Origin of the sequence: Scardovia wiggsiae F0424, assembly GCF_000269605.1 — a bacterium.
GTDB classification, from domain to species: domain Bacteria; phylum Actinomycetota; class Actinomycetes; order Actinomycetales; family Bifidobacteriaceae; genus Scardovia; species Scardovia wiggsiae.
On the sequence record NZ_AKCI01000001.1, the window covers coordinates 1,153,431 to 1,211,101 of the forward strand.

General features: G+C 53.8%; 45 protein-coding genes and 3 tRNA genes (2 of these 48 cut by a window edge). 20 read left to right on the forward strand and 28 right to left on the reverse strand.

Features of this window, described 5'->3' with window-relative positions:
- The 15 genes from rbfA to atpB all read right to left on the reverse strand — a co-directional run.
- On the reverse strand, positions 1-65 hold the 5' end (the start) of the coding sequence (gene rbfA / locus HMPREF9156_RS0105180; protein WP_007147723.1) for a 30S ribosome-binding factor RbfA. Its footprint begins 427 nt before the window's first position; 65 of the gene's 492 nt are visible here — the first part of the coding sequence; the start codon lies at positions 63-65; its stop codon lies beyond the left edge, outside the window.
- Positions 65-2,926: a translation initiation factor IF-2 gene (gene infB / locus HMPREF9156_RS0105185; RefSeq protein ID WP_007147724.1), complete on the reverse strand. Its 2,862-nt coding sequence runs from the start codon at positions 2,924-2,926 to the stop codon at positions 65-67. The genes rbfA and infB overlap by 1 nt, the downstream gene beginning before the upstream one ends.
- A 347-nt stretch (positions 2,927-3,273) precedes the next feature.
- Positions 3,274-4,494, reverse strand: coding sequence for a transcription termination factor NusA (nusA, locus tag HMPREF9156_RS0105190; RefSeq protein WP_007147725.1), 1,221 nt, complete (start codon positions 4,492-4,494; stop codon positions 3,274-3,276).
- A 280-nt stretch (positions 4,495-4,774) separates the two neighbouring features.
- Positions 4,775-5,974: an elongation factor Tu gene (gene tuf, locus HMPREF9156_RS0105195; protein ID WP_007147726.1), complete on the reverse strand. Its 1,200-nt coding sequence runs from the start codon at positions 5,972-5,974 to the stop codon at positions 4,775-4,777.
- Positions 5,975-6,254: 280 nt separating this feature from the next.
- Positions 6,255-8,387 (reverse strand): elongation factor G, encoded by a 2,133-nt coding sequence (gene fusA / locus HMPREF9156_RS0105200; protein WP_007147727.1) that lies wholly within the window; start codon positions 8,385-8,387, stop codon positions 6,255-6,257.
- 71 nt (positions 8,388-8,458) lie between these two features.
- Positions 8,459-8,929, reverse strand: coding sequence for a 30S ribosomal protein S7 (rpsG, locus tag HMPREF9156_RS0105205; protein WP_006292609.1), 471 nt, complete (start codon positions 8,927-8,929; stop codon positions 8,459-8,461).
- A 2-nt stretch (positions 8,930-8,931) separates the two neighbouring features.
- A complete protein-coding gene (gene rpsL / locus HMPREF9156_RS0105210) occupies positions 8,932-9,303 on the reverse strand; it encodes a 30S ribosomal protein S12 (RefSeq protein ID WP_007147728.1) in 372 nt (123 codons plus the stop codon).
- Between the two features lie 370 nt (positions 9,304-9,673).
- Positions 9,674-9,964 (reverse strand): F0F1 ATP synthase subunit epsilon, encoded by a 291-nt coding sequence (locus HMPREF9156_RS0105215; protein ID WP_007147729.1) that lies wholly within the window; start codon positions 9,962-9,964, stop codon positions 9,674-9,676.
- On the reverse strand, positions 9,964-11,457 hold the full coding sequence (gene atpD / locus HMPREF9156_RS0105220) for a F0F1 ATP synthase subunit beta (RefSeq protein WP_007147730.1): 1,494 nt from the start codon (positions 11,455-11,457) through the stop codon (positions 9,964-9,966). The genes HMPREF9156_RS0105215 and atpD overlap by 1 nt, the downstream gene beginning before the upstream one ends.
- A 16-nt stretch (positions 11,458-11,473) precedes the next feature.
- On the reverse strand, positions 11,474-12,463 hold the full coding sequence (locus HMPREF9156_RS0105225) for a F0F1 ATP synthase subunit gamma (protein ID WP_007147731.1): 990 nt from the start codon (positions 12,461-12,463) through the stop codon (positions 11,474-11,476).
- Between the two features lie 2 nt (positions 12,464-12,465).
- Positions 12,466-14,181 (reverse strand): F0F1 ATP synthase subunit alpha, encoded by a 1,716-nt coding sequence (gene atpA, locus HMPREF9156_RS0105230; protein ID WP_007147732.1) that lies wholly within the window; start codon positions 14,179-14,181, stop codon positions 12,466-12,468.
- A gap of 15 nt (positions 14,182-14,196) precedes the next feature.
- A complete protein-coding gene (locus HMPREF9156_RS0105235; protein ID WP_007147733.1) occupies positions 14,197-15,012 on the reverse strand; it encodes a F0F1 ATP synthase subunit delta in 816 nt (271 codons plus the stop codon).
- Positions 15,013-15,084: 72 nt separating this feature from the next.
- Entirely contained in the window at positions 15,085-15,621 is a 537-nt protein-coding gene (locus HMPREF9156_RS0105240) for a F0F1 ATP synthase subunit B (RefSeq protein ID WP_029246377.1), read from the reverse strand.
- 84 nt (positions 15,622-15,705) lie between these two features.
- On the reverse strand, positions 15,706-15,936 hold the full coding sequence (gene atpE, locus HMPREF9156_RS0105245; protein ID WP_007147735.1) for an ATP synthase F0 subunit C: 231 nt from the start codon (positions 15,934-15,936) through the stop codon (positions 15,706-15,708).
- A 286-nt stretch (positions 15,937-16,222) separates the two neighbouring features.
- Positions 16,223-17,062 carry a F0F1 ATP synthase subunit A gene (gene atpB / locus HMPREF9156_RS0105250; protein WP_007147736.1) on the reverse strand — a complete coding sequence of 280 codons (840 nt, stop codon included), beginning with the start codon at positions 17,060-17,062 and terminating at the stop codon, positions 16,223-16,225.
- 340 nt (positions 17,063-17,402) lie between these two features.
- Here atpB and HMPREF9156_RS0105255 point away from each other — a divergent pair.
- Positions 17,403-17,479, forward strand: a tRNA-Met gene (locus HMPREF9156_RS0105255).
- On the opposite strand, the gene HMPREF9156_RS07180 is transcribed toward HMPREF9156_RS0105255, so the two are convergent.
- Positions 17,436-17,717, reverse strand: coding sequence for a helix-turn-helix domain-containing protein (locus HMPREF9156_RS07180; RefSeq protein WP_155998880.1), 282 nt, complete (start codon positions 17,715-17,717; stop codon positions 17,436-17,438). The two genes, HMPREF9156_RS0105255 and HMPREF9156_RS07180, sit on opposite strands and share 44 nt — an antisense overlap.
- 89 nt (positions 17,718-17,806) lie before the next feature.
- On the opposite strand from HMPREF9156_RS07180, the gene HMPREF9156_RS07185 reads away from it, so the two are divergent.
- Entirely contained in the window at positions 17,807-18,031 is a 225-nt protein-coding gene (locus tag HMPREF9156_RS07185) for a helix-turn-helix domain-containing protein (RefSeq protein WP_155998862.1), read from the forward strand.
- Between the two features lie 322 nt (positions 18,032-18,353).
- Here HMPREF9156_RS07185 and HMPREF9156_RS07190 read toward each other — a convergent pair whose 3' ends face one another.
- Positions 18,354-18,494, reverse strand: coding sequence for a hypothetical protein (locus HMPREF9156_RS07190; protein ID WP_155998864.1), 141 nt, complete (start codon positions 18,492-18,494; stop codon positions 18,354-18,356).
- A 589-nt stretch (positions 18,495-19,083) separates the two neighbouring features.
- Here HMPREF9156_RS07190 and HMPREF9156_RS0105270 point away from each other — a divergent pair.
- Both HMPREF9156_RS0105270 and HMPREF9156_RS0105280 read left to right on the forward strand, forming a co-directional pair.
- Positions 19,084-19,356 (forward strand): hypothetical protein, encoded by a 273-nt coding sequence (locus HMPREF9156_RS0105270; RefSeq protein WP_007147740.1) that lies wholly within the window; start codon positions 19,084-19,086, stop codon positions 19,354-19,356.
- 596 nt (positions 19,357-19,952) lie between these two features.
- Entirely contained in the window at positions 19,953-20,675 is a 723-nt protein-coding gene (locus HMPREF9156_RS0105280) for a hypothetical protein (RefSeq protein ID WP_007147741.1), read from the forward strand.
- 130 nt (positions 20,676-20,805) lie between these two features.
- On the opposite strand, the gene HMPREF9156_RS0105285 is transcribed toward HMPREF9156_RS0105280, so the two are convergent.
- The 3 genes from HMPREF9156_RS0105285 to HMPREF9156_RS06930 form a co-directional block, all read right to left on the reverse strand.
- The gene (locus HMPREF9156_RS0105285) at positions 20,806-21,831 is read right to left on the reverse strand and encodes a hypothetical protein (protein WP_007147742.1); all 1,026 of its coding nucleotides are present in this window, start codon (positions 21,829-21,831) and stop codon (positions 20,806-20,808) included.
- A gap of 146 nt (positions 21,832-21,977) precedes the next feature.
- Positions 21,978-22,937 carry a glycosyltransferase family 8 protein gene (locus HMPREF9156_RS0105295; protein ID WP_007147743.1) on the reverse strand — a complete coding sequence of 320 codons (960 nt, stop codon included), beginning with the start codon at positions 22,935-22,937 and terminating at the stop codon, positions 21,978-21,980.
- A gap of 269 nt (positions 22,938-23,206) precedes the next feature.
- Positions 23,207-26,104 (reverse strand): Cna B-type domain-containing protein, encoded by a 2,898-nt coding sequence (locus tag HMPREF9156_RS06930; RefSeq protein ID WP_017147540.1) that lies wholly within the window; start codon positions 26,102-26,104, stop codon positions 23,207-23,209.
- Between the two features lie 990 nt (positions 26,105-27,094).
- Here HMPREF9156_RS06930 and HMPREF9156_RS06935 point away from each other — a divergent pair.
- Complete coding sequence (locus HMPREF9156_RS06935; protein ID WP_007147746.1) at positions 27,095-28,069, forward strand: ATP-binding cassette domain-containing protein; 975 nt, start codon at positions 27,095-27,097, stop codon at positions 28,067-28,069.
- Positions 28,070-28,079: 10 nt separating this feature from the next.
- On the forward strand, positions 28,080-29,741 hold the full coding sequence (locus HMPREF9156_RS0105310; protein ID WP_007147747.1) for a hypothetical protein: 1,662 nt from the start codon (positions 28,080-28,082) through the stop codon (positions 29,739-29,741).
- A gap of 133 nt (positions 29,742-29,874) precedes the next feature.
- On the opposite strand, the gene HMPREF9156_RS0105315 is transcribed toward HMPREF9156_RS0105310, so the two are convergent.
- Entirely contained in the window at positions 29,875-31,974 is a 2,100-nt protein-coding gene (locus HMPREF9156_RS0105315; protein ID WP_007147748.1) for a heavy metal translocating P-type ATPase, read from the reverse strand.
- A 495-nt stretch (positions 31,975-32,469) separates the two neighbouring features.
- Here HMPREF9156_RS0105315 and nrdD point away from each other — a divergent pair, with 495 nt between their 5' ends.
- Together nrdD and nrdG are read left to right on the forward strand one after the other, a co-directional pair.
- On the forward strand, positions 32,470-34,866 hold the full coding sequence (gene nrdD, locus HMPREF9156_RS0105320; protein ID WP_007147749.1) for an anaerobic ribonucleoside-triphosphate reductase: 2,397 nt from the start codon (positions 32,470-32,472) through the stop codon (positions 34,864-34,866).
- A 283-nt stretch (positions 34,867-35,149) separates the two neighbouring features.
- Positions 35,150-36,028: an anaerobic ribonucleoside-triphosphate reductase activating protein gene (gene nrdG / locus HMPREF9156_RS0105325; protein WP_007147750.1), complete on the forward strand. Its 879-nt coding sequence runs from the start codon at positions 35,150-35,152 to the stop codon at positions 36,026-36,028.
- A 148-nt stretch (positions 36,029-36,176) separates the two neighbouring features.
- On the opposite strand, the gene HMPREF9156_RS0105330 is transcribed toward nrdG, so the two are convergent.
- Positions 36,177-38,570, reverse strand: a complete 2,394-nt coding sequence (locus HMPREF9156_RS0105330) for a hypothetical protein (protein ID WP_007147751.1) — start codon at positions 38,568-38,570, stop codon at positions 36,177-36,179.
- A gap of 449 nt (positions 38,571-39,019) precedes the next feature.
- Between HMPREF9156_RS0105330 and HMPREF9156_RS0105340 the strand changes: the two genes are divergently transcribed.
- The 5 genes from HMPREF9156_RS0105340 to HMPREF9156_RS0105365 all read left to right on the forward strand — a co-directional run bounded on the left by HMPREF9156_RS0105340 (position 39,020) and on the right by HMPREF9156_RS0105365 (position 45,433).
- Positions 39,020-41,266, forward strand: coding sequence for a maltotransferase domain-containing protein (locus tag HMPREF9156_RS0105340; protein WP_390156905.1), 2,247 nt, complete (start codon positions 39,020-39,022; stop codon positions 41,264-41,266).
- Between the two features lie 209 nt (positions 41,267-41,475).
- The gene (locus HMPREF9156_RS0105345; RefSeq protein WP_029246379.1) at positions 41,476-41,970 is read left to right on the forward strand and encodes an inorganic diphosphatase; all 495 of its coding nucleotides are present in this window, start codon (positions 41,476-41,478) and stop codon (positions 41,968-41,970) included.
- Positions 41,971-42,153: 183 nt separating this feature from the next.
- Positions 42,154-43,575, forward strand: a complete 1,422-nt coding sequence (locus HMPREF9156_RS0105350) for a hemolysin family protein (RefSeq protein ID WP_007147754.1) — start codon at positions 42,154-42,156, stop codon at positions 43,573-43,575.
- A gap of 139 nt (positions 43,576-43,714) precedes the next feature.
- A complete protein-coding gene (locus HMPREF9156_RS0105355) occupies positions 43,715-44,194 on the forward strand; it encodes a Dps family protein (RefSeq protein WP_007147755.1) in 480 nt (159 codons plus the stop codon).
- Positions 44,195-44,455: 261 nt separating this feature from the next.
- Entirely contained in the window at positions 44,456-45,433 is a 978-nt protein-coding gene (locus HMPREF9156_RS0105365) for an SPFH domain-containing protein (protein WP_007147756.1), read from the forward strand.
- 79 nt (positions 45,434-45,512) lie between these two features.
- Here HMPREF9156_RS0105365 and HMPREF9156_RS0105370 read toward each other — a convergent pair whose 3' ends face one another.
- A complete protein-coding gene (locus HMPREF9156_RS0105370; protein ID WP_017147547.1) occupies positions 45,513-46,181 on the reverse strand; it encodes a M48 family metallopeptidase in 669 nt (222 codons plus the stop codon).
- Between the two features lie 103 nt (positions 46,182-46,284).
- Between HMPREF9156_RS0105370 and HMPREF9156_RS0105375 the strand changes: the two genes are divergently transcribed.
- Both HMPREF9156_RS0105375 and HMPREF9156_RS0105380 read left to right on the forward strand, forming a co-directional pair.
- Positions 46,285-46,358, forward strand: a tRNA-Ile gene (locus HMPREF9156_RS0105375).
- 39 nt (positions 46,359-46,397) lie between these two features.
- Positions 46,398-46,470: transfer RNA gene (locus HMPREF9156_RS0105380), tRNA-Ala, on the forward strand.
- 153 nt (positions 46,471-46,623) lie between these two features.
- Here the strand turns inward: HMPREF9156_RS0105380 and HMPREF9156_RS0105385 are convergent.
- Positions 46,624-47,409, reverse strand: coding sequence for an HAD family hydrolase (locus HMPREF9156_RS0105385; RefSeq protein WP_007147758.1), 786 nt, complete (start codon positions 47,407-47,409; stop codon positions 46,624-46,626).
- Between the two features lie 244 nt (positions 47,410-47,653).
- On the opposite strand from HMPREF9156_RS0105385, the gene HMPREF9156_RS0105395 reads away from it, so the two are divergent.
- Entirely contained in the window at positions 47,654-48,199 is a 546-nt protein-coding gene (locus HMPREF9156_RS0105395) for an NADPH-dependent FMN reductase (protein ID WP_007147759.1), read from the forward strand.
- A gap of 125 nt (positions 48,200-48,324) precedes the next feature.
- Here the strand turns inward: HMPREF9156_RS0105395 and HMPREF9156_RS0105400 are convergent, their stop codons facing one another.
- Entirely contained in the window at positions 48,325-50,001 is a 1,677-nt protein-coding gene (locus tag HMPREF9156_RS0105400) for an ABC1 kinase family protein (protein WP_007147760.1), read from the reverse strand.
- Positions 50,002-50,089: 88 nt separating this feature from the next.
- The gene (locus HMPREF9156_RS0105405; RefSeq protein ID WP_007147761.1) at positions 50,090-50,497 is read right to left on the reverse strand and encodes a phasin family protein; all 408 of its coding nucleotides are present in this window, start codon (positions 50,495-50,497) and stop codon (positions 50,090-50,092) included.
- A 260-nt stretch (positions 50,498-50,757) separates the two neighbouring features.
- Here HMPREF9156_RS0105405 and HMPREF9156_RS0105410 point away from each other — a divergent pair, with 260 nt between their 5' ends.
- The 4 genes from HMPREF9156_RS0105410 to HMPREF9156_RS0105425 all read left to right on the forward strand — a co-directional run bounded on the left by HMPREF9156_RS0105410 (position 50,758) and on the right by HMPREF9156_RS0105425 (position 56,866).
- Complete coding sequence (locus HMPREF9156_RS0105410; protein WP_007147762.1) at positions 50,758-51,327, forward strand: MarR family winged helix-turn-helix transcriptional regulator; 570 nt, start codon at positions 50,758-50,760, stop codon at positions 51,325-51,327.
- Between the two features lie 40 nt (positions 51,328-51,367).
- A complete protein-coding gene (locus HMPREF9156_RS0105415; protein ID WP_007147763.1) occupies positions 51,368-53,272 on the forward strand; it encodes an ABC transporter ATP-binding protein in 1,905 nt (634 codons plus the stop codon).
- The gene (locus HMPREF9156_RS0105420) at positions 53,262-55,427 is read left to right on the forward strand and encodes an ABC transporter ATP-binding protein (protein ID WP_007147764.1); all 2,166 of its coding nucleotides are present in this window, start codon (positions 53,262-53,264) and stop codon (positions 55,425-55,427) included. The genes HMPREF9156_RS0105415 and HMPREF9156_RS0105420 overlap by 11 nt, the downstream gene beginning before the upstream one ends.
- Positions 55,428-55,804: 377 nt before the next feature.
- Complete coding sequence (locus tag HMPREF9156_RS0105425) at positions 55,805-56,866, forward strand: MFS transporter (protein ID WP_007147765.1); 1,062 nt, start codon at positions 55,805-55,807, stop codon at positions 56,864-56,866.
- A 23-nt stretch (positions 56,867-56,889) separates the two neighbouring features.
- Here HMPREF9156_RS0105425 and HMPREF9156_RS0105430 read toward each other — a convergent pair whose 3' ends face one another.
- Entirely contained in the window at positions 56,890-57,648 is a 759-nt protein-coding gene (locus HMPREF9156_RS0105430) for a type 1 glutamine amidotransferase (RefSeq protein WP_007147766.1), read from the reverse strand.
- Positions 57,645-57,671, reverse strand: partial view of a Mur ligase family protein gene (locus HMPREF9156_RS0105435; protein WP_007147767.1) — the final stretch only. Its footprint extends 1,332 nt past the window's final position; the window shows 27 of its 1,359 coding nt (coding positions 1,333-1,359); the start codon falls outside the window, past its right edge — the gene reads right to left on this strand; the stop codon is at positions 57,645-57,647. Before HMPREF9156_RS0105435 ends, HMPREF9156_RS0105430 begins: the two co-directional genes overlap by 4 nt.

Genomic DNA, 57,671 nt, shown 5'->3' on the forward strand with positions numbered 1-57,671 from the left:
GCTGTAGCAATAACACGCTGGATAACGGCTGCAATACGCGCTGAACGGGGATTGGTTTTTGCCATTACTGCCGCTCAACTTCCCGCATCTCGAAGGTCTCAATAATATCGCCGATCTCGATATCGTTGAACGACCCGAGATTGATACCGGCCTCATACCCTTCAGAGACTTCCTGCACATCATCCTTGAAACGGCGCAGGCTGGCGATCTCAAGGTCATTGACTGTGACGATCCCGCTGCGCATAATGCGTGCCTTCGTGCCGCGCTTGACTGTCCCATCCTCCACCATAACGCCGGCAATATTGCCGAACTTGGACGAACGGAATATTTCGCGGATCTCGCTGTGCGAAGTGACTGCCTCTTCATACTCAGGCTTGAGCATGCCTTTAAGGGATGCTTCGATCTCTTCAATAGCCTGGTAGATCACAGAGTAGTACCGGATGTCAACACCCTCATACTCAGCAAGGTCAGCGACCTGCCTGCTCGGGCGCACATTGAAACCGATGATAACAGCCTTATCGACAGTCGCCAGATTGACATCATTCTGAGTGATGGCGCCGACCCCGCGGTGTATGACCTGGATGCCCACTTCATCAGAGACTTCAATCTTCATCAGGGAGTCTTCCAGTGCTTCCACGGAACCTGAGGAATCGCCCTTGATAATAACGTTGAGCATATCGATTTCAGATTTGGCAAACTGCTCTTTGAGGTTCTCAAGGGATACGCGCTTATGGCGCCGGGCCAGCTGTGCCGCACGCTCCGCAGCTTCACGCTTTTCAGCGATCTGACGGGCAGAACGGTCATCCGGAGCGACCAGGAATACATCGCCGGCTGACGGTACGGAAGTAAGGCCGAGCACCGCTACAGGCATCGACGGCTCTGCATCCTTCACATTACCGCCATTCTCATCAAGCATCGCGCGCACGCGGCCGTATGAAGTGCCTGCAACAATAGCATCGCCGACATGAAGTGTACCCTGCTGGACCAGGACGGTAGCAACTGCGCCGCGCCCCTTGTCAAGCCTTGCTTCCACTGTTGCACCGCGCGCATCGGTATCCGGGTTGGCCCGCAGGTCAAGGGTTGCGTCGGCCGTAAGGAGCACAGCCTCAAGCAGCTTATCGATATTGGTGCCCTGCTTCGCGGATATATCAACGAACATGGTATCGCCGCCGTACTCTTCAGGTACGAGTCCGTACTCAGTGAGCTGCCCGCGGACTTTATCAGGATTGGCGCCCTCAACATCAATCTTATTGACTGCTACCACAATAGGCACATGTGCTGCCTGCGCATGGTTGATAGCTTCCACTGTCTGAGGCATCACACCGTCATCGGCTGCTACCACGAGGATCGCAACATCTGTGAGTTCCGCACCGCGGGCACGCATGGCGGTAAACGCTTCATGGCCCGGGGTATCAAGGAAAGTGATGCGGCGGTCTATATCATTGAGCTCAACATGTATCTGATATGCGCCAATGCGCTGCGTGATGCCGCCAGCCTCATGGCTTGACACATTCGTCTGCCGGATCGTATCCAGAAGCCGCGTTTTACCATGGTCAACATGCCCCATAACAGTTACGACCGGAGGCCGCGGGACAAGGTCTTCCTCGTCCTCTTCCTGGTCAAGGTCAATATCGAACTGCTGCAGGAGGGCCTTATCCTCTTCTTCGGCAGACACTATCTGGATATCCCAGCCGATCTCCTCCCCAAGGATCTTGAAGGTAGATTCGTCAAGGGACTGCGTAGCTGTAGCCATTTCCCCCAGATGGAACAGGACGGTGACCAGTGATGCCGTAGCTACATTGATCTTGTCTGCCAGATCAGACAGCGTAGCACCCTGTTGGAGGCGGACTGCCTGCCCGTTGCCGGAGGGGATGCGTACACCGCCGATAACGGGTGCCTGCATCTCTTCGTATTCCTGGCGCTGGCGCTGGCGCGCCGCCTTGCGGGCTTTTGAGGATTTCCCGCCCTGGCGTCCGAAAGCGCCGGCGGTACCGCCGCGCCCGCGGCCGCGCCCGGCAGGCCCGCGTGAAGGCATGCCTGCACCTGGCCCGTTCTGCGGCCTCTGACCATTCATGCCTGCGGCGCCGAAACGGCCTGGCCGCGAAGAGCTGCCGGTGCTGTATCCTGCACCCTGTGACGGGCGCCCGCCGCGGGAATTCCGCGGCTGCCCGGACCGTGCACCGGAACGCCCCTGCTGCGAGCCGTTGCGGCCGGGCTGCTGGCCGGGGCGCCCGCGCCCTCCGCGGCCTTCTGCCCCGGATGCCCCCGGGCGGTTCATCGGATGCGGCCGCGGGATATCCCCCGGAGTGGGGGCACCCATATGCTGCCTGCTCATAAACGGATTATTCCCGGGGCGGGGGGCTCCCGGTTTACGCTGATGCGGCGTCGGGACAGGTACGCCTGCTGCAGCCGGGGCACCCTTCGCATCACGCGGGTCCTTCCCCGGGGCATTCTGTTTCTTTCCTGGAGTACCCGGCTTACGGGACGAAGGTGCCGGGCTGCCGCTGGCTGCCGCCTGCGTCCTGCCGGTACCCTTCTCCGGGCTGTCACCATCTTGCGCACTGCCGGCAGGCCCTGGCGCAGCCTTCCCGGCAGCAGCAGAAACATCCCTTGAGGTCCCGGGCTTTGCAGCGCCTGGCTGGGCCGCCGACGGACTGCTGCTGCCCTTCGCAGCCTTTCCAGCATCTCTGCCTGCACTGCTGCCGGGCTTCCCCGCCTGATGCCTGTCAGCCTGCGAAGGGGCACCTTTGGATCCGGTGCCCTGCCCTGCCGCTGCAAACGCATTGCGTATCTTGCGGGCGACCGGAGGCTCAACTGTTGATGAAGCTGATTTGACGAACTCGCCCATTTCCTTGAGCTTATTCAAAACGTCTTTGCTACCTATGCCAAGTTCCTTGGCTAAATCGTACACGCGTGCTTTAGGCACTCATATCTCCTATCTATGGCCGCGCGCACGTTGGCACGGCTTATATGATACGGGTTGTCGATTTCCGTCTCATCGTGCGACCATATCTTTTTACCTTAACTTTCTGGCGCTTTAGCCTTACCAGAGTTTAACTCTACAGTATCCCATAGATGAAAACTACGGTAAACCATGCGTACTGTACCCTATGATGCCGCCAGGGGGATACCTGTCTGTCGCTGCACCGGTCCGCAGAGCCGCAAGCCATGGAGGAGTACAGGATGCGCAGGGCCATCGGCCGCACAGAACGGTGCAAAGCATCCTGGATGAAACCCAACGTCAACGGGGGATCCGGCGATATCTCCGCCTATCTACTCCGCAGGCGCCTCCTCAGCGGCCGAAGCTGCAGCCGCCTTATTGCCCGGAGCCTCGCCAGCAGGAGGGTTACCGGTTCCCTCCTGAGCAGCTTCAGATACGGGGCCGCCCTCATTCCCTGAGACAGAAGCAGAAGCATCAGCCTCTCCGTTTTCTGCGGCGGCAGGGGTGGCCTCACCAGCCTCTGTGTTCTCACCGCTTTCACTGCTTTTCTGGGCTGCAGCCTCATACGATTCCACACCGATCTTCCATCCCGTCAGTTTTGCTGCCAGGCGGGCATTCTGTCCTTCTTTGCCGATAGCGAGCGAAAGCTGGTCATTATGGATAAGGGCAACGGCTGTCTTAGTCTTCTCACTGACCACAGTGATCCGTACCGCGTGGGCCGGAGAAAGTGCAGCCCCGACGAATTTTGCGGGGTCTTCGGACCAGTCAACGATATCTATCTTTTCCTCACCGAGATTTTCCATAACAGCACGCACCCTTTGTCCGGCAGGCCCGATCAGCGAGCCTTTCGGATTCACGCCCTGTGCATTCGCCCGGACAGCAATCTTAGTACGCTCCCCCGCTTCGCGGGCAATAGACATGATCTGCACTGCACCCGTAACAAGTTCAGGCACTTCACGCTCAAAAAGCCGGCGGACCAGCTCCGGATGCGAGCGGGATACGATGATCTCCGGCCCCTTAAGCCCGCGGTTCACACTGACGACATAGACGCGGACACGCTCCCCGTGCCGGAACCTTTCTCCGGGCACCTGCTCACGGCGGGGAAGGATAGCTTCCACATCACCTACTGCAATATGCAGATTACCGCGGTCACTGCTGTCCTGCTGGACTACCCCTGTGATCAGCTTGCCCTTCTGCCCGGCAAAGGCGCCAAAAATCTTATCATCTGCAGCTTTACGGAAAAGCGCCGTGATCACCTGGCGGGCAATATAAGCTGCCTGCCTGCCAAAATCGCTCGGGGTATCATCATACTCATCGCTGAGTTTCGGGACCGGATGAGGGTCAGCTTCGGTAGGCTCCTGAGGGATCTCGTTCTGCGCCCAAATCGTGAATGATCCGCCGCGTTCATCAAGTTCTACGCGGGCGTGCTTTGCTGCATGAGGCGTTTTTAAGTATGCAAGCCTCAGCGCTTCTGCCAGCGAAGCATCAAGACGCTCTGCGTCGATGCCCTGCTCTGCAGCGACACGGTGCATACCTGCGATATCAAGGTTCATAATCGATCCCTCTTTCACTTTCATTACACGTATTTAGTTGTTCTTAAGTTTTCTGCCCTCAGCCCCGGACACCTCACATCTGACGATGTGCAGGCGGCCCGGAACGCCTGGTGCTGTTGAAATTGTAGCAATTCAAGCAGACAGCCTTTGCCGGAAATAGCCTTACAGGAACCTGAAAAGGCAGGAGGAAATGTCCGGCATCTGTGACGGCCTCGGGGAACAGGAAGGCCCGTACCTTTGAGGTACGGGCCTTCTTTACCTGTTAAAAGTGTAAATAATCCTACTCAAGGATCTTGGTTACACGGCCGGAACCAACAGTACGGCCACCTTCACGGACTGCGAAGGTAAGGCCCTCTTCCATAGCGATTGGCTGGAGGAGCTGTACAGTGAAGGTTGCGTGGTCACCAGGCTGGACCATCTCAACGCCGTCAGGCAGGGAGATGATACCGGTCACGTCAGTTGTACGGAAGTAGAACTGAGGACGGTAGTTGGAGAAGAATGGCGTATGACGGCCGCCTTCATCCTTGGTCAGAACGTAAACTTCGCCCTCGAACTTGGTATGGGGGGTTACGCTGCCTGGAGCTGCGACAACCTGGCCACGTTCGACATCTTCACGGCCGAGTCCACGGAGAAGAAGACCGGTGTTATCGCCGGCCTCAGCTTCGTCCATCTGCTTGTGGAAGGTCTCGATAGAAGTTACAGTCGTGGTCTGGGTGTCGCGAAGTCCAACGATCTCGACAGGTGTGTTGACCGCCAGACGGCCACGCTCTACACGGCCGGTAACGACAGTACCGCGGCCGGAGATAGTGAATACATCTTCGATAGGCATAAGGAATGGCTTATCAAGATCGTGGACCGGCGTCGGGATGTACTCGTCAACAGTGTCCATGAGCTCTTTAACAGTCTTGGCCCACTTGTCATGGTCCGGAGCATCATCATGGAGTGCACCGTATGCAGAAGTACGGATGATCGGGGCATCGCGGTCGAAGCCGTTCTCATCAAGGAGATCACGGACTTCTTCTTCAACGAGCTCAATAAGCTCATCATCTTCTACCATATCGCACTTGTTGAGTGCAACGAGGATCTTCGGCACGCCGACCTGCTTGGCGAGCAGTACATGCTCGCGGGTCTGTGCCATAGGGCCGTCGGTTGCAGCCACAACGAGGATAGCGCCGTCCATCTGGGCAGCACCGGTGATCATGTTCTTCACATAATCAGCGTGGCCTGGAGCGTCAACGTGTGCATAGTGGCGCTTCTCAGTCTGATACTCGATGTGAGCAATGTTAATAGTGATACCGCGCTCTTTTTCTTCAGGGGCGGCGTCGATCTGATCAAAGTCATACTTAGGGTTCAGATCTGGGTACTCTTCATGAAGTACCTTGGAAATAGCCGCCGTAAGGGTCGTCTTACCGTGATCAACGTGACCAATGGTACCGATGTTGACGTGCGGCTTAGTGCGTTCGTACTTGGCCTTTGCCATAAATTGTCCTCCTGGACGTCTCGTAGTTTATCCTGCTGCCTTTTCAAGCATTGCTGCCTCTCAGGCTCGCAGGCCACTCGCTACATATTACCTGTTTTTGGGTTAGTTGTCACTTCGTGTCCCCGACCCGAGCAAACATAACTATCTTAATGTTTGCATAAGACCAAGTGGGTGCGAAGCGTTTCACATTTTTTTGGATGTGCTGCTGTCCCGGCCTGCCGGTCCTGTGCAGCAGGGCAGGCTCTGCTGCACAGGACCGGCAGGCTGCAGCTGAGAGAGGCTATTCGCCTCTCTGCGCCTTGATGATCTCTTCGGAGACCGACTTCGGGACCTCAGCATAAGAATCCATCTGCATGCTGTATACTGCACGGCCCTGTGTCCGTGAGCGGAGATCGCCGATATACCCGAACATCTCAGACAGCGGGACTTTGGCATCCACGACCTTGACACCTGTGGCGTCGGTCATGGACAGGATGTTCCCGCGCCGGGAATTCAGATCGCCGATCACATCGCCCATATACTCTTCAGGGGTACGCACCTCAACAGCCATAATAGGCTCAAGGATAACAGGGCTTGCCTTAGGGGCGCCTTCCTTGAAAGCCATGGAACCGGCAATCTTGAAGGCCATTTCCGAAGAATCGACCTCGTGCATCTGGCCGTCAATAAGCTCGGCACGCACGCCAACTACAGGATAGCCGGCAAGGATACCGGATTCCATAGCTTCCTGGATGCCGGCATCTACAGAGGGTATGAACTCCTTGCTGATATGGCCGCCAGTGACCTGGTTGTCGAACTCGTAATTGCTGCCTTCAGCCGTATCCAGAGGAAGAAGGTTGATAAGCACCTTGGCGAACTGGCCGGAACCGCCGGTCTGCTTCTTATGGGTGTATTCAACATTCATCACAGGCTTGCGGATCGTCTCGCGGTAGGAGACCTGCGGGTTGCCGACGTTGCACTCAACATGGAACTCGCGGCGCATGCGGTCAATAAGGATGTCGAGCTGGAGCTCGCCCATGCCCGCAATAAGCGTCTGGCCTGATTCTTCGTCAGTTGTCACCTGGAAGGTAGGATCTTCATCAGACAGACGCTGCAGGGCAATGCCCATCTTCTCCTGATCGGCCTTGGTCTTAGGCTCGACTGCCACCTGGATAACAGGCTCCGGGAAGCTCATAGATTCAAGAACCACAGGGTTCTTTTCATCGCAGAGCGTATCACCGGTAGTGATGTTCTTCAGGCCGATAAATGCGTAAATGTTACCGGCAGAAGCCACATCTACAGGCTCTTCCTTATTGGAATGCATCTGGAACAGCTTGCCTACGCGCTCACGCTTGTCTTTGGTGGCGTTAAGAATGCTGTCGCCGGGATGGATCTCACCGGAATATACGCGCACATAGACAAGCTTGCCGTAGAACGGATGCGCGGCTATCTTGAAAGCAAGTGCGGCAAACGGCTCATCCGCGCTGGGCTTGCGGTCGATCTCAATAGCCTCATCGTGGATATCATACCCCTTGATTGCGGGGACATCTTCAGGACTCGGCAGGAAGTCCACAACGCCGTCAAGCATTGGCTGGACACCCTTATCCTTGAACGCCGAACCGCAATATACCGGATAGGCTTCTGAACGGACCGTGAGTTCACGGATACCGGAACGGATCTCTTCCTCGGTAAGCTCACCGGCTTCGAGATACTTCTCCATCAGGGCATCATTGGCTTCAGCCGCCGATTCCATGAGTTCTGTACGGTACTCTTCAGCACGGTCCCTGAGCTCTTCAGGGATATCTACAGTGTCGTAGTGTGCGCCCAAGTCAGAGGTATCGTTCCACACATAAGCGACCATGCGGACCAGATCGACAACACCAGTAAAGGTATTCTCTGCGCCGATAGGCAGCTGCATGACAAGCGGCTTGGCTTTAAGCTTTTCCTTGATGGTATCTACTGAATAATAGAAATCTGCACCAAGCTTATCCATCTTATTGATGAAGCAGATACGGGGAACATTGTATTTATCAGCCTGGCGCCACACAGTTTCAGACTGCGGCTCCACGCCTTCCTTACCATCGAAGACTGCTACTGCACCGTCAAGGACGCGCAGCGAACGCTCCACCTCAGCAGTGAAGTCCACGTGCCCCGGAGTATCAATGATGTTGATCTGATAGCTGTCCTTCGTATCATGTGACTGGCGGTTCCAGAAACAGGTGATAGCAGCGGAAGTAATAGTGATGCCGCGCTCCTTTTCCTGATCCATCCAGTCCATAGTCGAGGCGCCATCATGGGTTTCACCGATCTTGTAATTCACGCCGGTGTAATACAGTATTCGCTCAGTTGTCGTCGTTTTACCGGCATCAATGTGAGCCATGATACCGATATTGCGCACATGGGCGAGATCTTTAAGCACTCCTTGTGCTTCTGCCATATTTACCTAACTTTCGTAAAACTTTTAGCTGGGATCTGCTGCAGGCCTGTATCCCAGGCCCGCAGGCATAACTACCAGCGGTAGTGGGCGAAGGCCTTGTTGGCCTCAGCCATCTTGTGGGTATCTTCGCGGCGCTTCACCGATGCGCCAAGCCCGTTGGACGCATCCATGATCTCATTAGCCAGACGCTCGGCCATGGTCTTTTCGCGGCGTGCGCGGGAGAAGTCCGTGAGCCAGCGGAGGGCAAGCGTATTAGCGCGTGCAGGCTTGACTTCCACAGGCACCTGGTACGTTGCGCCGCCAACACGGCGGGAACGGACTTCAAGGCTTGGGCGGATGTTGTCAAGCGCGCGCTTGAGCACGGCAACAGGTTCCTGGTCGGTTTTCTCCTTTACCTGTTCCAGGGCAGTATACACAATGTTTTCAGCGATGGATTTCTTGCCGTCAAGAAGAATTTTATTGATAAGCTGAGCTACTACTGTCGAACCGTAGATAGGATCTGGCAGGAGCTGGCGCTTTTTTGCGGGTCCTTTACGTGACATATTTACTTAGCCCTCTTTGCTCCGTACAGGGAACGCCCCTGCTTGCGGTCTTTTACACCCTGGGTATCAAGGGCGCCACGCACAATGTGGTAGCGCACGCCAGGAAGGTCCTTTACACGGCCGCCACGCACAAGCACGATGGAGTGCTCCTGCAGGTTGTGGCCTTCGCCTGGGATATACGCGGTAACTTCCACGCCAGAGCTCAGGCGCACACGGGCGACCTTACGCAAAGCCGAATTCGGCTTCTTTGGGGTCGTGGTATACACACGGGTGCACACGCCGCGGCGCAGCGGGCTGCCCTTTAATGCCAAAACCTTTGATTTTTTCGGTTTCGGCTTGCGTCCTTTGCGGACCAGCTGTTCTATGGTAGGCAACTGTTTTCTCCGATTTCTAAATTCATTCTTTCGCGTGGCCGCCACACTGCAGCACACACATATAATAAAACCGCACTCCTGGACTGGATCAGCCCAGACATATGCGGCCTTCAAATCATACGTGAAAGCCACAGTCCACCGGCCCGATGGCCCCCGCCCCTCAGCACACACCTGTTGCCAGGCTGCTTCATCAGGCCAGGGGATGCCCCGCTGCCGCATACCTTAACATAGGCATGCCAGCGGCACACACAAAAAGTAACTATATGACAGTCCTGAGACAAGCTGTAAACCAGCAGCCGGCCTTTACCTCTCAATCATCCAAGCCGCATGCAGGACTTCCTGCACACGCCGGCGCCCTGCAGCCCCTGCGCTATGCAGCGGCGCTTTCGTCGTCTGTGCTGTGTTCCACAGCAACAGTGAGGCGGTTATCATCGAAAGATACGAAACCGTCCCGGACTGTAAAACGGTGGCTTTTCCCGTCAGTATCAGTGACGGTGATCGGACCGTCGCTCAGGATCGACAGGATAGGCTCATGGTTAGGGAGTATGCCCATACCGCCGCTTGTGGCGGGCAGCGACACATACGTAGCGTCCCCCGACCATACAGGATGGTCGGAAGCCGCTATATTCACCCTGATCACAGGTTCAGTGCTGCTGGCCATTATTTGCCCAGCTCTTTCTGAAGGTCATGCCACTTGCGCTCGAGGTCCTCAATACCACCGATACCGGAGAACGCCTGCTCGGGGACATTGTCATAGACGCCGTCGCAGATGCGGGTAAATGCTTCGATCGTTTCATCAGCAGGGACGTATGAGCCTGGGCGCCCGGTGAACTTTTCTGCCACATAGAAGTTCTGTCCGAGGAACTGCTCAATGCGGCGGGCACGGGCAACCGTGGTCTTGTCTTCTTCGCCAAGCTCATCAATACCAATCAGGGCGATGATGTCCTGAAGCTCCTTATTGCGCTGGAGGATAGCTTTCACGCGGTTGGCGCATTCGTAATGCGTCTGCCCAACATAGCGCGGGTCAAGGATGCGGGATGTAGAGGACAGCGGGTCCACAGCCGGATAGATACCTTTGGATGCGATATCGCGCGAAAGCTCGGTGGTGGCATCCAGATGCGCGAATGTTGTTGCAGGGGCCGGATCGGTATAATCGTCCGCAGGCACGTAGATAGCCTGGAGCGATGTGATCGAATGTCCCCGCGTAGATGTGATGCGTTCCTGCAGGGCCCCCATTTCATCGGCCAGGTTCGGCTGGTATCCCACAGCTGAAGGCATGCGCCCGAGAAGCGTGGACACTTCAGATCCTGCCTGCGTGAAACGGAAGATATTGTCGATGAACAGCAGTACATCCTGGTTCTGGACATCGCGGAAGTACTCAGCCATGGTCAGGGCTGTCAGAGGGACACGCAGACGGGTCCCCGGAGGTTCGTCCATCTGCCCGAACACAAGCGCAGTCTTCTCCAGGACGCCTGCATCCTCCATCTCGCCGATCAGGTCATTGCCTTCACGGGTACGCTCGCCGACACCGGCAAATACTGATACGCCGCCATGGTTCTGCGCTACCCGCTGGATCATTTCCTGGATAAGCACAGTCTTGCCCACACCGGCACCGCCGAACAGGCCGATCTTCCCGCCCTGCACATAGGGGGTGAGCAGGTCGATCACCTTGATGCCGGTCTCGAACATCTCTGTTTTTGATTCGAGCTGGTCGAAAGGCGGGGCTGCACGATGGATAGGCCAGCGCTCCTTTACAGTAAGCGCTTCGCCTTCCTTACCGTTAAGGATATGCCCCGATACATCAAAAACGTGGCCAAGCGTAATATTGCCTACCGGTACTTCGATCGGCCCTCCGGTATCGGTCACTACAGCGCCGCGCACCAGGCCATCCGTGGGCTTCAGCGCTACAGCGCGTACAATGGAGTCCCCGAGATGCTGCTCAACTTCCAGCGTGATAGTCGCACTGTTCTCGCCCTCAACTGTCCCTACTGCCGGAATCTCAACAGTAAGCGCATTGTATATATCAGGCATATGCCCGATGGGGAACTCAATATCGATCACTGAGCCCTGTACACGGGTTACACGGCCTTTAACGGCCTCAGATTCATCGATCTTTTCGGCCTCGTTAACCGCAGAAGCATTATTTTGTGGCATTGTGCTCCTATCCTTATTATTTTGTTTCGTTCTTCAGCGCATCCGCGCTGCCGACTATTTCAGTAAGTTCCTGCGTGATCGAAGCCTGGCGTGATGCGTTAAGCTTGCGTGTCAGTTCATCGACCAGTTTTCCGGCGTTATCTGTTGCAGTATGCATCGCATTCTGGCGGCTTGCAGTTTCTGAAGCAGCAGCAGTGAGCAGGCATTCATGGACACGCGACTGCACATATTTCGGCATGATACTGTCCAGTACTTCTTCGGTGCTGGGTTCAAATGAATACAAAGGCGGGGTCGCCAGTACATCATCATCCCCCCGCAGGGCTTTCCCAGGGCTGCCTGTACTGCCCGTACGGCCCGGCTGACCCTCAGTGAAAGCGCTGTCAGCACTATCATCCCCGCTGTCATCCAATACTTTGACTTCAACAGGGAGCATCCGGAGTATCCGGACTTTCTGCACGACCATATTGATGAATTCAGTGAATACAATATAGAATTCGCTCACGCCGCCGGCAGAGGCGGGGGCCATGTATGTGTCGAAAAGCGCTTTGGATATGCGTGCTGCCATTGCTACAGAAGGCGCATCGGATTCGCCTTCCCATGTAGCCGCCACTTCACGGTTGCGGTACTTGTAGTAGTTCACACCCCGGCGCCCATAAACGAACAGCTCAGGTTTCCTGCCGTCAGCCTCAAGGCGGTTCAGCAGCTCTTCCGTTTCCCGGATGATAGAAGATGTATACGCCCCCGCCATGCCGCGGTCTGAGGTAAGCGCCAGCACAGCTACACGCGGATTATCCTCTTTCTTGCCCAGGATGGGGTGCTCAATATTTGTATGGGCTGCCAGTGACCGTACTGCATCATAGATAGCATCAGAAAAAGGCTTCGCAGCAAGCGCAACATCGCGGGTTTTTGCGATGCGCGACGACGCAATCATCTCCTGGGCGTTGAAAATCTTTTTCAGCGACTCAGTAGATGCAATGCGTGATTTAAATGCGAGCTGTGATGCCATACTTATTCAGCTTTCCTGCCGGGCTTGCCTTCTCTGCCTCTGCGCCGTGAATTACGGCTATCGCCGCCATCAGCAGGGTCAGTCCTGTCAGAAGTGCGGCGGGCAGAAATCACTTCCTGCTCGACTTCGGTCGGTTCAGCAGCCGCAGCTTTCATATTGACCAGCGGTGTCCCGTCATGCCTGACATAAGTCTTGCGGAAAGCCTCAACCGCATCGTCAAGCTTCTTTTCTGTTTCATCAGTAAAGTCGCCGGTTTCGCGGATAACTTTCAGGATATCGGTATTGTGGTCAACATAATCAAGCAGCCCGCGTTCAAACGGGAGGACATCAGAAAGGTCAAGGTCATCAAGCTTCCCATGTGTGCCGGTCCAGATGGAGACTACTTCCTGCTCGGAGGAGAACGGCGAGAACTGAGGCTGCTTCAGCAGCTCCATAAGCCGGGCGCCTCGTGTCAGCTGGGCTTTCGAAGCAGCATCCAGGTCAGACGCGAACATTGCGAATGATTCCAGCGAACGGTACTGCGCAAGCGATATCTTCAGGGTACCGGAGACTTTCTTCAAAGCCTTGGTCTGCGCCGCGCCGCCTACACGCGAGACAGAAATACCTACATCCACTGCAGGGCGCTGGTTAGCGTTGAACAGATCGGACTGGAGGAATATCTGCCCATCCGTAATGGAAATAACGTTCGTCGGGATATAGGCGGATACATCATTAGCCTTGGTCTCTATGATAGGAAGCCCTGTCATGGAGCCGCCGCCCAGATCGTCCGACAGCCGCGCGCAGCGTTCCAGAAGGCGCGAATGCAGGTAGAACACATCACCGGGGTAAGCCTCGCGCCCCGGCGGACGGCGCAGGAGCAGGGAGATCGAACGGTATGCCTCAGCCTGCTTGCTCAGGTCATCGAATACGATAAGCACGTGTTTGCCGTTATACATCCAATGCTGGCCGATAGCTGATCCGGTATACGGCGCAATATATTTGAAACCTGCCGAATCAGAAGCGGGGGAAGCTACGATAGTCGTATATTCCATGGCGCCGGCATCTTCCAGCGAAGCGCGCACAGCAGCGATCGTAGAGCCTTTCTGGCCAATAGCCACATAAATGCAGCGCACCTGTTTCAACGGGTCGCCTGACTCCCAGTTCTTCTTCTGGTTGATGATGGTATCGATCGCTATAGCAGTCTTACCGGTCTGGCGGTCCCCGATAATGAGCTGGCGCTGGCCGCGCCCTACAGGCGTCATGGCGTCAATAGCCTTGATGCCTGTTTCCATAGGCTGGTCAACAGGGTGGCGGTGCATTACATCAGGTGCCTGCGCCTCAAGGATCCTGCGGCCTTCAGATTTGATCTCGCCAAGCCCGTCGATAGGATGCCCGAGCGGATCAACAACGCGTCCAAGGTACCCGTCGCCAACAGGCACGGAAAGCACCTCCCCTGTCCTGCGCACCTCCTGGCCTTCCTCAATGCCTGCAAATTCGCCCAGGATCACTACGCCGATCTCGCGTGCGTCAAGGTTGAATGCCAGCCCGAGAGTGCCGTCTTCAAAAGTGAGAAGCTCATTTGCCATACATCCCGGCAAACCTTCTACCTGGGCAATACCATCGCCGGCAGTTTTGACATAGCCGACCTCCTGGGTCGGAGCTGCCGAAGGCGTGTACGATTCGACAAAATCGTCAAGCGCCTGGCGTATCGCAGCGGGATCGATGGTTAATTCTGCCATTGATCACTCCTTTTCTTACAGCACCTGCTGCAAATGATGCAGCTGTGCCACAACTGTTGTATCTGTCACTTCTGCCCCAACCTGGATGCGCAGGCCGCCGATAACGGTTTCGTCTACTACCGAATTGATGTGGACAGGGTGATCAAGTTTGAGTGTATAGAGGTTCGTAATACGTTCTGTCTGTTCTGCGGACAGCGGCACTGCAGAGGTCACTGTAACGACTTCTTCGCCGCTGTGCTCGGATATCTTGTTGATCAGCCAGGACAGGGTTGACAGGAAACGGCGGTTTCTCAGGTCGCGGGTGGAGTGCTCAGCGAGTTTCATGGTGATCGGGTCAAGGCTGTTTCCGCGCAGGAGCGTCCGCAGGCATTCCACACGTTTCCCTGCAGATGTATAGGTATCAGACAGATAGGAACGGACGGCTGTAAGGTTCAGCACAGCCGAATGGATCTTCGCCAGTTCCATCGCAACTGTGCTTGTTTTGCCTTCCGCATCAGCCTGATACAGGATAGCGTCAATCGCCAGATCCTCAACACCGTTGGAGATGTCATAAACACGGCTCCACTGGCACGCTACAAGCGCATCCAGGATCTCCAGCGTTACCGGCTGCACCTTGCCGGCCACAATCACGCGCAGAAGCTTCTGCTTATCAGAAGCGGGACGGGACGGATCAGTCAGCGCACGCTCAAGCTTGCCGTTCGCGTCAAGCACCGAAGAGAAACCGAAAAGCTCGTCAGAAACCTTCCCGGCATTGGCCCCTGCAGCTTTGAGCACCGGTGCAAACCGTTCCCGCACCTCATGGTCAGCTGCTAATGACATTTCCCCGTGCATGCGTCACCTCCTTACCTTATCCGCAATACTCACTTGCACTTCCTTGAGTCCAATTCCTGTGCCCGGCCCGTCTTACTCAGCGTGATCTGCCTTATCTGTTTTTTCCATTGAAGAGATCATGCTGTCGATCATGGAATCCTGCACATCACCCTTCTGCAGCTTAGTGTCGAGTATCTTTCCGGCGAGGGCCGTAGCAATAGCGCCGACCTCGCTTTTCAGGCTGACCAGTGCCTGCTGCTGCTGGGATTCAATAGATCTCTGAGCATTATCGGCTATCTGCTGTGCCTCAGATTCAGCACGCGAACGCGCATCTGCAATGATATTCGTTGCTTCAGCGCGCGCATTATCGCGGATCTTGGAAGCTTCTACCCTGGCGTTCTTCAACTGGCCTTCATATTTTTCCTTAGCTGCCTGGGCGTCTTTATTCGCCTGCTCAGCCTTGGCAATATTGCCTTCGATCCTGGATGCACGCTCGTCAAAGATCTTCTTGAACCGCGGCATGAAAAATATGAAGAAGAAAACACCAAGGATAATGAGGACTACAAGTGACCAGAACATGTCATACGTTTTCGGCAGGAATAGTTCGATGCCGTCAGCAGCCATAGTAATCACTGTTTACCTCCTTTACCTTTACTGTAGATCTTCGTTCCTATGCTTGCTATTGCCTGTTCCCCGTGGTTGGGGGAACGAGGGCTACCTGGCCATCATGAAGGCCACGAACCCCAGCAGGCCAAGGACTTCGACCACAGCGAAGCCGATGAAAACAAGCATATTGATCTTGCCGCTGGCCTCAGGCTGGCGGGCGATGGATTCCATAGCCTTGCCGAAAATCATACCCAGACCGATACTTGGGCCGAGTACTGCCATACCATAGCCGAATACGCTGAAGTTACCGGCAATTGCTGCGAGTGTCACGAGATTCATTTTTCCTCCTTATTGCGACTGTCGCTTTAAGTTTCCAATCGGATACCCTGCAAGTCCGCTGCTATGGCCAGCAGCCTCCCTGCGGGTATTCCAATCTTAAGTTTCCTTAAGTCTGCTGTTTCTGCTTTCTGCTGTTATCTGTACTTGTTTACTTATTTTCTGTTTTCTGTTGCTACGCGATTTCTCGCTGTTTCCTATCCTAGTACCCGTTTAGTACCTGGGCACCTTCCGGGTGCCGTATCCCCGACAGTACCGCCGGTATCCGCACCAACCGCGCCCATCAGGATCACTCAGTTTCCGGGAAGCTTGAATTGATATACACCGTGGTAAGTATCGCAAAGACGAATGCCTGCAGTAGCGCCACGAATATTTCAAACGCTGTCAGAGCAAATCCGCCGAGGAACCATGCCGCGCCAACGAGCTTGATCGGGCCTGCTGACGTTACCAGATAGAACTGTGTAAGCGCAAAACATATAGCCACAACCAGATGCCCGGAAACCATATTGGCGAAAAGCCGCAGGGTCAGGGACAACGGACGGAACACCAGGAGCTCAAGCAGCTGGATCGGCGCAAGGATGATGTATACCGGCCAGGGTACGCCCGGGGGGAACATCTCATTACGCAGGAATTTAAGTATCCCCTGCTCCTTATGGGCCGTCCAGAAATAGTTGACAAGGGTAGCGATCGAGAACATCAGCGGCATAGCTATTGTTGCCGTGGCTGCAATATTAGCCCCCGGTATGACCCCGCACAGATTGAAGCATGCAATAGTAAGGAAAAGCGATGCTACAAACGGAGTATACTGTTTGCCGCGCAGCTCCCCCATCACCTGATATGTGATATTGTTCTGTACGAATTCAAGGACCCCTTCAACTGCCGACTGCCACCTGCCGGGGATGAGCTTTGCCCTGGCAGCCGTTATGCCAAGCACGATCACGATAAGCGCGGTCATGATAAGGCGGACCATGATGATCCGGTTCATGGCAAAAATAGTGCCGGGGAAAAGGTTAACTTCAGGAAGGAAATCTTCCAGGCCCGGTATTTCAGGCTGAGCAGCAGCTAAAGTGACGGATGACTGGGCCGCCGCATAAGTGCCGAGGATCCCTATCCCCAGAGAACCAGCCATATATCGCCTCCTTATTGCAAACTTGACTAACTATAGCCCAAAATCCCTAAAAAGGTAATTCAGGTGTTTGCCCAGCGTTTCGCACGCAGGTGCAGAACTGCCGATGCGGGGCAAAGACACAGCGTATCAGTACAAGGTGCACACAGCACAGCATTTTCGCTGAGTTTCGTACCAGGCTGCCGTCAGATGCGATGCAGGGCATGCTGCAGAAGGTATTCCGCGCTTCTATTGCTTATTATAGCTCGCACCTTGGCCGAATGCAGCCCCGCGGGCGCGACACGCGGCTTGACAAATCCCCATATCCCACTAAGGTGGTAGGAGCTGTTTTTAAAACAGCCGACGCGGGGTGGAGCAGCTCGGTAGCTCGCTGGGCTCATAACCCAGAGGTCCAAGGTTCAAATCCTTGCCCCGCTACCAGTGCCGCTGCATCCACACGGAAAAACGCAGCGGCCTTTTCTATATCATCCAAAGTCCACGCGGTTCGTCCAGAAATTTTTTGGGATAACGTAGGCTGAGCAATGCCTAGAGCATTCGCAAGATCCTTCTGATGCACATCATTCAAGACCATTCCGATCTTAATATTGCTGCTTACAATCTTTTGCAATGATCTGTGCGTATCTTTAGCTCGCAATAGCGTTGTATCTATTTCAGTCATACTATAAAATATAGCATATACCTATATACAAATAGCTCAACACACCATTATATTGCTTTAATCTATATTTCATATTACACTATATAGCTATGAGCAATATTCTAAAGCTAGAAGCGATAATAGGTCGCAGAATTGCAGGCGAAATGGCGATGAATGATATTAATCAGGCTCATGTTGCTGAAATACTACATATTTCTCAGCCTACGTTATCCCAAAAAATTTCTGGACGTATTCGTTTTTCTGCTCAAGAGATCGCAATTCTTTCTGATCTTTTTGATGTTTCTGCTGATTTTTTGCTCGGCAAAAGTGACTAGTAATGCTGTTTAAGAAAGGAGCTGCCTATGGTGTGATTTTTGGGCTGAATGTGAAGATGCCCCAGCCTGAGATATTGGGGCTGGGGCTGTGCAACTGTTCCTGTTATTACTAAAGAGGATGAGGGTTTATAGCAATTCTAGAAAGGAGTCGCACGTGTATTTGGTTTTTCACGGTTTGCAAGAAACCGCTGTTTTTATTATAGCAGTCTGCCGTTTTACAGGTAGTCACAGGTTGGAGGCCGGTGTGTCGGACGAAAACTTGCGGCGTAGGAGATGTTATGCGAATGCATCCGTCTTTCTTAGGGAATAGGAGCGTGGAGGGCTAATGGGTGCGGAGAGTGTTCTCAATGTGGCGGGCTGTGGCTGCAAGGTTGTGTGAGACTCCAGCAACAACACCGTATGCGCGGTTGGTGTTGATTGCTTTGGCGGATCGGGCGCGTACGGATGAGTCACGTTGTTGCATCCCTGGATTCTAGGAGTGCAACAGGTTGCACTGCTATAAGGAAACATAAGAATAACATAATACCCCTCTTCCCCTTCGGGGATATTCCCTCCACAGGGGGGGACACCCACATCCGATAGATGAGGATAATAGGTTTGAAGATGAGGTGTTGTGGAAGGAAATGAGATGGACTTTGATAAAAACTCTAATAATAATACGTATGTAATACATGTATATTACAATAGTATTGCGATTGTAATGCAATCGTGGTACACTCACCTTTATGTTCATACCACAGATACAACAGAACAGTGATACCAAGGGATTATCGTGAGAATCATCGTGTTAGACACGATACAAGAACGTCATCCCCACATCAGCAAAAAGGATGTGATCAGCGCGTTCCATAGTGTCTATATAACAGTCCAACGCGAAGATACCAATGGATCAGAAACACCATGGATCGCTATAGGGCTAGACGCTCACGGTAGAGACATGGAAATATGTTACGTGCAGAAAAATTCCACAATCATTATCTACCACGCCCTCACCCCGGTCACAAAAAAGATGCTTAACGAAATCAACTACTTAAAACAGAAAGGACACTACTATGAACGACCAAGAAATACTACATAAGTACGGATTAAGCGACGAATGGGTCGAAAAGGATAGCGCCCGAGTAGAAGATGAAACCCAGTCAGATAATCTCACCGGTGTTTACTACTATGGGCTGCCACCCGAGCACAGGGAAAACGATGAACTGGTCACTCTCAGCGTACGTATCCCGCACAGCCTCATGGAAGCAGCTACACAAGAGGCAAAAAAGTATCATTTAACCCGCAGCGAATACGTACGTCGCGCCCTCATCCAAGCCCAAGGATAGCCCAGAACCGCTTCAGCTTTCTGTGTGGGGTAGGGTGCCACGATGTTTCATGGCACCCTACCCCACACATGTATAAGTACGTATAGAAGAAAGGTTAAGAGAAAAGAAGAAAAAGAACCCACTAATACCTTTTCCATCAATGGCGATGAATCATCCATCGCCATTATAAAGAGCACGATCTTGAACCCACCAATCTCCTTCTGCACACGCAAATAACCGCCACTGCGTCATAAGCCAAAGGCACAAACTATTAGCTTCTCCGAAATCACAGCCGATGCGGCAAGCCTTCCTGTTACCTGAATGAATACAGCAAAAAAATCATGGATCCTATTCCGGCAAGGTACCGGACATTTCAGCGAAGTCCTTCAGCAGCCTGTTTCAGATCCGAATAAACGCCCGGAAGCAGACTTGCCGGAAAGGCCATAAGCGGAGCAATATCCCGGCAGAATCACACTCATGTAGTACACTTGCAGGCAGACGGGTCCCACTGTATGCAGCACAACATCTGCACGTGTCCGCAAAACCATAATGCCGATATCAGCTTTTGATATTGCATTTAAACAGAAAAACAGAACTGACTAAGAGGAAGGCGTCATATGATTGACAGCTCACAGCAGAACACACCTATACAGCCTGAGCAGCAGGACGGGCAGCAGTACAACGGAGACGACGGCCAATTCAGCCAGCCCACATATGCTGTGCCGCAGCCGGGGCAGGGTTCTCCCTCCCCCGCCCAGCCTTATGCAAATCAGCCTTCCCTAGGCCAGCTCTACCCCAATCAGCCATATTCCGGCCAGCAATCCCAGCCCGCTCAGGCGCAGCCTTCTGCTGCCTATCCTGCCCAGCCGACAGGCCCTTATTCCGGTGCGGCAGGCGGACCTGCGGGAGCAGATATGGTCTACTGGGAGGCGAAAGGGTACTATTACGCCAACAATAAGTTCCCCGCATCGCCGGCGGCATTCGCCGTTATCGGCTCCACCCTCCTTGTCACCAAGGCAAACTATTTCCTTATCGCTATGGGCCAGACGTTCGGCCTGCTCGGCGCTTTATTTCATCATGCCGCAGCGGGAGCTGTAAAAACTGCTGCGGATCCGGAGAAAATCATCCTCTCCGCTCCGGCCCAGAATATCCACAGTATTACCGTGCAGTCAAGCTTCACTAAGTCACCCGGCTTGCTGGTTACTCTGACGGATGGCTTCACTTTCCATATCGGTTCGAATTACCTGCTTTTCGGCGGCGCAAAAAGGGCACTTGCGGCCGTCCGCGACCCGCTCAGCGCAGCCAATCCTAACATCATTTTCAGTGATGGGAAGAATTAAACATAGATTAAGCACAGACACCCTATTAAAAGGGAATAGCGAGAATTACAGAGGCTGTACTGGATATCCGATATATGTTCCTGGTATAGCCTCTGCGCTCTGCCGGCTAATATAAATATAGCAGGATACGTTACCGCTTAAAATCATTGCCTGCCTGATGTGAATATTGCTGATAATCACCATCGCCCTGCGCGCCGGCATCCGCATCCTGCCCGTCTATATCCGGCATATCCGGCAGACCCTCCGCAGAATCGCTGCCTTCAAAAAACTGAGCCGCCGTCCTGCCGGATCCATCTGTTGTTTCGGTCCGCGTCCAGCTGGATGTGTGCCCGTCCGCATCAACGGAATAATGTGTCGTGGTGGTACGGCTGACCGTCCCGTCGCCGCCGGGGGTTCCATAACTTCCGTCTGTACCGGCGTCTGCAGTATCTGCACGGAACGCATCCTCATCATCCCCATCATCTGCATCATCATCCTCATCGTCAGCACTGCTGCCGGGACTATCGCCCATACTTGCGGGATCCCCATATTCATACCTGTTTTTCCTGAAAAATGCGATCCACAGGAGGATAGCGATAATAACTACCCCTGTAAGCAGGAAGGAAAAGTCCCAGGAGCGCCTGATACCCGCTATAATCAGCCCGCCTCCTCTATATGTTACAAACAGAAAACGGGACAGCGCATAAACCATACCGCCCGCAATAATAACGGCACCTGCCAGTGCCACCCAGCTCTGGACTATGCGCTTGCCCGGCCTGGTATACGGCTCATTCTGCCGGCGCAGGAGGATGTGCCTAGTGAGTTCCGAGTTGAACTGGCAGGCTCCCTCAAAAAGACACAGCACAACAACGAAAAATATAAACATCCCCCCTTCCAGGTTTTTGACTGAATCATACAGCGCCTTCATGGGGAAGAAGCCGAGAAAGCAAAGGACAGCGGGAAAAGCAGTGCAGTATCTGCGTATACGGATAAGGGAATCAAGATTCTCCTGCCGGTCCGACACTATTGCTGCAATCTTCTGCGAGATCCAGCCGAAAAAGACTATCAGGGCTATGATCACTGCTATCCAGAAGAAATTAAGCCCTCCACCAAATACACGGTGGAAAAAGGAAGAAAGCCCGTCCCCCTGGCCTGCTGAGGCAATACTAAAACTCATATCATATTCCCTTCTTTCGTGTGCTGCCGGTAAAATCCGAAGCCGGCGCCTGCAATCTGCCTGCAGCCTGCCTGTACCGCTGCAGACAGCACCACCGTACAGCAAAGCGGCGCACCCGGCAGAGCAGTGCCAGCCGCGGCCTGTACTTACAGCGTTATTTTAACACCGCGGTCAGCCAGCTTTTTGAAATTCACATCGTTACCGGGGATAGATACTACCTGTCCGATAAGCCGCGCTTTCTTCTGCTCGTCCGAGCTGACTTCATCCGGAGTAAAGCTTTCGAGGATAGAGAGCAGCTCAGGATAGTATACTGAATCTTCCGCATACTTCCAGAAATAATCTGCATTCGCGGCATGGCGGTAATGCCATGGCTTATGGAACAGGTTGTAGTGGATGATCTTAGGGTGGTCGGACCCTGCAGTGCCGTCGGTCATCATAGTATTCCATTCGCGCGCAAGCAGAAGGATCCTGCCGCGGCAGATCACATTGAGGTAATCCTGATCTACCGCAGCACATTCTACATGGTATTTTCTGAGCAGCCTTACAAAATGTTCGGTAAAATGTTCTTCCCGCATCGCCTTAAGGTTCATCAGGAGCATCCCTGAATTAATATAATCCCTGACAGGCATTCCAAGCGCATTTTCAACATAATCTGTTGTTTCTTTATTTGCTGACATGAATACATCATGCACGCCTGCCACCAGGTTATCCCCCAGGTCATATGAATACAGTTCTGCCACATCAGTATTTATTACGGTATCAGAGTCAAGATAAATGGCTTTATCGATATCGGGGAACATCTCCGGGATAAACAGGCGGAAATAGATAGTCATCGTTATGTAGTCCGCACGGAGCATGTTCTTGTCATCGCTTACGGAGTCAATATAATCAGCATCCATAGGGTACAGTTCAATACTCACGTTGCCGGTAGCCATGTTGGTGAGATTGGTTTTCGATTCTTCGCTCAAGCCTTTGCCGACAATAATAATGCGATACTGTGTATTGCCTGAAATATCCGTATGGCTGATAAGCGAAGTTAAGGCTACTGACAGGAATGGGACGTAGCCTTCGTCGGCAGTGAAAAATACCGGGACTGTTTTTTGCATAGAAGTACCTCATGCGTTGAATTATCGTCCTGCGAGGAGGCGCCAAGCCTCCTTCTCCAGGCATTACCAATACACCAGCATAGAGCACGCCGCCAACAAAAACAGACGGCGGCAAGGCGGACGGAAAGCCAGTCAGGCATTAACGCTGCCGGCGGTAAAACACGCAGGTACACATATGATTTGAGGCCCGGACGAAGTGACGCCCGGGCCTCAAATCTGCAGAGCCAGAGTTGCAGGAAAGTATTGCTGGCCTCACATATCGCTATCCGCTACCCTGCGTATGCTTCCTTCCCGCCTTTGCGGCGCAATGCGAGTATAATCCCCGCAGCAAGAAGGGCTGTTCCTGCGATTGTTATGGCCCATAGGCCTGTGCCTGTCCTGGCCAGATGTGGTTTCTTCGGGGCTGGAGGCACTGTTGGAGGAGTAACCGGAGGCGTTGGAGGCACCACCGGGGTATGCGTATTCGTTACCGTAAACCCGGAAGCCATATCACCGGAGATCGTCGACGTATACCCGTGCGGAACGCTGGTTTCCTTCACCGTATAAGTAATGGCTTTGCCTGAAGCATTCTTATCCAAACCACCCCAGGTATGCTTCCAGCTGTTAGCCGCATCCAACGTGACCGGATCACCGGAAGCCTTCCCATCCGCATACAGCTGCACAGACACAGAAGACGGACGCGACCCATCCTTATTATCCTGGTCTTTCCACTTTTTCTCCACGGAAACAGAGGTTTTCTCTGTCTTGTGGGTATTAGTGATAGCCGTACCATCAATCGTGGTCTTATACCCCTCAACAGGCTGTTCAGACACCGTATAGGTTATCTTCTTACCATCCTTAAACTGCGGAATGCCTTCAAACGAATACTTCCAGCCATTAGCAGCAGTAACCGTCTTACTCTGGATCTTCTCACCATCAGCCAGAAGATCCACCGTGATAGACTTCGGCCGCACACCATCCTGGTCATCATTATCATCCCAAGCCTTCACACCACAAACAGCAGTCACTCCCGGCGTGTGCTTATTAGTAATAGTGAATCCGGAAGCAGCATCACCTGAAGTCTCGGAAGTATACCCTTCAGGGATGCTGACTTCCTTCACTGTATAAACAATAGCCTTACCGGCAGCATTCCTATCCAGATCAGACCAGGTGTGCTTCCAACTGTTAGCAGCATCCAACGTGACCGGATCACCCGAAACCTTCCCATTAGCATACAACTGCACAGACACAGAAGACGGACGCACACCATCCTGATTGCTGGCATCACTCCACTTCTTTTCCACAGAAACAGAAGTCTTCTCCACTTTATGGGTATTCGTAATAGTGAATCCGGAAACAGCATCACCTGAAGTCTCAGAAACATACCCGTCAGGGACATTGACTTCCTTCACCGTATAAACAATAGCCTTACCGGCAGCATTCTTTGCCAGATCAGACCAGGTGTGCTTCCAGCTGTTAGCAGCATCCAACGTGACCGGATCACCCGAAACCTTCCCATTAGCATACAACTGCACAGACACAGAAGACGGACGCACACCATCCTGATTGCTGGCATCACTCCACTTCTTTTCCACAGAAACAGAAGTCTTCTCCACTTTATGGGTGTTGGTAATATTGCTCCCGTCAACCGCAGAAGTATAGCCATCTACTGGTTCTTCAGCGACTGTATAGGCGATCTTCTTGCCGCCCTTGGACTCAGGAAGGTTCCCGAAAGAGTACTTCCACCCGTCTGCAGCAGTCACCGTCTTACTCTGGATTTTTACACCATCAGCCAGAAGATCCACTGTGATAGCCGCGGGACGCTTTCCGTCCTGGTCATTACTGTCATCCCATTTTTTCTCGCCGGACACTGATATCAGCTTTGTATTGACGGCATTCTTAACAACAGCCTTTGCATTGTTATTGAGGTCATCCGCTGTTACTTTTATAGGGGTGGTATCCAGCTGATACCCGGCTGGAGCTGTGACCTCAGTGATCGTATAGTCGTCACGGAGCAGGTTGCCGATGTGGCCGTTACCGGAAGCATCTGTTGTGATAGTGCCCACAACTTCTTTCGACCTGTCACGCACGACTTTGAATACAGCACCGGCAAGTGCAGCACCGTTATCATCCTGCTTATGGACCCCTACGGAATAGTTATATCCATTGGCTTCCCCCGATGCGGACTGCCAGATGAAGTTATTCGTTGACTTTTGTGTTTCGTTCAGCCCGACAGCCGTTTCCGATGCACTGTTCCTGAACGCCTCATGGTTGACAGGGTGATGTCCGATTTTGGCCTTATAGGAGATAAGGAACCCTTCGCCCTTGACATCGCCGAGGCTGATAGTGAATTGCGTATTGTCGGCATTGAAATTGATTTTCGCAGAGCTGGTTACATCCGTAGCATCCTTTATCTCCCACTGGTTCCTCTCATTCCTGATGAACCTGCCTTTCCTGATGTGGAAGCTTTCCGGGTCAAAAGTCATGTCGGGAGTAGCAGCAGTATCTGAAAGGACAACATTCTTCAGAGTCTCGCCTATAGCATTGATACGGACCCAATAATTGATTGCATCTGTATTTGCATCGGTGACCCAGCCCCATTTTGCGAGCCTTTCCTGCGGATGGTCGCCCCTGGGGCCTGTGAAATGGATCTTGCCGCCGTTGACGGGGATGCTTGTTTCGCCGACCTGTATACGGAAGGGGATGTCTGTTTGTGTATGTACTTTAGCGCTGTCTACTACAAATGCCGCAGTAATTTTCCCAGTGATATCAGAATTCTTTTCTACATAGTCTGTATATGTCAGGACCAGCTTCTTCAAAGTGCTGTCTATAACTGCATGCGCAACCACTTTCCCGTCTGCGGAATATACATCGAATGCAGATGATGTTGAAAAACGCAGCTGCTCAGGCAATGAAACCATACTGGTATCCCCTGTATGGATCTTGTTATTGGGCAGCTTGAAGTCAAGATTAAGCGAGTACGGATCAGGGGTAAGCTGTGTTGCCTCGTTGCCCTTGGAATCTGTAATCGATACTTTAGTAACTATATTGTCAGATATCACTGCTGCTGAAGCCGCAGTTTTCGGCAGGAGTGAAAGCATCATAGCGAGAGCTATCAATACTCCCCAGGCCAATGCGGACATATGTTTCAGCCCGCTGAACTGTTTTTTCTCCCCGGTAGGGCTCATTTCACAAGACCTTTCTTAGTAATTTATCTCTTTGCTTATTAATTTTTATTAATATTATTTTCAGCAAATTTATAAATTTTATTGTTATTTTATTTAGTTATTTTCTGTCATCCTGTGCATCACACTTCCGCCTGTAACGCGACGGCAAGTAAGAAACAGCGGCAACAGAGACACTTCACCTCACGAACCCGAAGTTGGAGGGGAAGGTACTGCTTAGCCATCTTCACAGTGGAAGAATATAGCTCTTACAGACCAGTATCCCTAAATATTAATTTGTGACTAGCTTATTTTCCTCTTATCCCCAGACTACGACACTCCCAGACCAATCCGGTATTTTCCCAGTAATCTCACGGGATAAACCGGTAAAATGATCAGCTTTTTAGCTATGCATGCATGCTGGTGGTAAAACACGCAGATATGAAAAGAGAAATGGCAGAAAATCGCAGAAGTCGGTTTTGTATCTGCGTGTTTTACCACCAGCAGCCTGAGCATGGGGCAGCGGAAGTAATGAGAACATCACAGCAAGGGCAATAATGGCCCCTCCCGCCGCAACAATCCTCTGCGCGATCGCAGGGCAGCAGCCTTTCCCCAATGAATCTCATCTGTCAGTTTCTTTATCCCGTATTCTTTACCCCGTAATTCTTAAATTATCTTATTTTTCAATTTTTCCTGGCAATGCCCGCCTTACAGGTGAGTGCCTCACACCATAGGAGGATCAGGCCTGCAGAATTTCAGGTATTGGGAGAGATAGTATATCCAAGCGCTGTATATACATGCCGGAAGCCTTTCCCGCTATCCAAAACCCTGCTCTCATAATTATCCCTCGGGACTTCTGTCACGCTATTAAGCGTATTCATGTATTCTGGCAAGTTTTTACAAAGGCTTGCCGTCACAGCCATTCCCGCTTGCCCTTGGCGGCGCGGCATAATAGAATGATTTTATCTATAAATTCACAGGACAGTTCTGTTCTTATACGAATTGAGGTACGCTATGACGCAACCTATCCAGCCACAGCCCCAGATACCGGGACAGGCACAGGGGGCAGCCTCCCCCTACGATCTAGAAGCCGCTATGTCCATACGGGGGCTGCTGAAAATATTCGATAAAAAAGTTGCTGTCAACAATATTGATCTTGATATCCCTACCGGTTCCTTCTACGCTTTAGTAGGGCCGAACGGCGCCGGCAAGACAACGACGCTGAGGATGGCAACGGGGCTGCTGAGGCCGACATCCGGCGGCATTGCTATCCACGGTACCGATTTATGGGGGAATCTCAACGACTGCAAGCATATGCTCGGCATAATGCCCGATGCAGACGAGCTTTTCACACGTTTAACAGGCCTGCAGACACTGGTCTATGCAGCTATGCTGCGCGGTGTAGACCGTGCAACAGCCAAGGCACGCGCCAACGACCTGCTCACTGCCATGGACCTCACCGAATCAGCAAACATCCTCGTGCAGGATTACTCAGCAGGCATGACAAAAAAGATTGCTCTGGGTACGGCGCTCATCCACTCACCGAAGATCCTCATCCTTGATGAGCCGTTCGAGGCTGTAGACCCCGTATCTGCGGCGAATATCCGCCAGATACTGCGCGGGTATGCGCAATCGGGCGGGACAGTGATCATTTCTTCGCATGTGATGGCACTCGTTGAACAGCTATGCGACCATGTGGCCATTATCTCCGACGGAAGCATCCTGGCTGCCGGGACCACGGCGGAAGTAAGCGGCGGCATGTCGCTGGAAGACCGCTTCCTCAGCCTTGTTGGCGGGCTGCATGAATCAGATAACCTCGGATGGCTTTCCCAGAACAATCCCGCCGCGACGGCAGCAGCACAGCACCCTCAGGGAGGGCAGCCAATGCAGCCGATACAACCAATACAGCCCACGCTGCCGGCGAAGGATGGACAGCCGCCATACGCCCGGCCTTCCAACCCCGCCCAGCCGCTGGGCCCTCAGGCATAGGAGGCTGCACATGGAATGGCTTATCGTCCGGATGCGGTATGCGATGACCCTTGCCGGCTTCAAAAAAAGCAAATGGCAGGCTGTTGCTTTTATCCTGGGGGCACTCCTCGCTCTAGCCGTTATCGTTATAACTGCTGCAGGTTCGGTTATGGCGGGCCGGCAGCTCCGGCAGCCGCTGCTGTCCCCTGTCGCTTCAATGGTTACTGTCTCCACTTTTACCGGCATCGGTTTCTGGTGGCTTGTTATGACGCTTTTCATCAGCGGTCAGGGAGGATCCCTTGATATCAGGAAATTTGCCCGGTACGGGATCCCTGACGGGAAAGTCACACGGGGGATACTCCTGTCCGGGATGATGGGGATCCCCTTCATAACAACACTTATCTGTATGGTCCTTACCAGTTTCCTGTGGAGCAGCGCCGGCATTGGGGTCATGGCCGGGGCAGCAGCCGGAGGCATCCTCAGTGCAGTGACGGTCATTATGGTCTCACGCGCCCTGGCACAGCTCGCAGACACCATAGTCACCACTAAGAAAGGCCGCATGATCCTTAACGGCATTGAAGTGGCCGTGATTATTGCCCTGTGCTATGTCCCTTCCTTCGGAGGCAGCTTTATATCAATGCAGCTTTCGGGAAAGACACCGGAAGATATTATGCAGATTTTTTCCAGCATACCGGCCCCCATCAGCATACTCGGATGGCTGCCGTTCGGGGCAGGGGCAATGATCCCCAATGATATCGCTGCCGGCAATGTAGCCTTATGCGTGCTGCGCATCCTCATAATGGCTGCAGTTATTGCTGTGTGCTACTGGGTGTACCGGTTCTGCCTGAAATACCAGGCAATAACTCCCCCAACTGCCGGAGTCTCCCATGCCAGGGGGCTCGGGGCTTTCAACCATACAGCAGACAGCCCCAGCGGTGCTGTTGTCGGGCGCCTTATTACATCATGGATGCGGGATGCGCGGTACCTTTCCCAGCTTATGTCAGTGATGTTTATCATTGTTGCTTACAGCGTTATGAGCATCGCCACGGGCCCTAAAGCAAATCTGACGTCCCTTTTTACCGCCCCGGTAGTCGGGTTTGTTTTCGGTACGGTTGAATTCAATAACCTTGCCTATGACGGCAGGGCCTTCAGCCTGTTTGTCACTTCAGGCGTGCCCGGACGAAACGAGCGCATAGCACGGCTCAGCATCAGCTCTGTGATCGGGGCAACCCTTATGTTTCTCAGCTTTGCTATTACACTTATGATCAACCCTCTGAAAAGGTTCACCTTTATCAACCCGGTCTCAGCATATACAGTACTGTTTGGGATATCTGTCTGCCTGCTCCTGACGGGGCTGGGGATGAGCGCAGTCCTCTCCACCTACATTATTGCCCCTGTGCCGTCGGCTGACCAGCCGTTCAAAAGCCCCCAGGGGCGTGGGGGGCTGAGAGCCCTTGTACCGCTGATCTTCATCCTTGTTGAACTGATACCGTGCATACTGCCGGGGGTACTGGGCTTCTTTGCCCTGCGCGACGGCAACCTGCTGTTCGCCTTGGCAAGCGGCATCCTGGCACTTGCTATTGGCGGCGGGATCTTTATGCTGGGGATAGCCCTGGGAGGAAGGTCTATTGACAGGCGTTCACCTGAAATACTGGTCTCCCTGGAGAATGTTGCCGCAGCAGCCGGCAGCTGAGAAGCGTCCCCTGCCCTAAATATCTGATATCCAAATTTTCACAGGGACAGCCGTATCCGGGGCCCGTAAGCAGCAGGTTTACTGTTTTACTGTACGGCCTGCGGATACGGCTGCTGTATATCGTACTGTCGTTTTACCTGCTGCCGCGGCTGTCAAACGCAGCCCTCAATGCCCACAGGATGCTGGACGCATCGATCAGTTCCTGGATAAGGGCGCCGATAATAGTCGGTATAACCCCGAAAGATGAGACGACCATAAAAACCAGTGCCGCCGCCAGCCCGCCGACAACTGCCTGCAGCATGATGCGCACAGTCCTGCGTGAAATAGTGATCGCCTTATTGATACCTGACAGGTCATCGTTCATGATCACGATCTGGGCAGTCTGGGAAGCAGCAGTGTTGCTCCCGTCTGTCATAGCGACACTGACGTCGGCTGCCGCAAGGACAGGGGCATCATTGACACCGTCGCCTACCATCATTGTAGTAACGTTTTTATCCTTGTCTGCCTTTTTGGCATATCGGACAGCATTATATTTATCTTCCGGAAGCAGGGCCGCACGGACATCTGTTATCCCCACATCTTCAGCTACCACAGCAGTGGACTCCGGCCGGTCACCCGTAAGCATAGTCACGTGTTTCACGCCCTGCCTGCGGAACTGGCTGATCACTTCCCTGGCATTGGACCGCGGCACATCACGCAAAGTGAGGCGTGCGGCAAGCTCGCCGTTGACCGATATATAAGTGGCCATCTCATCAGCTCTCAGGGGCGAAAAATCCCCAGTAGTATGTGCACCCATAATATCTACAAAATCAAGGCGCCCAACACGCACCTGATACCCTTCGATCTGAGCGCTGAGCCCCTGGCCCGGAAGCTCGCTCACATCGCGGGCGATCATGCGTTCCGTCCCGAAAAAGGCATCTTCGCGGCGTCCGGCAGCACTGATCCCCTTAGCCAGGATATGCATGGAGTATGCCTCTATCGACCCTGCTGCACGTATGATCCATGACCCGTTGATACGCCGGTCAGGTGCAGCCCATGACGGGAGGAGCTCCACTTGCGTCACCTGCGGCTGAGTGGTGGTAAGAGTACCCGTTTTATCAAAGAATACATGCGTCACATGCGTCAGGCTCTCAATAACCGACTGGTTCTTGATAATGATATGCGCCCTGGCAAGCCTGTTGGTGCCGCCCATGAATGCTACCGGGGCAGAGATAAGGAGCGGGCACGGAGTGGCAAGGACCATAACCTGGGTGAACCGTATGGGATCGCGCGTGATGATCCATGCAATAATACCGATGAGAAGCGCTGCTATAGTGAACGGGACCGCGATACGGTCAGCAAAACGGACGACCGGCGCTTTGGTCGTCTCGGCAGAAGCGACAAGGTCGATGATCTTCTGATACTGTGAATCCGCGGATACTGCAGTAACTTTCATAACCAGCGAAGTCTGCCCGTTGACGGACCCTGACATAAGCCTGTCGCCCACGAGGGCCCGCTGGGGCAAAGGCTCCCCGTTGATCATGGAAACATTCAGCTCAGCAAACTCTGTAAGGAGCTCACCATCCACAGGCACTGTTTCGCCGGGACGGACAAGCAGCGTATCGCCCAGGCGCACATCGGCCACATCCCGCGTCTGCCATTGGCTGCTCAAAGCCTCTTTAGGGTCTTTGAATTTTCCTGTGATAACATTTGCTGTCACCGGTGCTGCTTCTGCAAGTGCAGAAATGCTGTTTTTCGCACGGTGTTCGGCAAATGTCTCAATAACATCCCCTGTGCATACCATAACGCATAAGATCCATGCTGCTGCGATCTGCCCGGTTGCCAGCGTGGAGATCAGGGCAATGATAACCAGCATATCGGTACCGACGTTGCCGGATTTGAGGCTTTGCATGATATTGCGCATGACGATGCCCGCAATATATACAGACAGGATGCCGACAATAACTGATGCTGCTGTGATGAGGGCGCGGCTATGCCCGGCCGACCCTGCCGCCCACAGTATGATGCATACTGCGCCTACCGCTATAGTGATGACCATGTCCCGGTACAGGGTCCACATATGCATGAACTTCCCGCGGCCGGAGGGGTTCCGCGCTCCCGGCTCCGGTTTCCCCGCCGCAGGAGAAGGCTCTGTATCCTGCGTTTTTCCCGTGCCCTGCATATCTTCTGTATCCCGGGTATCCTGCCCGCTGTGCATATCCCGGATACCGCCGCCGGTGCTGCCAGATTCCATATTTCCTCCACTGTGCCCTGCCAATCTTAGTTTCTTCATCTTACCCCCTTTCCTGTATCACGCTATGCGCATGCGCCGCGTCTGCGGGGGAAACTTCTGACACACGGGGCTACCGGATACGTGATGCTCCTCACACTTTGCCGGTCAGGCGCAAAGCCAATAAAACCAACGAAAATCAATAAAAAGCTGCGCGAAAGGATTTCTCCAACAATCCTACACATTTTCCGTGACCACAAGATATGCATATGCAGGGCCGCAGGATACCACATTTTTAGATCGATAAAATTTGGAAAGAAGATTGCAATCCTGCAAATTACACGCAGGTAAGTAAATTCCCAAAACCACTATATCTAGTAATTTTCAATTAAGACACGTCTACATTTTGTGTCAAACACGTGTATCATCATATAAGTACCTCAAATTACATGAATGTGAGTAAGTAGCGTACAGACCACATCAGGTAAGGGAAATAACGGAAAGTAAGGAAAGATTGATATGGACCAGCTTGTAGCCGAAGAGACCGTAGTCAGGGAACCGGCAGTAACAGAATCCGTAAAGGTGGAAAAGCGTGACGGCCGCGTTGTGCCGTTTGATTCCGTCAATATTATCCACGCCATCAAGTCTGCTTTCAGCGCAGTCAATGCTGAAGTCGGCCCGGAAGAAGAGCGCGGGATCGAGCAGATGGCACAGCGCGTGGAATCTGCTATTACCGGCCGTTACAACGGGCCTGTACGTATCGACGATATCCAGAGCCTTGTAGAGCGCGAACTGGTGAACGACCATCTCTATGATATCGCCAAAGCATACACGTCTTACCGCCTTGACAAGGATATCAGGCGCGCGAAGGCATCTGACGTCAATGAAGCAATAAAGAAGCTCGTCAACAAAGATGAGAGCCTTGTCCGCGAGAATGCGAACAAAGACAGCAATGTCTACGCAACCCAGCGCGATCTGCTTGCAGGGACGGTCAGCAAGGCGTCAGCCATGAATATGCTGCCGGCTGATGTTGCCAACGCACATCTCAAAGGCGATATACACTTCCATGACGCGGATTATTCGCCCTTTACCCCTATGACGAACTGCTCGCTGCCCAATTTCGGCGATATGCTCAAAAACGGTTTCGAGCTTGGCAACGCCATGATGGATTCACCGAAATCGATAGGTACCGCAGCAACCCAGATCACCCAGATCATCAAGGATATTGCAGGCAGCCAGTACGGCGGCCAGACCGTGAACCGCGCTGATGAGATGCTCGCCGAATACGCAAAGCTTGACTACGCCAAGAACCTCGACACTGCACGCGCGATCTTCCCTGACGGGGAGGACATCAGCCTGGCGCGCACTATCGTTGAAGGCTTCAAGGAGCGCGAGCCGAAATGGCTGCACTTCGAGAACCGCGAGCCGTTGCCGATGGATGAGCCTTTCACCGGGGACGCTGATGAGCTTGAACAGATACGGGAGATCTACGCAAAGATCATGACCCGCAAGAACATCTATGACGCCATGCAGACTATGGAGTACCAGATCAATTCCAACCGTGTGAGCAACGGGCAAACGCCATTCGTTACTGTCGGGTTCGGCCTGGGCACCGACTGGTTCGCCCGCGAGATCCAGCGCGCTATCTTCCTGATCCGTATCCGCGGGCTGGGCAAAGACCGCCATACTGCGATTTTCCCGAAGCTTGTCTACACCGTAAAACATGGGCTGAATGATAAAGAAGGCACACCGAACTACGATATGAAGCAGCTCGCCCTTGAATGCTCGACCAAGCGCATGTATCCGGATATCGTTTTCTACGAGAATATCGTTAAGATTACAGGGTCTTTCAAAGCCCCGATGGGATGCCGTTCCTTCCTTAACGGATGGACTGACCCTGACACCGGTGAAGATGTTGAAGATTCACGACTTAATCTCGGTGTGGTAACAGTCAACATTCCGCGTATTGCCCTGGAATCGCACGGTGATAAAGACCGTTTCTGGAAGCTTTTCAGCCAGCGCATGGAAGTTGCCCATGAAGCCCTGCAGTTCCGCATCAAGCGCTGCAAAGAGGCGACCCCTATCAACGCTCCGACCCTGTTTGAGCATGGTGCCTTCGGGCGCCTGAAGCCGACCGACAACGTAGATGTGCTCTATAACCGCAGCCGTGCTACTGTTTCCCTCGGCTATATCGGCCTGTATGAAGCAACAGCGATGTTCTACGGTAAGGACTGGATGACCGATCACTCATGGGATCCTGAAGGCAAAGAGTTCGCCCTTGAGATCGTCCGCCGTATGCATGACCTCTGCGTTGACTGGGATAATGCCGAAGGATATCACTATTCCGTGTATTCCACTCCTGCAGAAAGCCTGACCGACCGTTTCGCACGTATGGACAGGGAGAAATTCGGGGATATAGACGGCGTTACAGATCACGACTTCTATACGAATTCCTTCCACTATCCGGTATGGCTGCGTCCTACCCCTATGGAGAAGCTTTCCTATGAGCGCGACTTCCCCTATCTGGCGAACGGAGGGTTCATCAATTACTGCGAGTTCCCCTCGCTGCAGCAGAATCCTAAGGCGCTGGAAGCTGTGTGGGACTACGCCCATAACATCGGCATCGGCTATCTCGGGACCAACACTCCGATCGACCACTGCTTCGAGTGCGGTTTCGAAGGCGACTTTGAGCCAACGGAACTCGGCTTCAAGTGCCCCGAATGCGGCAATGCGGATCCCGAAAAATGCAACGTCACCAAGCGTACCTGCGGCTATCTCGGCAACCCGGTGCAGCGTCCTATGGTGCATGGCCGCCACGAGGAAATTGCCCATCGTGTAAAGCATATGGCAGGCGAAACCGGCCACGTTACCCTGAGCAACGGCACCGTTAAAGAATGGTGGGATGAAGCCAAGTAAGCTTCATCAGGCGGTCTATAGCGCGCAGCAGGGAAACGCTGCTGCGGGACCCGGCAGGGAGCGAAATGTTCTGCACTGTAGCCCGCTGTCCACCTGCTGAGGCTTACCCTGCTGAAACTTATGAGTAAGGCGGCCCCATTCCCAGGGCCGCCTTACTCATTAAGCGCCAGGCGCACGGCACATCCAAAATGCTTACATACTTTACGCCGGGGCACGGTACCCTGCACAGGCTGAAGCAGAGCCGAAGCGGAACGGACAGGGCATGATCAACGGAAGGCATACTATGAGCGGCGGATTCAGAAAGACAAAAGCAGATATATCGCTGCACGGCGGACGGATAGCGGGATCTTCAGGATCCGGCAAGCAGGCGGCCGAGGAGAGCCCGGCAGACGGAGACCCATCCCCTGCGCAGCCGCAGCCCCATGGCTCCCATAACTCCCCTACATCCCGCAAACAACACAAGCAGAGTTCCCATCGCGATTTTGCGGCAGGCGAGGAAGGGAGGGGGCCCTCAATACCAAGCCCGCTGACGAATAACCCGAAAGCCGGGCAATGGGACGGACGCAAGCTCAGCCGCGATATGGTTGCCGATTATAAACGTTTCGTTGTCACCGACGGGGAAGGGATAAGATGCTCGTTATACGTCAGCGGATGCCCTTTCCATTGTGATGAATGCTACAATGCTTCGATCTGGGACTTCCTCGCCGGGCATGAATACACGCCTGCGCTGGAAGACCGGATCATTGCAGATATGTCATTGGACTACGTCCAGGGCCTGACCCTTCTTGGCGGGGAGCCTCTGCTCAACACACCTATGCTCCTCCAGCTGACGAACCGCATACGCAGGGAATTCGGCCGCACAAAAGATATCTGGTGCTGGACCGGCTACACATGGGAAGAACTTATGCGCCCGGGTGAGACAGAGGATAAACTGGCTCTGCTGCGGAATGTTGATGTCCTTGTAGACGGCCGCTACATCAAGACCCTTCATGATTCGCTGCTGCAGTTCCGCGGGTCAAGCAACCAGCGCATTATTGACGTTCCCCGATCCTTAGCTTCCGGAGATCTTGCCCTTTGGGATAAAGTCCATGATCAGGAGCGCTTCATCCCCGAAATATACGGTAAAGACCGCGGTGCAGCCGAGAACACAGAGAATAAATAAACCGCATACCACCCCATCAGGCCTGTACAACGCTAGCTGGCAGCAGTGTGTGGTGAGATGCAGTTGGGGGGCTTACTGCGCTTCCCGCCGCATCTCACCTGTTATCTGTATTGCTGCGCTGCCAGCTGTCAGGCTGCTTTTCAGCGGATCACTTCCTGCTGTCTTTATACAGTATCCGCCCAATAATAACTGCCATAACTGCAAATGCAGCTAGGAGGATGCCGATAGCCGCGGCTGCAGATACCCCTGTGCCTGTTGACGCCAGTTTATGCGGAACCTTAGGCCCAGGCCTGTCAACTGTTACCTGTTCGTGCTGGGCACCAAGCTCATGCGATGCCAGTATCTCGCCCCTGCTGTTCCTCACAGTCGCCTTCCAGTACGAGACTCCTGCTGTTGCAGTACGTGCCTGGGGGCTCTGTACTACGCAGGTGCGTTCGCCGCTTTTCCCCTCTGCGCTGGCAGCCTGCCTGCAGCCTTTGGGATCAATCGGTACCCGCACTTCATCAAGAAGCTTGCGGGCGCTGCTGTCCGGGCTGTTTCCGGGCACCGCATCATAAACCGTAAAAGTGACGTAAGCACCGTCATCAAAATTCCCCGTTACTTTCGCATTGTCATAGAACGCTTCATTAGCTGAAACTGTGCCGCTGCTGGCCCATGTAGTGACGGATGCATGCTTATATGTCCCTTTAGGGCTGTTATACACCCGGACCATCTCCCACTCATCGTTATAGGCAGATGAAGCCGGAGCTACACGGCTGTCGCCCGTAAACGTATAAACGAATACATAGTAGCCATGCTTTTTCGCATATATCCTTACAGGATTCCCATATGCGTCAGGGGCTCCGCCGCCAACCTTGATGCTACCATTCTTAGCCGCGTACGTCCATGTCCCTACGAGTTCATGGTTCTCGTCAGCCTGCGGGGTATCTGCGCCGGAAGGTTTGAAAGCCTCATCATATTTCTGGTCCCGGGTACTGCCCGACCAGTACACGCTTACCCGGGCAAACTTATTATCAGCCTCAAAACCGAAGGCCTTGTCTCCCTTAAAGTCGCCGTGGTCCTCAGGATAGCCGGAAACAGTAATATGGTCAGTCAGCTGAGCACCTGCGGCCGCGGTATGCTCGGAAACCGTAGAATCGACACTGACAATATTCCTGTGGGCAACAGTTTCATTAGCTTCAAGGAAATCTGACAGGGCATCCCCTTTCAGCCACTGCTGCACATCCTTATCCTGCGCACTCTTCCTGATGGCCCATACCCATGTTCCGAAGCCTGAATTACGTTTCACCGTATACGGCTGTGCGGCTGCAGGATCAGGCCCTGCCATAGCGGTAACGGCATGAGTCTGCCCGGAGCCGGTGAACGACGTATGCCCGTATGCCGACGGTTTATATCCGCGGGCAGCGATCTGCCGCATAAACCCGTCGGCAGACATCCCCGCTGACGGCCGGATGCCGTTTTTCAGGTCATCCTGCGTCAATCCTGCAAAGTAATAGCCGTCAGCTTTGAGCTCTGCGCCTGAGGGCCACTGCCCGGCACTCACGCCCGATGTAACGTTATCAATAATATGCCCTCCTTCGTTAACGGTACGTGACTCGGCAACAGTATGTACAGAAGGCTGAAAAGTTTTCTGCACCTCAAACGTGATGCCTCGAAAAACAGCTTCCACTCCTGCACCGGTCCTGAGATAATCCTGCCGGCTGTCCAGCCTGTCGAGGCTCCCCACGCGGGACCGCGCCTCAACAGATACTTCCCCATCACCGGTGGCGGTCCATGCTATATCAACAGGTTCATCCCTACTGGTAACGGTTATAGTGCGGGAATGCACGGAGTCAAATTCGCCCGGCCCGTTCAGCGTAATGTCCATACGCACTCCTGCTACAGCTTTGCCATGCGTATCCAGTACCTGCGCGTGGAACACGCCGCGCCTGCGCGCTTCAGTGTATGAATTTTTAACGCTGAATGTTGATATATCTGCCGCTTCAGCCTCCGCCCATAACTGCTCCATACGCACAGGGATCTCAGGATGCTCTTTAAGGAAATGCCCTCGCCTGTACGTCCACAGCCCTTTATCGCGCGCTTCAAAACGGTCCTTGATCAGGGCTGCGATCGCCGCATGGGTGATGCGGTCCGGCTCGTTGCGGTATTTTTCCGCAAGGTATGCGATCCGGCGCGTATCCGGCGTATCCGACAGAGGCGTGCTTGACGTGTACGAATACTGTTCATGGACGCCGGTCTCTATGCAGTAGGTGTTGCGCCCCTGGCTGTCGCGGGCAATAGCACCAAGATAATACGGCAGCCCGTCAATCGTCTGAGTGATGTAATAACTGTCTGCCGGCTTGTCCAGCTTGTGTGTGTCCGCATACGCGAAATCAGCTTTGGCCCCTAAATAAGGGAAAACAGTACCGGCAGCCAGCGCGGCACAGCACAGGGCAGCAAATACCGCAGCCAGAAAGCGCTGCCTGCGCATGGCTTTCTTCCGCGCTGCCGCCCTGTCCCGGAACGCATCCGGCTTCCCCCTGTGTGAATATGTTCTGCGCATATTTCTCCTTCACATTTTGATTGGCTGCCTGACGGCAGCGTTGATGTATCCCTGCGGCTCCGCATGAAACACCGGTCCGGACGGCAGTATGCATACTTCACGGCATGCGTACTGCGCTTCATGCAGCACCAGCAGGTTTACTATGCCAGGAATACGGCTCCCGGATAAATAAATATGAGCAATGTGGCCGAATGCGGATAACACGCTTCATTTCCAACTTGCAAACACGTACAATAAATAGTAAGAAGTAAATAGTGACCGATCTCAAGCTGCATCTCTGACAGCCCCGGACTCTGGCATATGCAGAGCGGGCAGGCATCATCTGTCTGCCCGCGGCAGGCGTATCAGCGCGGGACTGGGGATACAGTCATGCGGCTGTTATGGGATCTCTGCAGGACGTACACATCAATAATGCATGGGACAGTGCATATACCAGTGAAAGGCAGATCATGGCACGTACAGGATCATCTAAAACCGCACATAAAACAGGAAAAGGGAAAACAGAAATATCTGCAGTAAAGGCTGCATCCGCTTCGCAGAAGAAGGCTGCGTCACGATCCTCAAAAACTGTGCAGACTGCAAAAACCACAGCCAGGAAAACTGCGGGCCGCCCGTCCGCCCTCCATAAAAGCCCATTTTCGCGTACCTTCAGAGAAGAATTCGGCCGCGTAAATATTACCAACGTATCGCCCGCCCCTCAGAACGGTTTTGCTCCCAAGGCAGAAATCGGTGAGCTGATCACTGTGCGGGCGAATGTTTTTATTGATGGCCGCACAAAAGTTGGAGCAAGCGCAGTCATCTACACAAAAACCGGGACCGTATCCAGCCGCGTCCCGCTTACACTGGCTGTTGCAGGCCTGGATCTGTGGGAGGGGGCAGTCCGCATGGGCAAGGCCCAGTCCGCACTCCCCTGGCAACCGGGTTTCAATGCGGTGTCGCGGAAGCTTGGTACATGGAAACTCGTTGTTGAGGGCTGGAAAGACCCTTATGCTACGTGGCTGCATGATGCGCGCATCAAAATCGCCGCACATGACGACCAGGACAACACCCTTGAGGAGGGCCTCCGCCTTTTTGAACGGTGGTATGGAAGCGATGATGCGCATCTTATAAAATCTGAGCGTGCCATTCTCAATACTGCAATCAGGGCTCTGTCCAATACAGGGCTGCCGTATGATAAACGCCTGGCTGCAGCCGATAATGCGAAGATCCGCGCCCTGCATGCTTCCAAGCCGCTTCGGGAAGATATCACAGAATCCAACCCCGTGGAGATCAGCGTCCAACGTCCGCACTCGAGTTTTGCGGCATGGTACCAGTTCTTCCCGCGTTCTGAAGGCGCTTATGTTGATACGGATACAGGCGCAATAGTCCAGGGTAATTTCAGGACTGCGACCAGCGGGCTGGACAGGGCTAAAAGCGAAGGGTTCACTATTGTTTACCTGCCTCCGATCTTCCCTATCGGAATCACGAACCGCAAAGGGAAGAATAATGCCCTGACAGCGGCTGATGATGACCCCGGCTCCCCCTTCGGCATCGGCAGCAGCTTTGGCGGGCATGATACCCTTGATCCCCTGCTGGGGACGATGGAAGATTTTGAACAGTTCGTGGCCCATGCGCATGATCTCGGTATTGAGGTCGCGCTTGATTTTGCACTCCAATGCTCGCCTGACCACCCATGGGTAAAGCAGCACCCTGACTGGTTCCGCATCAGGCCTGACGGGTCTATTGCCTTTGCCGAGAACCCGCCGAAGAAATATCAGGATATCTATCCTATTGATTTCGAAAAAGATATGCCGGGGATCGAAAAGGAAGTTATCCGGATACTTGAACTGTGGATCAGCAAAGGTGTGACTATTTTCCGTGTTGATAATCCGCACACCAAACCGGTGCGCTTCTGGCAGGATGTTATTGCTGCAGTCACCCGCAAGCATCCTGAGATTCTCTTCCTCGCCGAGGCGTTCACCCGTCCGTCAATGATGCGCGCACTCGCTTATGCCGGATTTACCCAGTCCCACTGCTATTTCCCCTGGCGCAATACGGGCGAAGAGCTTAACGAGTATCTGGCGGAGACGAACGGTGACGACGCATTCTTCCAGCACAACTCTTTCTGGCCGACAACACCGGATATCCTCACTGCCTACCTGCGTGATAACGGCATCGCCGGCCACGCTGTGCGCGCGGTGCTGGCGGCTATGGGAAGCCCAAGCTGGGGCATCTACAACGGCTATGAGCTTATTGAGAATGTCCAGCGAGGGCAGGTGGAAGAGCCTAATGACAACGAAAAGTACGAGATCAAGGTCCGTGACTGGAGCAAAGCTGAAGAATACGGGATATCTACACTGCTGGCACGCCTTAATGAGATCCGCAATACCCATCCGGCCGCGCGCTCATACCATGACCTGCATGTACTGAGTACTGCGAACCCCAATATCGTTGCGTTCTACCGCCATCTTCCCGCTGAGCTTGCAGACGACGGCAAGGCGGATACGGTGATCGTTGTCGTCAACCTTGATGGGCATAATGCGCAGCAGGGCAGCGTCCATATTGAGCTTGCCGATATCGGCATCGCCGGAGGTGAACTCCATCTCCGGGACGAGCTGACAGGCCGCAGTTTCACATGGGGCTACGATAATTACGTATCCCTGGCCCCGTGGGCTGATGTTGCGCATGTGCTGACAGTCAGCAATAGCACTGACTGAACCATGTGAAGGCCGGCGGCCAACACCGGGAGCTAGCCTGACCAGCCGACCGGCAGAAATGCCCTGCCCGGCCAGCGGCCCTGCCCTGTGACGGCAGTGCCCTATAATAGGAAACACTACAAAGCGTTACGCATATGCATGACTGCTGAGCTGGAATGAACTACACTATGGATAAGTTCAACACACTGGTGAAAACCAAAGGAGTCCTTATGGCAGAAACATTTGATGTCCTTGTTGAGATCCCGCAGGGTTCCCACAACAAGTATGAAGTCGATCACGAAACAGGCCGCATCAAACTGGACCGTATCCTGTTCACTTCTATGGTGTATCCGGATAATTACGGTTATATCGAAGGTACCCTCGGCGAAGACGGCGATCCGCTGGATGCCCTTGTTATGCTCCCGGAACCTGTATTCCCGGGGTGTACAGTAAAGTGCCGCGCAGTGGGCCTGTACCATATGGTCGACGAGGCCGGCGGCGACGATAAGGTCCTCTGCGTCCCTGCAGACGTCCGTTTTGATACCGTTAAAGATATTGACGATGTCTCCGATTTCCACAAGAATGAGATCGACCATTTCTTCAGCCAGTACAAGGCACTTGAGCCGGGCAAGGAAGTACAGCCGGGATCTTATTGGACCAATGCGGCCAGGGCCGAAGAAGAGATAGCCGCTGCGCGCCAGCGCCTCGCCGATTCCGAAAGGTAAACCGGCACATATACGTACCGTACCAGTCAGATACTGTATCAGAACGAATACGTGCACTGTAACAGTAAGGCAGCTTTACGGCTGCCTTTTTTGCACCCTGCGCTAGAATTGCTTAGCAGACAGTAAAGGCCGGCAGTCCATGGCGGGGGCTGCGGCAGCCAGTGATTAAGGATTGCGATAGACATGTCATCGGTATGGCTTGACATCATCTTCATTATTATATTTATGCTTATCGGCTCTGTTTTCTCGGGGACGGAGATGGCTCTTATCTCGCTGCGCACATCTCAGATAGAACAGCTGGAACAGCAGGATGCGCGGGGGGCGCGCGTGGCAAAGGTTGCCAAAGACCCTAACCGTTTCCTGTCTACAGTGCAGCTCGGCGTGACCCTGGCAGGTTTCCTGTCTGCGTCTTTTGGCGCAAGCGCTGTTGCACCGTATCTCGCCCCTGTTTTCGTCAGATGGGGAGTCCCTGCCGGTTTCGCCGACGGCCTGTCAACGGTTGTCCTGACTATTATTATTTCCTATTTTTCCATTGTCATCTCAGAACTGACACCTAAACGGATAGCGCTGCAGCGGCCTGTGGAGATCGCCCGGGCTGTTGTCCCGGCTGTAGATGCTATTGCAACGGTATGCGCGCCGCTTATCTGGCTTATCAGCAAAAACATCAATGCACTCGTGCGCATCCTCGGGTTTGATCCCGATGAAACGGAAAATGCGGTGAGCGACGACGAACTGCGGGTCCTGGTGTCGTCGAATGACCAGCTCGGCAAGGATGAGCGCGTTATCCTCGATGACGTTTTTGACGCCTCGGAAACGATCGTCGCCGAAGTCATGCGGCCGCGCGCTGATGTGACGTTTATTGACGGCGATATGCCGCTCAGTGAGGCCGCCCGGTTCGTCCGCGACCTGCCTTATTCGAGGTACCCGGTAACGGGCAAAGATTTTGACGATGTCCTGGGGTTCGTCCACGTCCGTGACCTTCTTGATATCCGCGATCCCCATGCCCGCACTGTTGCCGATGTAACACGGGAAGGGATCAGCCTGCCGGGGACGTCAAAAATACTCCCCAGCATCAGCCTGCTCCGCAAACGCGGCATCCATCTGGCCATAGTTATCGATGAGTACGGCGGAACTGACGGCATCGTTACCCTTGAAGATATGACCGAAGAGCTTGTAGGCGATATCCGCGACGAATACGATCTTCCGGAGGCCGGAAGCAATACGGCTGCAACCGCTTTCCATGACGGGAAACTCACTGTGGACGGCGGGATCACCCTGGAAGATTTTGCCGATATCTCAGGTATTGAGCTGGAGGACGGACCGTATGAGACCCTTGCCGGGTACATGCAGGCCCACACAGGCGAGCTGGGGTTTGTCGGGCAGGAACTGTTTGTCGCTGATCCGGAAGTTGGGAATATCAGCCACAGTACGCAGGAGGACGAAGCTGACAGAGCGGATCCAGGCGGAGCCGGACGCGCAGCAGGGTTCACCATGGCCGTTACTGCCGTAGACGGAAGGCGTATCCAGGCCATAGAAGTACGCCTGGGCCCATCCCGGGATCCCGCGCAGCACGCGGCCTCACCGGACGCGCAGCAGGGGAATTAATCCTGCGTCCATGCTGTTGATCCATATGCGGGCAGGATACCTGTCTATATGTGGAATCTGGATGCCTCCCCGCAGAAGGAACAGAAACACCGTTCAGTACTATATCGATAGGATCCGGATACGGACCTTTGGAGGTATTATGGAACTTGTATATATCAATCCCGGCCTTGATGAACAGGCCTCGCAAAAGATCATTGCCATCCTTCAGGACAGGCTCAGCCAGGAGCAGGAAGCGGCCCTCCTGCTGAAGCATGCCCACTGGAATATGAAAGGCGCGAATTTTATTGCAGTCCATGAGATGCTTGACCCTGAAGTCGATTCCTGCCTTGAGCAGGCCGATGAGACTGCGGAACGCATAGCCCAGCTGGGCGGATGGTCAGACGGGCGGGCAGACGCCATCGTGGGCAACCGGTCATGGGAACGTTTTGATGTTGAAGGCTCACAGGACACTTCTGTATATCTGAAAGCCCTGATCACATATTATGAGGGTTTCATTGAGAACGACCGTAAAGCCATCGCTGAGCTTGACAGCCTTGACGTCATCAGTTCGAATATTATCCAGGACCATGTCCAGAGCCTTGAGAAATTCCTCTGGTTCATGCGCGCACACCTTGCATAGCCCCATCTGAGATATGCCGGCGCACCCGGATGCCGGCATACGCACAAAAATACCGGCAGCACAGTATATGCAGCATGCTGTACGTACCGCCGGAGCCTGAGGCAGCAGAGCAGGTTATCCGTCCTGCTGCCTTTGCCGTACCTGCACTGTATCTCTATCTTCCCCGGTATGATAGGAACAGTGCTGAGGGCGCTGGATAAAAAACGCGGACCTCAGATGAATGACGCAAACTTACCCAGATAAAGTATCAAAGGAGCAATAATGGGTGGCTTTATAACTTTAGGGATAATCCTTGTTATCTTTCTGTGGATATTCCTTTCCGGGCTGTACGTTGTGCCGCAGCAGCGCGCCTATATCATTGAGCGTTTCGGAAAATTCCTGAAAGTTTCAGGGGCAGGCATCCATGTCAAGATCCCGCTGGTAGACCGCATTGCAACAAGGACAAGCCTCCGGGTCAACCAGCTTATGGTCAAGGTAGAAACCAAAACTCTGGATAACGTGTTCGTGACTGTTGTGGTATCCACCCAGTTCCGCGTTGAAGCTGCAAATGTGGCTAAGGCCTACTATGAGCTGCAGGATCCCGCCGGACAGCTGCGGTCCTACATGGAAGACGCCCTGCGCAGCGCCATCCCCATGCTGACCCTTGACGATGCTTTCGCCCGCAAGGACGATGTGGCTTCCGACGTGCAGGCTACCGTGGGCGCCGAGATGGCACGCTTCGGTTTCACCGTCGTCAAGACCCTGATTACTTCTATTGACCCTTCCAGCCAGGTGAAAGCCGCGATGGATTCCATCAACGCTGCCCAGCGCGAGAAGGAAGCTACACGCGAACGTGCTGAGGCAAACCGCATTGCCATTGAAACGCAGGCCGCAGCTGAGGCTGAGCGCACGCGCCTCCAGGGTGAGGGCCAGGCAAATTACCGCCGCGAAATCGCCAACGGTATCGTTGACCAGATCAAGAGCCTGCAGGCTGTCGGCATGGATATTGACGAAGTGAATAACGTTGTGCTGTTCAACCAGTATCTGGATGTTATGCGTTCCCTGTCTGAGTCTGACAACGCGAAGACTGTTGTCCTGCCTGCTTCGACCCCTGGCGGATACGGCGAGCTGTTCAGCCAGATGACCAGCGCAATGGTCACTGCCGAAGATTCCAAGGGCACAGCTACCCTTTCACAGGCTGCCCGGAAACGCACCGGCTCCGGAACCCGCAGCGCCGCTGATAAGAGTGCAGGCAAATAAAGGCCCTGCCGGCAGATAAAACTTTGGCCGGCACAGAACAGCAGGCCCGTGAACCATGCGGACAGCCGGGTCAACCGGGTTAGTAGATAGTATACTGGTTGATCGCATGCCTGCGCGAACGCCAGTCGGGCAGATACATATCCATACGGTCACGGAAACCCTTTCCGTGACCTTTTTCGTATAAATGCACCATTTCATGGACCAGCACATATTCGAGAAGCTCCTCAGGCATATACGCAAGTGCCAGGTTAAGGCGGATCCGCCGTGTAGCCGGTGTGCAGGACCCCCATCGTGATGTCATGGTACGCAGCGTGATATGGGACGGAGTCCTGCCTGTTACCTTTGCGTAGCGGGCAAGGAGGGCATCAACTTTGGGCCGGAGTATGCCGGCTGCCTCTTTTTTATGGGCATCATCCCATTGCGATACACAAAAACTGCGGGGTACACTGCGGTCTGCAGGCAGCAAGCCTGCAGCCTCTCTGCGGCTGCCGCCCTGTGCCATTTCAGCAGCGATAATACCGTCCTGCTGTCTGCGGATCCAATCCCTGTGTGAACGGATAAGCTTCTCGATATCAGCTGCAGATGCATGCACAGGCGCACTGACCTCAATACGCCCATGCGGCGGTTTGACCCTCAGATACAGATTTTTATTCGCCGGCCTGCGCGTCACGAATACTTCAAGATAATCAATGACCAGACGCTCCCGGACATTTCCAGCGCGGCGCAGCCCCCTGTTTCCCCATCGCATGCTTTTATTGTGACACACCACGGATACTAACCTGCTTATGTGTTCCATGGGTGGTTGTAACATAACTCTTTGTGCGGTCTGATTGGCTTCGGATTGCAGGTACGGGCCCATAGCTCAGCTGGTTAGAGCGCGTCCCTGATAAGGACGAGGTCGGAGGTTCAAGTCCTCCTGGGCCCACGCGGATTCTCGCAATACGCAGTGTAAGGTGCTGCTTTTGGGGGTATGGCGCAGCTGGTAGCGCATCTGCTTTGCAAGCAGAGGGTCAGGGGTTCGAGTCCCCTTACCTCCACCGACTCGGAACCACTTAACCCATGTAACGGTTCCGAGTTTTCTTTTAATATATCCTTATCCCCCGCCTCTCCTTTTTCTGCTCGTCAGAGAAAACCTCAATGCATAAAGTGCACCCCCCAATGGATGCGCGCAGAGTGCGGGAGCAGCGCTGCTAGCCGCGGGCTTCAATCATGATGCGCGAAACGTCAGCAAGGGTGAAGCCTGCAAAATCAGGGATCGACGTGGAATGGGGCGCGCGTTCGGAAGCCGGTGTGCTCGTTTCCCCTGCGACCCGCACAACCACTGCCCCGGCCGCCGACGCTGCATGAAGACCGGAAACAGAGTCCTCAAAAACCAGGCACTCGCCCATTGCCTGCCTGTCATGCGGATCAAGCCTGGCTATTTCTGCGGCCATATAATAGGGATCCGGCTGCGGTTTCTTCTTATCGTCAGGCAGGGACTCGTCACACACATAACCGGCGAATATCCCGTCAGGGACATGATCAATAAGGTTCTGGACCAATACACGCGGCGATCCGGTGACCAGCACAGCCGGGATATGCGCATCATGGACCTGCTGCAGGAAATCCCTTGCCCCGGAGTTCCATGGCAGCTGAGCGGATTCTTTATCATGCATATAATCAACCAGCGTATGCGCAACTTCTTCGCGCCCCATAGGGACGCCCAGCCGGATAAGCTCGTCAGCCACATGGGCCAGGGATGTCCCCTGCAGCCCTGCCATCAGTTCCGGTGTCCACTCTACCCCGTTCTCAGTTGCAAGGGTGCGTTCTACCTGCGCCCAGTACACTTCCGAATTGATAAGCGTGCCATCCATATCGAAAAACACCGCACGCGGAAGATACTGGGCCTCCCCTGAAGCATGGGGGCTGCCGCCTGCATTATCCGATGCACTGCCGGAATTGCCGTCACCACTGTTATGTATCGCCTGTTCACTCACAACCCTATTTTCCCACAGGCGAAGGATAGGGGGGGACAGGGTTCCGTATGCACAACAGGAAGGGATGGGCAAGGCGCGGAAGGGCAAGGCATAAAACCGCCGGCATGGACAGGGTATCTGTGCGCACAGCAGCACACACGCGGCACTGTGATATATGCCATATACGAAAATGGAATTATATACGCCCCAGCCATGTTGACCATTTACGTAAACATTTGACCTGCAAAACTTAAAGGAGCAGCTTATGTCCAAGATCCTTATGATCGTCGGTTCCGACCGCAAACATTCCTTCAATGCGCAGCTTGCGCGTGAGATCGTTAAAGAGATTGGGGACCGCGCAGAAACAGAGTTCCTGGATTTCAGCAATATCCCGTTCATCAACCAGGATGAAGAATTCCCGGCACCTGAAAGCGTCGAAGAAGCCCGCAAGGCTTTCAAGGAGGCTGACGGCGTATGGCTTGTTACCCCTCAGTATAATGCCTCGTATCCTGGCCGCGTCAAAAACCTCCTTGACTGGATATCCCGTGGAACCGAAAAGGGCGTAAGGGAAAGCGCCATATCATACGGCGTGAAATTCACTGTAAGCTCGGCAGCCGACGGGGCGCGCGAAGGTGTCCTTCCTAAAGCTGTGGAACTGGGGAAGTTCACGGGTATGGATGTTATGGATGAGCCGATTGCCGCGGTACCCCTTTCAGCAGAATCATGGCAGACTGACACGCTTGTCCTCAGTGATGCCGACAGGGAAGCTATTGCAGGCCAGGTTTCTGCATTCCTTGATTTCATCAGGTAAATCCAGCCGTAAAAAGTAAAGGCAGCTGCAAACAGCACGCAGCAGGACGGACAGCCTGGACAGAAATACAGGGGCAGGAGAGAAAAGTACAGCTTAGGGGACCGCGCGCCCAGCCGGAGACAACCTCAGCCGGATTTGCCTTTACGCTTGAGCTCGCGGTTCTTGCGCATAATATCAAAGACGATCCATGCAGACAGGATGAATGCCACTACGTATCCCATGAACCCGATAATCGGTATGCCAAAAACCACAGGCTGGATACGCGCAAAATACACGATCGACGACCCGACATAGAGCCCGACGACTATCAGGGCCATAGTCAGGCGGTCAACCATAAATGACAGCTGGCGTATGGGCTCTTCAGACCCGACCAGTTCCATATTCGTTTTCAGCTGCCCGCGCGTAAGCATCCTCATAGCAGTGCCGGCCTCGCCCAAAGCCCCAAGGGCCCCATGGAGCGCCCCATGGGATTCAAGCCCCAGTTTCTGTGCTTCATCTTTGATATACTCTTCAGGCTTCTGCGAAGAAAGCACATGTTGCGTAATGATATCCATCATATTCGTTTTCGGCATGAGCTTGTTGACAAGCCCTTCAAGCGTTACCATACTCCGCGCAACGGTTGTGATGGACCCCGGAAGTTTCAGGTTATTGCGCGATGCCAGCTGGACCATGGACATAATGAATTTAGCGATATCAAGGTCATTCAGGTCTACAGTCCCAAAATCCGCAATAAGCAGGTCTATATCCGATAAAAGCGCAGCACGGTCAATACGGAGGGCGCCGGGGGATACTTCCGCCAGCCGCAGGAGCCCATCTTCAAGGGTCACCGAATCTTTGCGGGGCACAGCGAATATCATCTGCCTGAGGATGGAGCGCATCTCGCCATTGATGCGGCCGACCATGCCCAGGTCTATAAGGACTATCTGGCCGCCGCGGATAATAATATTGCCGGAATGCGGGTCAGCGTGGAAAAACCCTTTGTCAAGGACCTGCGTTGCATAGTTGTCAACGAGTTTTGTGCCGATCTCATCCGGGTCATAGCCTTCATATTTCAGCAGGCCAAGATGCGATACAGGCGTCCCCTCGATATAATCCATGACCACAATATGCTGCGTGCACAGCCGCATATACGGCCTCGGGCAGTCCATATAAGCATAGCTTTCAGTAAAATCCCTGAACTCCTGCAGGTTTTTAGCCTCAACCATAAAATCGGTCTCAGACTGGAAAGTATCCCACAGCTCATCAACTACGCCCATAAAATCAACGATCTGGGTATTCTGCGATGCAACTTTCGTAGCCGTGCGCGCTACGGAACGGATTATTTCGATATCCTGCGCCATCGTTTCACGCACACCTGGGCGCTGCACCTTAACAGCGACATCTTCCCCCGTTATCAGCGTTGCACGGTGGACCTGCGCCAGGGATGCAGACCCCAGAGGCTGGGGGTCAACATAGCTGAACACCTTCCCAACCGGGCAGTTATACTCATGCTCAAGGGTTTTGCGGACGATCTGGAAGGGCATGGGGTCCGCGTCAGATTTAAGTTTAGCCAGTTCTGCGCAGTACTCTTCGGGAAGGATCTCCGAACGCATGGAAAGGATCTGCCCGACTTTAACGAATGTGGGCCCCAGCTCCTCCATGGCCATCCGCAGCTTTTCAGGCGTCACATTATAGGGGACCCCGTATTTCTGCGTGATGCGTACTATCTGGGCAAGGCGATGGAGACGCCCCCGCGGCTGCTTCCTGCCCGGTATGCCTTCCTGGCCCCTGTACTGGCGCCGATGCCTGCGGCCCTTACGCATACTGGATGTATCCACGTGTCTGGGCACATGGCACTTCCCCGCCGGCACACCGCTGCGGCGGGGCAACGGGTATTCCCCGGCAGAGCGGTCAGCCATTCTTTTCTGACGGATCCGGGCTGCCTTCCTGCGCAGTGTCGCCGGGCGTATGGATGCCGCTGGCATCGCCGGTATCGTCCGGGCTGCCGCCATTCAGTTTCTCAGCGATCCTGGATACACGCGCTACATATTCTTTACGTTCATCGTCATTCATGGCTGCCAGGCGCATCCGCAGCAAACGGTCCTGTGCATCGGAGATCGTGCTGTCTGCCTTATCTTTAGCCTTCCGGGACAGCTCGCTGTTCAGTTCGCGCCCCTGCTCCACAGTCAGCTTGCCTTTTTCCACCAGGTCATCAATGACCTCTTTGCTCTTATCAACACCTGTTGCAGCAAGCCCTACACCGGCCATAAAAATATCGCGCACAGCGTGAGACAAAGAGTCAAAACCCGATTCTGCCATAATATGCCTCCTTCGGCGTTTTCCACCACTTTTCCTGTCCGGCAGCTGCAGGGTATCCCACGGGGATCCGCACAGCTGCTCTTCTAATTCTAGCCTATTGCACCGATGGCGCAGAAATCCGGCACCATGCCGTTATCCGATACGATGAAATATGTTGCATATACAACATTTATGCTATACTTGATGGAGCCTTAAAGATCCACTAATCTGCATAAAGTGAAATATCAATACGCTACAGAAGACAGGAAGTGCAGCCCCGTATGTTCGCAGATACCACAGGCACCGATACTAGCCACGATGGCAGCAGCTCCGGATTGCCACCGCTGATCTTTGTCTTCAATGTTATGGGCCATATCACCGAACAGGCCCTGGGCAAGGCGATCCCTGACATTTCAGGGGCTAATGCGCGGATCATCATGCTTATTGCGCATAACGATTCCCGAGGCGTGCCGACATACCAGTCCGATATAAGGGACTGCTTCTCCACCACCCGCTCAACAAGCAGCAGGGTTATTAAGCTCATGGAGCAGAAGGGCTGGATCACGTGCAGCGCTTCCACCCGCGATGCCCGCAAGATCCGGCTGCATTTGACGAAAAAAGCCGTTATCATCGCAAACAAAATAGACGCTGCGAGCGCCCTGGTCCAAAGCCAGATGCTGGAAGGGATTGACCCGGGCACTGTTTCGCAGGTCACTTCCGCCATCCTCCGGATGCGCGCCAACCTGGGGAAACATGGCGTTGGGCAAAGGCCGGCTCCAGCACGGCATAGGCCCGGGGGCAGGCGGGAAGGGCTGCACAGGAATCACCGAAAGCAGAAATATCAGCAGTAATCCGCTAAACTGTAACAATCACAATTGTAATGGAGGAAAAATGACACAGCGTTCCAGCGCTACAGCCCGCAGGGACAGCAATACGCATTCCAGCCTGAATACGGATATGCGCGAGGACCAGGACGGCCAGACTGAAGACGACATCGCTGCCGGCGATTACAGCAGCGGAAACAGCGCAACACTAAAAGACTTTTCAACAGTATACGGGACCGTACGCAACTACAAAAAATTTGCTTGGGCAACACCTTTCCTGGTTGCCGGCGAAGTCGCAATGGAACTGCTCATCCCCTTCCTTATGGCCATACTTATTGACCGTGGCGTCAGCGCAAGGAATATGTCCGAAGTGTGGAAGTGGGGGATCATCCTTGTTATTGTAGCATTCATCTCGCTTGCTTTCGGCATAGGGGCAGGAAAAACATCAGCGGTCGCATCAGCAGGCCTGGCTAAAAACCTGCGGCACGACCTGTTCAGGAAAGTACAGGGATTCTCCTTCACCAATATTGACAGCTTCTCTACAGGGAGCCTGGTTACCAGGCTTACCACAGATGTGACCAATGTGCAGAATGCATATCAGATGCTTATCCGCATTGCTTTCAGGGCACCTCTGATGATTATTTTTGCGTGGCTGTTCACTTTCCGCATCAGCCCGGATATCTCTTTCATCTTCCTTGTAGTTGCACCGCTTCTCGCATTAGTCCTTGTTGCCCTGGGGATGAGCGTCCATCCTATTTTCGTGCGGGTATTCCGCCGGTATGACCGCCTCAATAACAGAGTTGAAGAAAACCTTGCGGGCGTGCGCGTGGTAAAGTCCTTTACCCGGGAAGGCTACGAAGATAATAGGTTTATGCAGGTCTCGCAGCGCATTTATGACTCTTTCGTTAAGGCAGAACTGCGCCTGTCGTGGATCATGCCTGCCATGTACACCGCGATTTACACTACTATCCTGCTGCTCAGCTGGATAGCTGCCCATCAGATCGTGGATTCAGGGAATAATGAGGCCCTGGGGATGACCACAGGGAACCTGACAAGCCTGTTCTCCTACACCCTTCAGATCCTGATGGCCCTGATGATGGTGGCGATGATCTTCATTATGGTTATCATCTCACGCGCATCCACAGGCCGCATTGCTGCCGTACTGCGCGAGGAGAGCACAGTTACCACCCCCGCAAAACCCGTATCGGGAGTAAAGGACGGATCCATATATTTCAGCCATGTAACCTTCCGGTATAACGAAAATTCAGAAAAACCCGTGCTCTCCGATATCAGCCTTGACATCCCCTCCGGAACAACGCTGGGGATCGTCGGCGGCACCGGTTCGGCGAAGTCTTCCCTTGTGCAGCTTATCCCCCGCCTCTACGATGCATCTGAGGGGACCGTCCAGGTGGGCGGCACCGATGTGCGCGGATATGAGCTGGATATCCTGCGTCAGAGTATCGGGATGGTCCTGCAGAAGAACATCCTGTTCAGCGGGACAGTTGCTGAAAACCTCAGGTGGGGCAATCCTGACGCTACGGATGAAGAAGTAATGCGGGCGGCAAAACTCGCCCAGGCAGACGAATTTATCCAGGGCTTCCCTGATAAGTACGACACCTACCTTGAACAGGGCGGGGCCAACGTTTCCGGCGGGCAGAAGCAGCGTTTATGCATAGCCCGTGCATTGCTTAAAAAGCCGAAGATCCTTATCCTTGATGATTCCACCTCTGCAGTGGATACAAAAACCGATGCCCTTATACGCCAGGCTTTTGCTACAGAGATACCGAATACCACCATTATCATCATTGCCCAGCGGCTGTCCTCAGTCGAGAACGCAGACAATATCATCATGATGGATAACGGGCATATAGCCGCACAGGGGAACCATAACGAACTCCTGCGGACATCCGATGAATACCGCAGTATCTACGAATCACAGAATAATTCAGAGGTGATCAGCGATGGCGAATAATCCCGCGGAAACCCCGAACACGGCACACGTGGGCAGCGAAACAGGCAGCCCGGTACATGAGGATAAAAAAGTGACTGGCAATAATCAGAATAATACCGGTATCAAAAAAAACCGAAATGAGGCCGGCAGCTATGGCCGGCCCGGCAGCCGCGGACCGCGGAGAAGCAGGATCAGGAAAGGTACCCTCAGCCGTCTTATGCGGTATATTTTCGCTTACAGATGGCAGATGAGCGTTGTTGTAGTATGCATTATCCTCTCTGCTGTGGCTAATGCAGCTATGGGGCTGTTCCTCCAGCGGCTGATAGACAGCTATATCCTCCCGCTTGTAGGGAAGGCAAACCCTAACTTTATCCCGCTGGTGCAGGCACTTGGCGTGATGGCTATCATCTTCACCGCAGGGATACTGTCTACCCTGCTGTATAACCGCATCCTCGTGCGCGTGGAACAGGGCGTACTCAAAACTATCCGCGACGATATGTTCGTCCACCAGCAGGCATTGCCCATCAAGTATTTTGATACCCACCTGCACGGTGACGTGATGAGTTTTTATACAAACGATACGGATGCCCTGCGGCAGGCTATTTCCCAAAGCTTCCCGCAGATGTTCTCTTCAATTATGAGCATGCTTGCCGCATTTTTCGCGATGCTTGCCATCAGCGCACCTCTGACAGGGTTCCTGATCGTCTTTACCGTTATCCTGCTTATTGCGATCAGCAAGATCGCAGCGGCCAGCGGACGGTATTTCGTCAGCCAGCAGCGCAGGCTGGGCGATGTGAACGGCTATATTGAGGAAGCCATCAACGGGCAGAAGGTCATCAAGGTCTTCACCCATGAAGAGGCCACGCAGGAAACTTTTGATGGGAAGAATTCCGACCTGTACGAAGCTTCCTCACAGGCAAACTATTACGGGAATATCACCATGCCGGCGGTCAACAACATGAGCTACCTCCTGTACGTGCTCCTTGCTGTTGTCGGTGCAGCATCAGCACTGGGCGGTTTCCCTAATTTCTCGCTTACCGGGTCCCATGCACTCACTATTGGGGGCATCATCTCCTTCCTCACGCTTTCCCGCAGCTTCACGAATCCGATCGGGCTGATATCCAACCAGTTCTCTTTCGTCCTCATGGCGCTGGCCGGCGCATCACGTATATTCGGCCTCCTGGATGAGCAGCCGGAAACCAATACCGGCGATGTAACGCTTATCAAGGCGCATGTTGCTGAAGACGGCACGATCACACAGGCAGCGCATCATACCGAGAACTGGGCGTGGCGCGTGCCTGAAGGCGTGGAAGTTGACGGTAATGTGGCAGATGTGACAGTAGCGAATACGGGTGTAAGCATGCTCCCCAGGGACAGGGCGAGCAGTGTGGCATCCCTCGCCGGTACGCCAAAGAAAAAGGCTGCCAGCGCCTATACCCTGCTGCGCGGCGATATCCGGTTCAACGATGTCAATTTCTCTTACGAACCGGGGCATGAGATCCTCCACAATATCTCGCTGTATGCGAAGCCGGGCCAGAAAGTCGCTTTGGTGGGGGCAACAGGCGCGGGGAAGACGACTATAACGAACCTGATCAACCGTTTCTACGACATTGACAGCGGGACTATCCTGTACGACGGCATCAATATCAAAGATATCAACAAAAAAGACCTGCGCCAGTCGCTCGGCATCGTACTGCAGGATGTCAACCTGTTCACCGGTACCGTGATGGATAATATCCGGTACGGCAAGCTGGATGCTACTGACGATGAATGCATCGCCGCGGCCAGGCTGGCGAATGCGGACGGCTTTATCCGCATGCTTCCCCACGGTTATGAGACCATCCTTAAAGGCGATGGGAGCGGCCTGTCCCAGGGCCAGCGGCAGCTGGTGTCCATTGCCCGGGCAGCCGTAGCTGACCCTCCGGTCATGATCCTTGACGAGGCAACCAGCTCCATTGATACCCGTACTGAGCAGATAGTCCAGGCTGGTATGGATGCGCTGATGGAAGGCCGTACAGTGTTCGTTATCGCGCATCGCCTATCCACTATCCGCAATGCGGATGTGATCATGGTGATGGATCACGGGCGGATCATTGAGCGCGGCACACATGAGCAGCTGCTTGAGCAGCGCGGCGAATACTACCAGCTGTATACCGGTGCATTTGAGCTGGAGTAGCCGGCAGGCATTATAGCTGAAAAAACGACGCATACACAGGGTTCCTGTTTCTCCCCAACGGCTTCGCCCTTACGGGCTGCAGATTGTTGGGAGGGGGACAGGAACCCTCTTTTATAACCGTGAATAATTTTTGCCGTAATGGATTTATGGGCATTACCGGGCCGGTGCCGGTGGTAAAACACGCAGATACAAAAATAGAAATTGCGGGAAATCGGCAAAACCGGTTTTGTATCTGCGTGTTTTACCACCAGGGTTAATTTTTTCGGGGACAGGGAAAGAGGGGAAAATACAGATAAATGATGGGGGAAAGGACTGGGGAATCCCCCAATCCGGTATTGCTATATACTTGAAGTAGCATTTCGCAGATTAGGAGAATCATGGCTAATACGAGTTCCTCAATGCGGCCGGGAGATATGCCGGGCATGCCGGGCGCAGCGGCGGGAGGCTCCCGCAGCGACATACCGGGCAGCTTTTCGGGTGACTACGCGGACTATAACGACGAGGACGATGCAACGGTTGCCGGCAGGCAGCTGCATACCGTTTCCGGAATAAACGGCAGCATGGCGGACCGGGACGCCGCCGGCACAGGTAACCAGGATCCGCCGGCACCTTCACAGCCATCCGGCTTTTTTGCAGGTATGCGTTCCGTGTTCGGGCTGCCTACATGGATGTACTATTTTTTCTGGGCATTTACATGGCTCCTCGGTTTCGGTCTGCTTGCTTTCGCCACAGACAGCTTCGGGCGCACAGCTTTATGGGGGTACATCCTGTACATAATCTGCATTGCGGTCTCTGTCGTTTTCGCAGTGATAATCGGTTACGGGGCCAGCCAGCCGCGCAGCGGTACTCCCGGTGATGCCCTTTCCCAGCATATCCTGCATGGTTCACGCATCTGGGCACTCACCTGGGGTGTGGCTTTCTTTGTCTGTGAGCTCGCTTTCAATACAGTAGCTGCACAGTATAATTTCAATGCTTCAGGCATGGGTATTATAAACTGCATCCTTGCCAGTGCGCTCGTAGGGATCATGTATTTGAGCGGAAGTGCGATTTTTGGCGATACGCCGATGTTCGTCGTAGGTATCGTGCTTCTGGCGGAGTCCCTCGTTATCCCGGCATTCCGCGTGCCCCGCGGGTATTGGATCACCGCTGTTATAAGCGGAGCAGCGCTCCTTATTGCAGGCATAACAGATTATCTCGGGCAGTCACGCAGAATCAAAAAAAGCGGGTCTGCTACAAGGGATAACGGATCATCACGCAGCAGGCAGCCTTCTGCGGGGCGCGGAGGCCTTTTCAACAGATTATCGCGTAAAAGCCGCAAAGACGGGGAGGGCCGGGATGCCAGAAATGACATGCAGTACAGCGCAAATAGCAAAGGTCCTTCCAGCACGTCAGCCGCCCCATCTTCCCGAGCTTCTTCACGCACGAGCAGCTGGGATTAATAAAGCCTTCAGCATGCCTCTTTTCAGCGCGGCCTTGCCATTGCTGTTTTACGTGCAGCATCGGCAAGGCTGTTGAGCTTTTCCAGCTGTGCCTTCTCATCGCTGCCGCCCAGGTCTTCAAAATTCCCATAACGGTTAGCAGCCGCTGTCCTAATAAGATGGTCAGCAACAGCCGGGTTCTTGGGGAGAAGGGATCCGTGCAGGTATGTCCCGATAACATTCCTGTATACAGCCCCCTCAGTATGGTCTTCACCGTTATTCCCCATACCGCCGCCGTCTACTGTCCCCCATGCATGCGAAGGGTCATCAAGGAATGTCTGCCCTGAATGGTTCTCATACCCTATAACGTCGCCGAACCTGGCAGTATGCTCGGTAATATTCCCAATCATGCGCACTTTCTGGCCAACCGTATGCACACCGAGGATACCGATCCCGGAAAGCCGCGCCCCATCAACAGTCTCGAAATAATGCCCGAAGAGCTGATACAGCCCGCAGATGACAAGGATGGGGACACCGTTATCGGCAAGCGTGTGCAGGGTATCGCTGACCGTAAAAAGGTCCTTGCTCACATTGACCTGCCCGTGGTCCTGCCCGCCGCCCCCAACAATGAGGTCAGCGCGCGCAGGCCATGCATCCCCAACGTTATACATGTGGATCCGCGGTTCATATCCATACAGGCGTGTACGCTGTTCGATCACCTTGAGGTTGCCGAAATCCCCGTAAATATTCATATCTTTGGGATAGAGGCTTACGATATCAAGCTGTTTCCTGCCGGTACTCATAATCCCACATCCTCAACTCTGGT

What these genes read in the sequence shown, in the direction of transcription:
- nusA (WP_007147725.1), bottom strand. Translation starts at nt 4,494, where the DNA reads ATGAACCTTGATATCGCAGGTATGCACCGTGTCGCTGCAGAGCAGGGC.
- tuf (WP_007147726.1), bottom strand. Translation starts at nt 5,974, where the DNA reads ATGGCAAAGGCCAAGTACGAACGCACTAAGCCGCACGTCAACATCGGT.
- fusA (WP_007147727.1), bottom strand. Translation starts at nt 8,387, where the DNA reads ATGGCAGAAGCACAAGGAGTGCTTAAAGATCTCGCCCATGTGCGCAAT.
- rpsG (WP_006292609.1), bottom strand. Translation starts at nt 8,929, where the DNA reads ATGTCACGTAAAGGACCCGCAAAAAAGCGCCAGCTCCTGCCAGATCCT.
- HMPREF9156_RS0105215 (WP_007147729.1), bottom strand. Translation starts at nt 9,964, where the DNA reads ATGGCCAGCAGCACTGAACCTGTGATCAGGGTGAATATAGCGGCTTCC.
- atpD (WP_007147730.1), bottom strand. Translation starts at nt 11,457, where the DNA reads ATGCCACAAAATAATGCTTCTGCGGTTAACGAGGCCGAAAAGATCGAT.
- HMPREF9156_RS0105225 (WP_007147731.1), bottom strand. Translation starts at nt 12,463, where the DNA reads ATGGCATCACAGCTCGCATTTAAATCACGCATTGCATCTACTGAGTCG.
- atpA (WP_007147732.1), bottom strand. Translation starts at nt 14,181, where the DNA reads ATGGCAGAATTAACCATCGATCCCGCTGCGATACGCCAGGCGCTTGAC.
- HMPREF9156_RS0105235 (WP_007147733.1), bottom strand. Translation starts at nt 15,012, where the DNA reads ATGCACGGGGAAATGTCATTAGCAGCTGACCATGAGGTGCGGGAACGG.
- atpE (WP_007147735.1), bottom strand. Translation starts at nt 15,936, where the DNA reads ATGAATCTCGTGACACTCGCAGCAATTGCCGGTAACTTCAGCGTATTC.
- atpB (WP_007147736.1), bottom strand. Translation starts at nt 17,062, where the DNA reads ATGGCTGGTTCTCTGGGGATAGGGATCCTCGGCACTTATGCGGCGGCC.
- HMPREF9156_RS07180 (WP_155998880.1), bottom strand. Translation starts at nt 17,717, where the DNA reads ATGACTGAAATAGATACAACGCTATTGCGAGCTAAAGATACGCACAGA.
- HMPREF9156_RS07185 (WP_155998862.1), top strand. Translation starts at nt 17,807, where the DNA reads ATGAGCAATATTCTAAAGCTAGAAGCGATAATAGGTCGCAGAATTGCA.
- HMPREF9156_RS07190 (WP_155998864.1), bottom strand. Translation starts at nt 18,494, where the DNA reads ATGCAACAACGTGACTCATCCGTACGCGCCCGATCCGCCAAAGCAATC.
- HMPREF9156_RS0105270 (WP_007147740.1), top strand. Translation starts at nt 19,084, where the DNA reads ATGAACGACCAAGAAATACTACATAAGTACGGATTAAGCGACGAATGG.
- HMPREF9156_RS0105280 (WP_007147741.1), top strand. Translation starts at nt 19,953, where the DNA reads ATGATTGACAGCTCACAGCAGAACACACCTATACAGCCTGAGCAGCAG.
- HMPREF9156_RS0105285 (WP_007147742.1), bottom strand. Translation starts at nt 21,831, where the DNA reads ATGAGTTTTAGTATTGCCTCAGCAGGCCAGGGGGACGGGCTTTCTTCC.
- HMPREF9156_RS0105295 (WP_007147743.1), bottom strand. Translation starts at nt 22,937, where the DNA reads ATGCAAAAAACAGTCCCGGTATTTTTCACTGCCGACGAAGGCTACGTC.
- HMPREF9156_RS06930 (WP_017147540.1), bottom strand. Translation starts at nt 26,104, where the DNA reads ATGAGCCCTACCGGGGAGAAAAAACAGTTCAGCGGGCTGAAACATATG.
- HMPREF9156_RS06935 (WP_007147746.1), top strand. Translation starts at nt 27,095, where the DNA reads ATGACGCAACCTATCCAGCCACAGCCCCAGATACCGGGACAGGCACAG.
- HMPREF9156_RS0105310 (WP_007147747.1), top strand. Translation starts at nt 28,080, where the DNA reads ATGGAATGGCTTATCGTCCGGATGCGGTATGCGATGACCCTTGCCGGC.
- HMPREF9156_RS0105315 (WP_007147748.1), bottom strand. Translation starts at nt 31,974, where the DNA reads ATGGAATCTGGCAGCACCGGCGGCGGTATCCGGGATATGCACAGCGGG.
- nrdD (WP_007147749.1), top strand. Translation starts at nt 32,470, where the DNA reads ATGGACCAGCTTGTAGCCGAAGAGACCGTAGTCAGGGAACCGGCAGTA.
- nrdG (WP_007147750.1), top strand. Translation starts at nt 35,150, where the DNA reads ATGAGCGGCGGATTCAGAAAGACAAAAGCAGATATATCGCTGCACGGC.
- HMPREF9156_RS0105330 (WP_007147751.1), bottom strand. Translation starts at nt 38,570, where the DNA reads ATGCGCAGAACATATTCACACAGGGGGAAGCCGGATGCGTTCCGGGAC.
- HMPREF9156_RS0105340 (WP_390156905.1), top strand. Translation starts at nt 39,020, where the DNA reads ATGGCACGTACAGGATCATCTAAAACCGCACATAAAACAGGAAAAGGG.
- HMPREF9156_RS0105345 (WP_029246379.1), top strand. Translation starts at nt 41,476, where the DNA reads ATGGCAGAAACATTTGATGTCCTTGTTGAGATCCCGCAGGGTTCCCAC.
- HMPREF9156_RS0105350 (WP_007147754.1), top strand. Translation starts at nt 42,154, where the DNA reads ATGTCATCGGTATGGCTTGACATCATCTTCATTATTATATTTATGCTT.
- HMPREF9156_RS0105355 (WP_007147755.1), top strand. Translation starts at nt 43,715, where the DNA reads ATGGAACTTGTATATATCAATCCCGGCCTTGATGAACAGGCCTCGCAA.
- HMPREF9156_RS0105365 (WP_007147756.1), top strand. Translation starts at nt 44,456, where the DNA reads ATGGGTGGCTTTATAACTTTAGGGATAATCCTTGTTATCTTTCTGTGG.
- HMPREF9156_RS0105370 (WP_017147547.1), bottom strand. Translation starts at nt 46,181, where the DNA reads ATGCGATGGGGAAACAGGGGGCTGCGCCGCGCTGGAAATGTCCGGGAG.
- HMPREF9156_RS0105395 (WP_007147759.1), top strand. Translation starts at nt 47,654, where the DNA reads ATGTCCAAGATCCTTATGATCGTCGGTTCCGACCGCAAACATTCCTTC.
- HMPREF9156_RS0105400 (WP_007147760.1), bottom strand. Translation starts at nt 50,001, where the DNA reads ATGCGTAAGGGCCGCAGGCATCGGCGCCAGTACAGGGGCCAGGAAGGC.
- HMPREF9156_RS0105405 (WP_007147761.1), bottom strand. Translation starts at nt 50,497, where the DNA reads ATGGCAGAATCGGGTTTTGACTCTTTGTCTCACGCTGTGCGCGATATT.
- HMPREF9156_RS0105410 (WP_007147762.1), top strand. Translation starts at nt 50,758, where the DNA reads ATGTTCGCAGATACCACAGGCACCGATACTAGCCACGATGGCAGCAGC.
- HMPREF9156_RS0105415 (WP_007147763.1), top strand. Translation starts at nt 51,368, where the DNA reads ATGACACAGCGTTCCAGCGCTACAGCCCGCAGGGACAGCAATACGCAT.
- HMPREF9156_RS0105420 (WP_007147764.1), top strand. Translation starts at nt 53,262, where the DNA reads ATGGCGAATAATCCCGCGGAAACCCCGAACACGGCACACGTGGGCAGC.
- HMPREF9156_RS0105425 (WP_007147765.1), top strand. Translation starts at nt 55,805, where the DNA reads ATGGCTAATACGAGTTCCTCAATGCGGCCGGGAGATATGCCGGGCATG.
- HMPREF9156_RS0105430 (WP_007147766.1), bottom strand. Translation starts at nt 57,648, where the DNA reads ATGAGTACCGGCAGGAAACAGCTTGATATCGTAAGCCTCTATCCCAAA.